51 protein-coding genes, 3 tRNA genes and 1 riboswitch (1 of these 55 cut by a window edge) are annotated in these 56,692 nt (G+C 70.1%); of the genes, 32 read left to right on the forward strand and 22 right to left on the reverse strand.

What is annotated here, in order from left to right; all coding sequences use genetic code 11:
- The 5 genes from ABD264_RS08165 to ABD264_RS08185 all read left to right on the forward strand — a co-directional run.
- Positions 1–22 carry the 3' portion of a universal stress protein gene (locus ABD264_RS08165; RefSeq protein ID WP_344205397.1) on the forward strand. The gene continues 926 nt to the left of window position 1, outside the view, so 22 of the gene's 948 nt are visible here — the last part of the coding sequence; the start codon falls outside the window, past its left edge; it ends in the stop codon at positions 20–22.
- A gap of 165 nt (positions 23–187) precedes the next feature.
- Positions 188–260 (forward strand) — tRNA-Glu (locus ABD264_RS08170).
- A gap of 87 nt (positions 261–347) precedes the next feature.
- A tRNA-Asp gene (locus tag ABD264_RS08175) sits at positions 348–421 on the forward strand.
- Positions 422–496: 75 nt separating this feature from the next.
- Positions 497–569, forward strand: a tRNA-Phe gene (locus ABD264_RS08180).
- A 191-nt stretch (positions 570–760) separates the two neighbouring features.
- Positions 761–1,231 carry a hypothetical protein gene (locus ABD264_RS08185; protein WP_290499890.1) on the forward strand — a complete coding sequence of 157 codons (471 nt, stop codon included), beginning with the start codon at positions 761–763 and terminating at the stop codon, positions 1,229–1,231.
- A 129-nt stretch (positions 1,232–1,360) separates the two neighbouring features.
- On the opposite strand, the gene ABD264_RS08190 is transcribed toward ABD264_RS08185, so the two are convergent.
- The 3 genes from ABD264_RS08190 to ABD264_RS08200 form a co-directional block, all read right to left on the reverse strand.
- Positions 1,361–3,229, reverse strand: a complete 1,869-nt coding sequence (locus ABD264_RS08190; RefSeq protein ID WP_344205400.1) for a glycoside hydrolase family 13 protein — start codon at positions 3,227–3,229, stop codon at positions 1,361–1,363.
- 909 nt (positions 3,230–4,138) lie between these two features.
- Positions 4,139–5,146, reverse strand: coding sequence for a DUF8083 family protein (locus ABD264_RS12505; RefSeq protein ID WP_344205402.1), 1,008 nt, complete (start codon positions 5,144–5,146; stop codon positions 4,139–4,141).
- 2 nt (positions 5,147–5,148) lie between these two features.
- Positions 5,149–5,955, reverse strand: a complete 807-nt coding sequence (locus ABD264_RS08200) for an exodeoxyribonuclease III (RefSeq protein WP_055086002.1) — start codon at positions 5,953–5,955, stop codon at positions 5,149–5,151.
- 152 nt (positions 5,956–6,107) lie between these two features.
- Between ABD264_RS08200 and ABD264_RS08205 the strand changes: the two genes are divergently transcribed.
- Entirely contained in the window at positions 6,108–7,367 is a 1,260-nt protein-coding gene (locus ABD264_RS08205; protein ID WP_344205405.1) for a phospholipase D-like domain-containing protein, read from the forward strand.
- Positions 7,368–7,547: 180 nt separating this feature from the next.
- Here ABD264_RS08205 and ABD264_RS08210 read toward each other — a convergent pair whose 3' ends face one another.
- Both ABD264_RS08210 and ABD264_RS08215 read right to left on the reverse strand, forming a co-directional pair.
- Positions 7,548–8,987 carry an LLM class flavin-dependent oxidoreductase gene (locus ABD264_RS08210; RefSeq protein ID WP_344205407.1) on the reverse strand — a complete coding sequence of 480 codons (1,440 nt, stop codon included), beginning with the start codon at positions 8,985–8,987 and terminating at the stop codon, positions 7,548–7,550.
- A gap of 1 nt (position 8,988) precedes the next feature.
- Positions 8,989–9,753 carry a 3-oxoacyl-ACP reductase gene (locus ABD264_RS08215; RefSeq protein ID WP_144941324.1) on the reverse strand — a complete coding sequence of 255 codons (765 nt, stop codon included), beginning with the start codon at positions 9,751–9,753 and terminating at the stop codon, positions 8,989–8,991.
- A 45-nt stretch (positions 9,754–9,798) separates the two neighbouring features.
- A riboswitch (TPP riboswitch) is annotated at positions 9,799–9,927 on the reverse strand.
- Between the two features lie 145 nt (positions 9,928–10,072).
- Between ABD264_RS08215 and nhaA the strand changes: the two genes are divergently transcribed.
- Positions 10,073–11,464 (forward strand): Na+/H+ antiporter NhaA, encoded by a 1,392-nt coding sequence (gene nhaA / locus ABD264_RS08220; RefSeq protein ID WP_344205409.1) that lies wholly within the window; start codon positions 10,073–10,075, stop codon positions 11,462–11,464.
- A gap of 162 nt (positions 11,465–11,626) precedes the next feature.
- On the opposite strand, the gene nadE is transcribed toward nhaA, so the two are convergent.
- Entirely contained in the window at positions 11,627–12,454 is an 828-nt protein-coding gene (gene nadE / locus ABD264_RS08225) for an ammonia-dependent NAD(+) synthetase (protein ID WP_344205410.1), read from the reverse strand.
- A 155-nt stretch (positions 12,455–12,609) separates the two neighbouring features.
- Between nadE and ABD264_RS08230 the strand changes: the two genes are divergently transcribed.
- The 4 genes from ABD264_RS08230 (at position 12,610) to ABD264_RS08245 (ending at position 16,638) form a co-directional block, all read left to right on the forward strand.
- Positions 12,610–13,392, forward strand: coding sequence for an enoyl-CoA hydratase (locus ABD264_RS08230; RefSeq protein ID WP_144941316.1), 783 nt, complete (start codon positions 12,610–12,612; stop codon positions 13,390–13,392).
- Between the two features lie 374 nt (positions 13,393–13,766).
- On the forward strand, positions 13,767–14,168 hold the full coding sequence (locus ABD264_RS08235) for a TOBE domain-containing protein (RefSeq protein ID WP_144941314.1): 402 nt from the start codon (positions 13,767–13,769) through the stop codon (positions 14,166–14,168).
- Positions 14,168–15,001: a molybdate ABC transporter substrate-binding protein gene (modA, locus tag ABD264_RS08240; RefSeq protein ID WP_295108986.1), complete on the forward strand. Its 834-nt coding sequence runs from the start codon at positions 14,168–14,170 to the stop codon at positions 14,999–15,001. Before ABD264_RS08235 ends, modA begins: the two co-directional genes overlap by 1 nt.
- Positions 14,998–16,638, forward strand: a complete 1,641-nt coding sequence (locus tag ABD264_RS08245) for an ABC transporter permease (RefSeq protein ID WP_303104845.1) — start codon at positions 14,998–15,000, stop codon at positions 16,636–16,638. Before modA ends, ABD264_RS08245 begins: the two co-directional genes overlap by 4 nt.
- 152 nt (positions 16,639–16,790) lie before the next feature.
- Here ABD264_RS08245 and ABD264_RS08250 read toward each other — a convergent pair whose 3' ends face one another.
- The 3 genes from ABD264_RS08250 to ABD264_RS08260 form a co-directional block, all read right to left on the reverse strand.
- Positions 16,791–17,585: a hypothetical protein gene (locus ABD264_RS08250; RefSeq protein ID WP_303104843.1), complete on the reverse strand. Its 795-nt coding sequence runs from the start codon at positions 17,583–17,585 to the stop codon at positions 16,791–16,793.
- Positions 17,582–18,583: an ABC transporter ATP-binding protein gene (locus tag ABD264_RS08255; protein ID WP_344205415.1), complete on the reverse strand. Its 1,002-nt coding sequence runs from the start codon at positions 18,581–18,583 to the stop codon at positions 17,582–17,584. The genes ABD264_RS08250 and ABD264_RS08255 overlap by 4 nt, the downstream gene beginning before the upstream one ends.
- Positions 18,584–18,734: 151 nt before the next feature.
- On the reverse strand, positions 18,735–19,049 hold the full coding sequence (locus tag ABD264_RS08260; protein WP_344205417.1) for a hypothetical protein: 315 nt from the start codon (positions 19,047–19,049) through the stop codon (positions 18,735–18,737).
- 193 nt (positions 19,050–19,242) lie between these two features.
- On the opposite strand from ABD264_RS08260, the gene ABD264_RS08265 reads away from it, so the two are divergent.
- The gene (locus tag ABD264_RS08265) at positions 19,243–19,536 is read left to right on the forward strand and encodes a putative quinol monooxygenase (RefSeq protein ID WP_012397251.1); all 294 of its coding nucleotides are present in this window, start codon (positions 19,243–19,245) and stop codon (positions 19,534–19,536) included.
- Between the two features lie 9 nt (positions 19,537–19,545).
- Positions 19,546–20,178 (forward strand): hypothetical protein, encoded by a 633-nt coding sequence (locus ABD264_RS08270; RefSeq protein WP_303104836.1) that lies wholly within the window; start codon positions 19,546–19,548, stop codon positions 20,176–20,178.
- A gap of 104 nt (positions 20,179–20,282) precedes the next feature.
- On the opposite strand, the gene ABD264_RS08275 is transcribed toward ABD264_RS08270, so the two are convergent.
- Complete coding sequence (locus tag ABD264_RS08275) at positions 20,283–20,648, reverse strand: SdpI family protein (protein ID WP_303104834.1); 366 nt, start codon at positions 20,646–20,648, stop codon at positions 20,283–20,285.
- A gap of 102 nt (positions 20,649–20,750) precedes the next feature.
- Between ABD264_RS08275 and ABD264_RS08280 the strand changes: the two genes are divergently transcribed.
- Complete coding sequence (locus ABD264_RS08280) at positions 20,751–21,302, forward strand: GNAT family N-acetyltransferase (protein WP_303104893.1); 552 nt, start codon at positions 20,751–20,753, stop codon at positions 21,300–21,302.
- Here the strand turns inward: ABD264_RS08280 and ABD264_RS08285 are convergent.
- From ABD264_RS08285 to ABD264_RS08295, 3 genes are all read right to left on the reverse strand, one after another.
- Complete coding sequence (locus tag ABD264_RS08285) at positions 21,268–22,338, reverse strand: permease (RefSeq protein ID WP_303104832.1); 1,071 nt, start codon at positions 22,336–22,338, stop codon at positions 21,268–21,270. The genes ABD264_RS08280 and ABD264_RS08285 overlap by 35 nt on opposite strands.
- 64 nt (positions 22,339–22,402) lie before the next feature.
- Complete coding sequence (locus ABD264_RS08290) at positions 22,403–22,906, reverse strand: hypothetical protein (RefSeq protein ID WP_303104831.1); 504 nt, start codon at positions 22,904–22,906, stop codon at positions 22,403–22,405.
- Between the two features lie 105 nt (positions 22,907–23,011).
- Positions 23,012–24,982, reverse strand: coding sequence for an AMP-binding protein (locus ABD264_RS08295; protein WP_344205422.1), 1,971 nt, complete (start codon positions 24,980–24,982; stop codon positions 23,012–23,014).
- 295 nt (positions 24,983–25,277) lie between these two features.
- Here ABD264_RS08295 and ABD264_RS08300 point away from each other — a divergent pair, with 295 nt between their 5' ends.
- Entirely contained in the window at positions 25,278–26,036 is a 759-nt protein-coding gene (locus tag ABD264_RS08300; protein WP_303104827.1) for an SDR family NAD(P)-dependent oxidoreductase, read from the forward strand.
- A 208-nt stretch (positions 26,037–26,244) separates the two neighbouring features.
- Here ABD264_RS08300 and ABD264_RS08305 read toward each other — a convergent pair whose 3' ends face one another.
- On the reverse strand, positions 26,245–27,165 hold the full coding sequence (locus tag ABD264_RS08305) for an NADP-dependent oxidoreductase (RefSeq protein ID WP_303104891.1): 921 nt from the start codon (positions 27,163–27,165) through the stop codon (positions 26,245–26,247).
- A 140-nt stretch (positions 27,166–27,305) separates the two neighbouring features.
- Between ABD264_RS08305 and ABD264_RS08310 the strand changes: the two genes are divergently transcribed.
- The 11 genes from ABD264_RS08310 to ald all read left to right on the forward strand — a co-directional run bounded on the left by ABD264_RS08310 (position 27,306) and on the right by ald (position 37,921).
- Positions 27,306–27,548, forward strand: a complete 243-nt coding sequence (locus tag ABD264_RS08310; protein WP_303104825.1) for a hypothetical protein — start codon at positions 27,306–27,308, stop codon at positions 27,546–27,548.
- Entirely contained in the window at positions 27,439–28,314 is an 876-nt protein-coding gene (locus ABD264_RS08315; RefSeq protein ID WP_303104823.1) for an agmatine deiminase family protein, read from the forward strand. The genes ABD264_RS08310 and ABD264_RS08315 overlap by 110 nt, the downstream gene beginning before the upstream one ends.
- A gap of 6 nt (positions 28,315–28,320) precedes the next feature.
- The gene (locus ABD264_RS08320) at positions 28,321–28,944 is read left to right on the forward strand and encodes a thymidine kinase (RefSeq protein WP_035960877.1); all 624 of its coding nucleotides are present in this window, start codon (positions 28,321–28,323) and stop codon (positions 28,942–28,944) included.
- A 29-nt stretch (positions 28,945–28,973) separates the two neighbouring features.
- Positions 28,974–29,555: an orotate phosphoribosyltransferase gene (gene pyrE / locus ABD264_RS08325; RefSeq protein ID WP_144941270.1), complete on the forward strand. Its 582-nt coding sequence runs from the start codon at positions 28,974–28,976 to the stop codon at positions 29,553–29,555.
- A complete protein-coding gene (locus ABD264_RS08330; RefSeq protein ID WP_303104819.1) occupies positions 29,548–30,219 on the forward strand; it encodes a TrmH family RNA methyltransferase in 672 nt (223 codons plus the stop codon). Before pyrE ends, ABD264_RS08330 begins: the two co-directional genes overlap by 8 nt.
- 85 nt (positions 30,220–30,304) lie before the next feature.
- Positions 30,305–31,678, forward strand: a complete 1,374-nt coding sequence (locus ABD264_RS08335) for a lipase family protein (protein ID WP_303104817.1) — start codon at positions 30,305–30,307, stop codon at positions 31,676–31,678.
- A gap of 220 nt (positions 31,679–31,898) precedes the next feature.
- Positions 31,899–32,921 carry a class II fructose-bisphosphate aldolase gene (gene fbaA / locus ABD264_RS08340; RefSeq protein ID WP_055084213.1) on the forward strand — a complete coding sequence of 341 codons (1,023 nt, stop codon included), beginning with the start codon at positions 31,899–31,901 and terminating at the stop codon, positions 32,919–32,921.
- A gap of 82 nt (positions 32,922–33,003) precedes the next feature.
- Positions 33,004–34,398, forward strand: a complete 1,395-nt coding sequence (locus tag ABD264_RS08345; RefSeq protein WP_303104813.1) for a M20 family metallopeptidase — start codon at positions 33,004–33,006, stop codon at positions 34,396–34,398.
- Positions 34,399–34,495: 97 nt separating this feature from the next.
- Entirely contained in the window at positions 34,496–36,130 is a 1,635-nt protein-coding gene (locus tag ABD264_RS08350) for an AbgT family transporter (RefSeq protein WP_303104811.1), read from the forward strand.
- Positions 36,131–36,220: 90 nt separating this feature from the next.
- Entirely contained in the window at positions 36,221–36,643 is a 423-nt protein-coding gene (locus tag ABD264_RS08355; RefSeq protein ID WP_303104809.1) for a DUF3151 domain-containing protein, read from the forward strand.
- A 189-nt stretch (positions 36,644–36,832) separates the two neighbouring features.
- Entirely contained in the window at positions 36,833–37,921 is a 1,089-nt protein-coding gene (ald, locus tag ABD264_RS08360; RefSeq protein WP_144941258.1) for an alanine dehydrogenase, read from the forward strand.
- Positions 37,922–38,078: 157 nt separating this feature from the next.
- Here ald and ABD264_RS08365 read toward each other — a convergent pair whose 3' ends face one another.
- A complete protein-coding gene (locus ABD264_RS08365; RefSeq protein ID WP_303104806.1) occupies positions 38,079–39,584 on the reverse strand; it encodes an amino acid permease in 1,506 nt (501 codons plus the stop codon).
- A 39-nt stretch (positions 39,585–39,623) separates the two neighbouring features.
- Between ABD264_RS08365 and ABD264_RS08370 the strand changes: the two genes are divergently transcribed.
- On the forward strand, positions 39,624–40,802 hold the full coding sequence (locus ABD264_RS08370) for a polysaccharide pyruvyl transferase family protein (protein ID WP_303104804.1): 1,179 nt from the start codon (positions 39,624–39,626) through the stop codon (positions 40,800–40,802).
- Between the two features lie 204 nt (positions 40,803–41,006).
- Here the strand turns inward: ABD264_RS08370 and ABD264_RS08375 are convergent, their stop codons facing one another.
- Positions 41,007–44,867: a S8 family serine peptidase gene (locus ABD264_RS08375; RefSeq protein WP_344205433.1), complete on the reverse strand. Its 3,861-nt coding sequence runs from the start codon at positions 44,865–44,867 to the stop codon at positions 41,007–41,009.
- A 254-nt stretch (positions 44,868–45,121) separates the two neighbouring features.
- Here ABD264_RS08375 and ABD264_RS08380 point away from each other — a divergent pair, with 254 nt between their 5' ends.
- Positions 45,122–46,411: an adenylosuccinate synthase gene (locus ABD264_RS08380; protein ID WP_145011942.1), complete on the forward strand. Its 1,290-nt coding sequence runs from the start codon at positions 45,122–45,124 to the stop codon at positions 46,409–46,411.
- A gap of 223 nt (positions 46,412–46,634) precedes the next feature.
- Here ABD264_RS08380 and ABD264_RS08385 read toward each other — a convergent pair whose 3' ends face one another.
- The 3 genes from ABD264_RS08385 to ABD264_RS08395 all read right to left on the reverse strand — a co-directional run bounded on the left by ABD264_RS08385 (position 46,635) and on the right by ABD264_RS08395 (position 49,043).
- Complete coding sequence (locus ABD264_RS08385; protein ID WP_126874216.1) at positions 46,635–48,182, reverse strand: amino acid permease; 1,548 nt, start codon at positions 48,180–48,182, stop codon at positions 46,635–46,637.
- 127 nt (positions 48,183–48,309) lie between these two features.
- Entirely contained in the window at positions 48,310–48,651 is a 342-nt protein-coding gene (locus tag ABD264_RS08390; RefSeq protein WP_344205436.1) for a DUF202 domain-containing protein, read from the reverse strand.
- Positions 48,648–49,043, reverse strand: a complete 396-nt coding sequence (locus ABD264_RS08395) for a YidH family protein (protein ID WP_238693896.1) — start codon at positions 49,041–49,043, stop codon at positions 48,648–48,650. The genes ABD264_RS08390 and ABD264_RS08395 overlap by 4 nt, the downstream gene beginning before the upstream one ends.
- 152 nt (positions 49,044–49,195) lie before the next feature.
- Here ABD264_RS08395 and ABD264_RS08400 point away from each other — a divergent pair, with 152 nt between their 5' ends.
- Positions 49,196–49,726, forward strand: a complete 531-nt coding sequence (locus tag ABD264_RS08400; RefSeq protein ID WP_344205439.1) for a DUF4190 domain-containing protein — start codon at positions 49,196–49,198, stop codon at positions 49,724–49,726.
- An 87-nt stretch (positions 49,727–49,813) separates the two neighbouring features.
- On the opposite strand, the gene ABD264_RS08405 is transcribed toward ABD264_RS08400, so the two are convergent.
- Positions 49,814–51,805, reverse strand: coding sequence for a M13 family metallopeptidase (locus ABD264_RS08405; protein ID WP_344205440.1), 1,992 nt, complete (start codon positions 51,803–51,805; stop codon positions 49,814–49,816).
- A gap of 478 nt (positions 51,806–52,283) precedes the next feature.
- Between ABD264_RS08405 and ABD264_RS08410 the strand changes: the two genes are divergently transcribed.
- On the forward strand, positions 52,284–52,451 hold the full coding sequence (locus ABD264_RS08410) for a hypothetical protein (protein ID WP_153245893.1): 168 nt from the start codon (positions 52,284–52,286) through the stop codon (positions 52,449–52,451).
- Between the two features lie 11 nt (positions 52,452–52,462).
- The gene (locus tag ABD264_RS08415) at positions 52,463–52,825 is read left to right on the forward strand and encodes a hypothetical protein (RefSeq protein ID WP_094393155.1); all 363 of its coding nucleotides are present in this window, start codon (positions 52,463–52,465) and stop codon (positions 52,823–52,825) included.
- Here the strand turns inward: ABD264_RS08415 and ABD264_RS08420 are convergent.
- Both ABD264_RS08420 and ABD264_RS08425 read right to left on the reverse strand, forming a co-directional pair.
- Positions 52,822–53,739, reverse strand: a complete 918-nt coding sequence (locus tag ABD264_RS08420; RefSeq protein WP_144066398.1) for a serine hydrolase — start codon at positions 53,737–53,739, stop codon at positions 52,822–52,824. The genes ABD264_RS08415 and ABD264_RS08420 overlap by 4 nt on opposite strands.
- Positions 53,729–54,619: a LysR family transcriptional regulator gene (locus ABD264_RS08425; protein ID WP_344205445.1), complete on the reverse strand. Its 891-nt coding sequence runs from the start codon at positions 54,617–54,619 to the stop codon at positions 53,729–53,731. Before ABD264_RS08425 ends, ABD264_RS08420 begins: the two co-directional genes overlap by 11 nt.
- A 106-nt stretch (positions 54,620–54,725) precedes the next feature.
- Here ABD264_RS08425 and ABD264_RS08430 point away from each other — a divergent pair, with 106 nt between their 5' ends.
- Positions 54,726–56,684: a penicillin-binding transpeptidase domain-containing protein gene (locus tag ABD264_RS08430; RefSeq protein WP_303104785.1), complete on the forward strand. Its 1,959-nt coding sequence runs from the start codon at positions 54,726–54,728 to the stop codon at positions 56,682–56,684.
- Positions 56,685–56,692 lie beyond the last annotated feature (8 nt).

A 56,692-nucleotide genomic window follows, 5' to 3' on the forward strand; every position in this document is an offset into this window, starting at 1 on the left:
CCGCCCGGACCTGGGCATCTGAGAGTCGCCGCCGGCCGGGCAGAGAGCCGGCGTGCGCGGCCGTCTCAGGGCCCCGCTGCGGTTTCCGCAGGCTCACGGCCCGTTTGTGAAAGAGGGCACCTTCCCTCTAAGCTACTGACGGTCCATCGTCCGAGGGGTGTCGTGTCACCGCTCGGAGGAGGTTCTGGCCCCCATCGTCTAGCGGCCTAGGACACCGCCCTTTCACGGCGGCGGCACGGGTTCGAATCCCGTTGGGGGTACGTTTTCCCACGGGGCTCCTGCGGGGAGCTGATTTGCACAGTGAGTCGGTTGTCCTGGTAAGATCTTCTCTCGTTGGAAACAATCAAGGCCCTGTAGCGCAGTTGGTTAGCGCGCCGCCCTGTCACGGCGGAGGTCGCGGGTTCAAGTCCCGTCAGGGTCGCTCAGGCGGCGATGAAAAGGCAACTTTTCGCGCCGTCGCGGCATATCACCGAGGGTTTCACCCCGGCGTGTGCCTGGCTCTGTAGCTCAGTTGGTAGAGCGTACGACTGAAAATCGTAAGGTCACCGGATCGACGCCGGTCGGAGCCACTGAACCCTCGCGTGGCTTCTACACGCGGGGGTTCTTCTCATTCCCGGCCACATCTGCCAGCCACCCCACCCTCAGCCTGCGCGGAGGTTCGCGCCCTAGCGTGTGGTTCACCGGACCCGCCCCGTCGCCGAACCTGGCGGACGCGCATGGGCGGGCTTCTGGGCAGCGGGAACGTGGGAAAGGACCGGGCATGGACCAGCGAGCGCGAGCGCTGTGCGCGGGTGCGGCGGCACTCGTCGTCGCCGCCCTGGTGAGCGGGTGCAGCGTCCACAGGGACCAGGCCACGACCATCGATCTGGTCCCTGCATCCTCCTCGCCCTCTCCCTCCGCCGCGGCGGCGACCCCCCAGGGGCACGCGGACACCACCGCCTGCTTCGACGTGGCCGAGGCCTACAGCGGGCTGGAGCTGCTACCACTCACGGACCAGGACGGCGACGGGGACGACAGGGACGACGACGCCCTCGTCCAGGCTAGAGATTCCCTCACCTCGGCGCGGGCGCACCTCCCGGGGGCCGTGCGCCCGGCGTTCGACGACGTCCAATCCATCCTCGGCGACGCTGGCAACACCCTCCAGCCCCGCGAGGCCGTGCGGCTGCACCGGGCCCTGGAACCCGCGGAGTCATGGCTGCAGGCCAACTGCGCGAGCACGCCGTCCGGCTGAGCCGCGCCCCTGCCCTCCGCTCGCCGCCTTCGAGACGCCGCACCCGGCTTGGGCGCAGGTCTGCCGCGCATGCGAACGGCCGGGCGGAGGGGACACCTCCTGCCCGGCCGTGCGCGCCGCGTCAGCCGCTCAGAGCTTGAGCCACACTGCGCTGTCCACGCTCAGGCGGTCACCCACCACGGCGTCCTGACCGCTCGCGAGCAGCAGCTCGCCGCGGGAGAGCTCCTCGAAGCCCACGGCGGACTCGCCCAGGTTGGCGGCCACCAGGACGTCCCCATCAGCGCGAGGGAGCACGTACGCGAGAACGCCCTGCTCGTCCTCGCTCAGCGGATGCCATGCGAAGCCGGTGGCGCCCAGACCCAGCTCGTGACGCAGCCGCAGGGCCCTCCGGTAGAGGTTCAGGGTGGATTGCGGATCACCGAGCTGGTGGTCCACCGTGATCTCGGCGAAGGACTCCGGCTGGGGCAGCCACGGAGCGGGGCCGAAACCCAGCCCCTCGCCCACGGGAGACCAGGGGAGAGGCACGCGAGCGCCGTCGCGACCCAGCTCCGCGCCCAGGCTGCGGTGGAACGTGGGGTCCTGGCGGGCGTCGTCGGGCAGCTCGGTGTGCTCCGGCAGGCCCAGCTCGTCCCCCTGGTACACGTACGCCGACCCCGGCAGGGACAGCTCCACGAGTGCGGCGGCCCGGGCCCTGCGCAGGCCCTGGTCGTGGTGGGGCTGCTCGTCCTGCGCGCCGATGCCGTTCGGGTACGCGGTGCGCGAGCTCAGGCCGTAGCGGGAGGGGTGACGGACCGTGTCGTGGTTGGACAGCACCCACGTGCACGGCGCACCCACCTCGGCGTTCGCGCGCAGGGAGGTCTCGATGGTGTCCCGCATGCGGTCCCGGTGCCACCCGGCCACCAGGAAGTCGAAGTTGAACGCCTGCTGCGCCTCGTCCTCCCGCACGTAGCGGGCCAGCCGCGACGCCGGGCCCACCCACGCCTCCACCACCAGCATCCGCTCACCCGGGTACTCCTGCAGCACACGGTTCCAGTCCCGGTAGATCTCGTGCACACCGTCCTGGTCGAAGTACGGGCCGGTGTCCATGGTCTTGGTGGGGGCGGCCTCCTCGGCGTCGGCTGCGGGGGCGGCGGCGCCCTCGGCGCTGCCGGCCGCGAGGTCACCCTGCTCGACCCCGACCGTCTCAGGGCCGAGCGCCGCGGCATCGTCGTTCCCGGAATCCACGGTCGACGCCGAGGCGACGTCTGTGGGGCGGGTGGCCGCGGCGTCGTCGTCCTCGGCGGCGTCCGTGCCCTCGACCATGTGGACCTGCTCGTCCCAGTCCGGCAGGCCATCCGCCTTGATCATTCCGTGGGCCACATCCACCCGGAAGCCGTCCGCACCGCGGTCCAGCCAGAAGCGCAGGATCGCGCGGAACTCCTCCCAGACCTCCGGGTTCTCCCAGTTCAGGTCCGGCTGCGAAGAGTCGAAGAGGTGCAGGTACCACTGCCCGTCCGGCACGCGGGACCACGCGGCGCCGCCGAAGAGGGACTTCCAGTTGTTGGGCGGCAGCTCGCCGTTCTCGCCGGTGCCCTCGCGGAACATGTAGCGCTCGCGCTCGGGTGAGCCCGGGCCGGCGGCGAGAGCGGCCTGGAACCACTCGTGGTCCTCGGAGGTGTGGTTGGGGACCAGGTCCACGATGATCTTCAGGCCCAGCCGGTGGGCCTCCTCGCGCATGCGGTCGAAGTCCTCGAGGGAGCCGAAGCGCGGATCGACGGTGCGGTAGTCCGCGACGTCGTACCCGGCGTCGTGCTGCGGCGAGAGGTAGAAGGGGGAGAGCCAGACGGCGTCCACGCCCAGGTCCTTGAGGTACGGCAGCTTCTCGGTGACACCGCCGAGGTCACCCATGCCGTCCCCGTTGGAGTCCTTGAAGGAGCGGGGATACACCTGGTAGATGACGGCGTCGCGCCACCACTCGGAACCGGCCGGGGCTGAGAAAACTGTTTGCGAAGAAGACACGTCCCCCAGGCTACGCCGCGGCCCCGCCCACCCTCACGTGCATGTGCTCCGCTGATGCAGATCGAGGGGTCTCAAAGCGCATTTGCTCCGTCAAAGCAGCGGGTGGGGTGCGCGTGGCGGGCGACGGCGGCTGTGGACCACGTCTCCTGTCTCCCCTTGCGAGCATCTACAGTCCGAGCACGGGGCCGTGCCAGCAGCATCTCGTGGGGGTTCCCCGTCGAGCGTCATGTGGTCACCACCGCGGAGACGGGCAGCCGGGCCTCGCAATTCGTGAAGAATCCTCAGATCCAGCGCCTCGCGCGGGGGCTCTGGATGCTTCGAAGGGAACCGTTGACGCTTTCTGAGGGGGCGCTGCTGCGGCAGAAGCACCTCGCGGGGCCGGATTCGGGGCCTCTGGTGAGCGGTGTGAGCGCACTCGATCTGATGCGCATGCCGGTGGGCGGAACGGATCCGTGGGTGGAGGTGGCACTCGGACGTGGCCGTTCTGCGAGTGTTCTGACCCGGAGGAGCGCGAACAGCGAGGGGCTCGCGGCGACCGGGCAGCGGGTGGAGCTGCTCTGGACCACACACCGGATCCAGTCCCAGCGGGACAGCGTGCGGATCGCGGAGTCCCGTTGGTTCGCCGCTCTTCCCGGACCGTGGGAAACGCAGATCGTGCATCCGCTGGAGGTCCTGGCGCGCCTGGCAGGACGCGCGTGTGGCGGTGGAGTTCAACGGCGCCGTCCACGCCAGGGAGGTCGCGCAGTACCGTGACGAGATGCACCGGATCTCGCTGCTGCGGGATGCAGGGTGGGACGTCTCGCTGCTCACCGGGGACGACCTGCGCTCACCAGCCCGCCGGGACACATGGGTGAATCGTGTGCGACGGGGCCTGTCCTGGAGCAGAAGCACCCCAGCCCGTGCGACGCGTCACCCCTCCTCCCCATGTGCCCGCCGCCGGCCTCCTGCAAAAACTGAGCTAATGCCAATTTCCGGGCCGGATTTTGCACTAGGGGGCAAACGCGGGGGGGNGTCGGACACGTCCCGGGGGCTCTCGTCGGGCTGGATCCGGTCCGCCACCGAACCGTAGTCCAGGCAGAGCAGGGAGTCGGGGCTGAACGCATCCAGCCAGCGTCCGAGGCGGGTGAGGTCCTGCGCGAACGCGGCGGCCTGCTGCGCCTCTTCGGGGACGTCTCCGACCTCGTCGGACGGGCCCGCCCCGGAAGGATTCTCACCGGACGGATCCTCCCTGGACAGGTCCTCGCCGGCCGGGCCCCGGGCGGCCCCGGAGGAGCGTGGCATCCGCGTGACGGATCGGGCGGCGTCCTCCACGGCCCGGGCGGCCCCAGCCACCCGGGCCGCGGCGGTGTCCGCGGGGACTATCAACCGGTGCACCTCGTGGCCCGAGTGGTGGGAGGACACGTGGTCCTCGGGCTCGAACGCGGCGAACCACGCGAGGGGCACCACGTAGGCGGACTCCCGCGTGTAGACGGGCAGGAACGCCTCACGAGAAGTGGCCTTGGCGGCCGCCTCAACCTGTTTCTCGGGAACGAGCAGGGGGAGCAGCTGGGCGCTGTTCTCGTCCTCGGCGGCGGTGAACAGGCGCAGGGAGCGTCGAAGCCGCTGGGCGGGGTGGAAGACCGGGAAGTCCCCCCCACGGCCCGAGGCCACACGCCGCGCCCCGGCCGGTGCGGTGGAGAACGGCATGGTCCACAGCGGTTCGTGTGCGGGCGGAAGCAGGGGCTGGGTGGTGTCGGCGAGCCGGGCGAGCTGCTCGGAGAACTCGTGCACCCCGGCCGTGAACGGGTCCATGGCGCGGGGGATGCCAGGGGCGTAGGCCGCGTCGAGCTCCTGCTGGGGCACGTAGATCCGCAGGACGAAGCGGATGGGTGAACCGGTGACGCTGCGGTACGCGCTGCCCACGTTGAGGAGGGGCACGGTCAGTCGATCTCGATCACGACGGGTGCGTGGTCGGACGCGCCCTTGCCCTTGCGCTCGTCACGGTCGATCCACGCGTCCGTCACCCGAGCGGCCAGGGCGGGGGAGCACAGCTGGAAGTCGATGCGCATGCCCTCTTTCTTGGGGAAGCGCAGCTGTGTGTAGTCCCAGTAGGTGTAGACACCGGGGCCGGGATGGCGGGGCCGGACTACGTCCTGGTAGCCGGCGTCCTCGACAAACGCGTTGAACGCCGCGCGTTCCGGCTCGCTGACGTGCGTGTATCCGCCGTCCTTGAAGAGCTGGATGTCCCACACGTCCTCGTCCCGCGGGGCCACGTTCCAGTCGCCCACCAGGGCGATCTGCGCGTCCGGATCGTCCTGCACCCACTGCCTGGCGTGGCCCTCGAGCACCCGCAGCCACTCGAGCTTGTACGGCATGTGGGGATCCTCCAGCCCGCGCCCGTTGGGCACGTAGAGGGACCAGATCCGCACGCCGTCGCACGTGGCGGCGATCGCCCGGGCCTCCTGGGCGGGCTCCTGGCCGGGCTTGCCGAACGTGGGCTGGTCAGGGAAGGTTCGCTCCACGTCCTTGAGCCCCACGCGGGAGGCGATGGCGACGCCGTTCCACTGGTTCACGCCGAAGTGCGCCACCTCGTAGCCCGCGAACTCGAAGAGCTCCCACGGGAAGTTCTCGTCCTTGGCCTTGGTCTCCTGGATGGCCAGGACGTCCACGTCCGAACGGTCGAGCCACGCCTCGATGCGGTCGGCGCGGGCACGGATGGAGTTCACGTTCCACGTGGCGATTCTCATGCTCCCCACGGTAGCCACCCGCGCGGGCCCTGAGAAACCAGCCGTGCGACGTCGTCGTCGGGAGGGCCGCGCACCCTCGGATCCAGGACGACTCCCAGGCGGCGCCCCCGAAACCGTGGTGGCTGCGGGGTGAGCGGCACTACTGTGGCGTCATGAACGCAATGCGGGCGCTAGCCGAGATCAGGGAACGTCGGATCATCCTCAAGGCCGCGGGAGTGGGGGCGGCCTCGCTGCTCGGGGCGCAGGCCGTGGTGGTTGCGTCCCTCGTGGGCGTCGACTGGTTCAAGCAGCGCGGGCGCAAGCAGCGCGATGCGCCGCGCCCCGGCACGTTCCAGGCCCACGTGGAGGACTCGGACATCACCATCTACACCTCGGGTGAGACGGTCTACGACCACATGCTGGAGTCCATCGAGGACGCCAAGGAGTCGGTCTACCTGGAGACCTTCATCTGGAGGGGCGACCAGATGGGCCAGCGCTTCCTGGACGCCGTCAACCGGGCGGCCGAGCGGGGCGTGAAGGTCTTCGTGATCTACGACGGGTTCGCGAACACCGTGGTGCCGCACTCGTTCTACCGGTTCTCCGAGAAGGTGGACGTCTTCCGCGTCCCCGCGGTGCGGCGTCCGTTCTGGAAGGGCCCCCTGCGCTTCTCGGGGCTGTGCCACTCGAAGATCCTGGTGGTGGACGACAACATCGGCTTCGTGGGCGGCTTCAACATCGGCTCGATGTACTCCCGGCACTGGCGCGACACCCACATCCGGGAGATCGGCCCGGCGGTGTGGGGACTGCGCAACGCCATCGCTGCCGTGTGGAACGAGCACCGCGCCCCGGAGCACGCGATCGAGTGGATCCCGCCCAAGAACTGGGATCCGGAGGTGCGCGTCTCGCCGAACCTCCCCATCCAGCTGGTGTATCCCATCCGCGGCATGTACTTGAGCGCGATCGAGCGGGCCAGGGACCACATCTGGATCAACACCCCGTACTTCGTGCCGGACCAGCAGATCCTGGACACGCTCCTGGCCGCCGCCCGCCGCGGTGTGGACGTGCGGATCATGGTGCCCAAGGACTCGAACCACATCGTGGCGGACTGGGTCTCCCGGGGCTTCTACGGCCAGCTGCTGGAGGCCGGGGTGACCATCCTGCTGTATGCGGCGTGCATGATCCACTCCAAGACCGCCACGATCGACGGCGAGTGGTCCACCGTGGGCACCGCCAACCTGGACCGGCTCTCCCTGTCCTTCAACTACGAGACCAACGTGGAGATCGTGGACAAGGACTTCGCCGCGGAGATGGAGAAGGTCTTCCTCTCGGACAGCACACACTGCGACGAGCTGACCTCGCCGGCGTGGCGTGACCGCCACCCCATGGCGCGGGTGGCCGAGGTGGTGCTCGCGCCGCTGCGGCCCCTGATGTGATCCGGGAGACCTGAGGGGACGACGCCGCCGCGTTCCGGCACCCACGCCGGTCGCCTCGTCGCCGGGGCCCGATCTGCGCCTCCACCCGGGCCTCCACCCGGAGCCAGGATCCGCCTGCTCGTCTCCGCACGACGCCGCCGCGCCCCACGAACGGGGCGCGGCGGCGTCGTCCTGCCCGGCTCAGACCTGCGAGAGGTGACCGCGCAGCGTGGTGGCGGTGTACTCGGTGCGGAACAGGCCGCGGCGCTGCAGCTCCGGGACCACGAGGTCCACGAAATCGGCGAGGGAGTCCGGCTGCACGGGCGGCATGAGGTTGAAGCCGTCCGCACCACCCTTCTCCAGCCACTCCTGCATCTGGTCGGCGATGCTCTGCGGCGTGCCCACCATGGTGCAGTGCCCGCCGCCGGCGGCCAGGCGCCCGAGCAGCTGCCGGACGGTGGGGTTCTCGGCCTCGACGATGCGCAGGATGGTGCCGTAGCGCCCCTGCGGACCGGTGAACTTCTCCAGGGGCGGCAGCGGGGGAACGGGCGCGTCCAGCTCCCACTGGGAGCAGTCCTGCTCCACGAACGTGGAGAGCTGCGCGAGGGACTGCTCCACGGGCAGCAGCCGGTCCACGCGGTCCTGCTTGGCGAGGGCCTCCTCGTGGGTGCGGCCCACGTAGGTGACCAGCCCGGGCATCACGGCCACGGACTCCGGATCGCGGCCGGCCCGCGCGACCTCCGCCTTGACCGAGGAGTAGTACTCCTGGGCGGCCGGGAGGTCGTAGGCCACGGCGTAGATCCCCTCCGCGTAGTCCCCGGCCAGGGCCTTGCCGGGCCCGGACGCACCGGCCTGGAACAGCACCGGCTCGCCCTGCGGGGAGCGCGGGACCGTGAGGGGTCCGTCCACCAGGAAGTGGCGGCCCTCGTGGTCCAGGCGGTGCAGCTTGGAGGGGTCCGCCCACTGGCCCTCGGGGTCCGCGGTGACGGCGTCTTCGTCCCAGCTGGCCCACAGGGCGCGGGCCACCTGCACGAACTCGCGGGCGCGCTCGTAGCGCTCGTCCTTGGGCGGCATGGCCCGGTAGCCGTGGTTGCGGGCTTCCGCATCCCACATGGAGGTCACCACGTTCCAGCCCGCCCGGCCGCCCGAGATGTGGTCCAGGGATGCGAGCATCCGGGCCGCGTGGAACGGGGCGAAGAACGTGGAAGAGACCGTGCACACCAGGCCGATGCGCTCGGTGGCGCGCGCCATCGCGGACAGCGCGGACAGCGCGGTCAGCGGTTCGAGCGACCAGTGGGGTCCGCCGGACACGTCGCCCACGCTGTGGCCGTCCGCGAAGAACACGGCGTCGAACAGGCCGCGCTCGGCGGTCTGCGCGAGCTCCTCGTAGTAGGTGATGTCCGTGAGGCGGTGCACCGAGGAGTTCGGGGCGCGCCACGCGGCCTGGTGGTGGCCGGCGCCGTCGAGGAACGCGTTGAGGTGGAGGCGGCGGGCCGGTGCGGTCGTGGGCGACGACGCCGCAGCGGCCGTCCCGAGCGTCGGCCCGGCTTCGGGGGTGGTTGCCGACGCCGCGCCCCCGGCAGGTGCCGTGTGCGCGGGACCGGGCTGGGCGGCGTCGTCGTGCGGAGAGGGGGCGGCCATGTCAGTCCATCACCAGCCCGCCGTCGACCACCAGGTTCTGGCCGGTGACCCCGCGGGACCAGTCCGAGGCGAAGAACAGGGCAGTGTCCGCGAACTCCTCGGGGGTGGTCACGCGGCCCAGGGGAGTGCCGGCGGCAATGAAGTCGAAGACCTCGTCCGGGGTGGCGGCGCTCGCGTCCGTGATGCGCAGCAGGCCGCCGGAAATCATGTTCACCGTGATGCCCTGCGGGCCCAGATCCTTGGCGGCGGTGCGGGTGAGGGAGAGCAGGGCGGCCTTCGCGGCGGTGTAGTCGTGGTAGGGGACCACCGGGTTCTGGAAGAGGTTGGTGCCGATGTTGATAATGCGCCCCTCACCGGCCTCCGCCATGCCCGGGGTGACCGCCTGCATCACGTTGAGGGCACCCACCACGGCGCCCTCGAACTGCTGGGTCAGGTTCTCCGCAGTGAGGGTGTCCAGGGTGGGGCGGGCATCGCCGTTGAAGCTGAAGTCCACCAGGGCGTTGTTCACGGCCACCGTGATCGGTGCGCCGAAGTGCTCCCGGGCGCGGGCGACCATGTCCCGCACCTGCTGGGCGTCGGTCACATCCGCCTGGACCGCGAGTGCCCTGCCCTCGCCCAATTCACTGACCAGTGCCCGGGCGCGGTCCTCGCTCGAGTGGTAGTTCACGACGACGCGCGCACCCTCCCGCGCGTACGCCCGGCTGAGGTGCTCCCCGAGCCCGCGGGCTCCCCCGGTGACCAGGACAATGGTGTTCTCGATCCGCATGCTCACTCCTGTGGCTCACGGCGAAGAAAGCGGTGCGCCACCTGCGCGGTGCCACCGTGACATCCCTTCGCCAGTACTAACTGGACAGGTTCGACGGGTGTCATCTCAGCCGCTGCGGTCCTCTGTCTGCCCGCCCGGTGGGCGGGGAGGGTGGCGGCACCCCGTGTCACTGGTGGCCAGTGTAGACGGAGCCGCTCAGCCTCATGGCAGCCGCCCCGCGTGCGCCGCCCAAAAGCGCACTGCTACCCTTGCTGGCTGGTGTGCCGGGAAGTCTGGTCGGCGGTAATGAGCGTGATGCCCGTCGACACTGGAGTGATCCATGCCCCCGCACCACCGCACCACCCCTGCCCACGTTGAGCCCGGAACCCCGGGAACCGTGGTGCAGGCAGAACCCTCCGGCTTCGTCTCGGAGCCCGGTTTCTTCAACCATCCTGAGCCCCCGTGCGAGCCCGACCACCCCTCGGGCGGCCTCTTCTCCCGCCTCCAGGACGTCCTGCGCCGCGAGACCGTGGCCGGCATCCTCCTGGTGGTCGCCGCCGTCCTCGCCATCGTCTGGGCCAACTCGCCCTTCGTGGAGAGCTACTTCGCCCTCCGGGACCTGAAGGTCGGCTACGAGCCGTGGCACCTGGACCTCAGCCTGGGGACGTGGGCCGCGGACGGGCTGCTCGCCGTGTTCTTCTTCCTCGTGGGCCTGGAGCTCAAGCGCGAGTTCGTCGCGGGTGATCTGCGGGACCTCGGGAAGGCGGCGGTGCCGATCGCGGCGGCCGTGGGCGGCGTCGTCGTCCCGGCTCTGATCTACGCGGGCGTTAACCTCGGCAGCCCCGAGACCCTGGGCGGCTGGGCGATCCCCACCGCCACGGACATCGCGTTCGCGGTGGCCGTCCTCGCGATCGTGGGCTCGCACCTGCCCAGCGCGCTCCGCCTGTTCCTGCTGACGCTCGCGGTGGTGGACGACCTGCTCGCCATCACCATCATCGCGGTCTTCTACACCGACGAGGTGCACGTGCTCCCGCTGCTCCTCGCGCTCGTCCCGCTGGCCGTGTTCGGGCTGCTGGCGCACCGCTTCCCCCGCTTCTTCGCGCACCGCACGTGGGCCGCGTGGGCGATCCTGGTGCCGCCAGCCGTGATTACGTGGGCCCTGGTCCACGAGGCCGGGATCCACGCCACGGTCGCCGGCGTGCTGCTCGGCTTCGCCGTTCCCGTCATGGGGGCCAGGGCCTCCGGGGAGCCCGTGGAGCTCGCCGAGCACCTGGAGCACCGCGTCCGGCCCCTGTCCGCCGGGTTCGCGGTGCCGGTCTTCGCGTTCTTCTCCACGGGCGTCGCGGTGGGCGGCTGGGACGGATTGACGACGGCGCTCGCCGCCCCCGTCACGCTCGGCATCATCGCGGGCCTCGTCCTGGGCAAGCCGCTGGGCATCATCGCCGCCACGTGGCTCACCACCGTGCTCACCGGACGGAAGCTGGACCCGTCCTACCGGTGGATCGACCTGGTGGGGATTGCGCTGCTGGCCGGGATCGGGTTCACGGTGTCCCTGCTGATCGCGGAGCTCAGCTTCGACCCGTCCGCAGCCGCCGGGGACCAGGCCAAGGTGGCCGTGCTGACCGCCTCGGTCCTGGCGGCCGTGCTGGCCGGCGGTGTGCTGGCGGTCCGCAACCGCCGCTACCGCAGCGCGTCACCCCGGGTGTTCGGGAACGACGCCGCAGAGGCGTAGGTATCGGGGCCGGGGAGGCATCCGCACAGGGAAACCTTCACGGCGGGCGACCGGCGGGAACGTTCGTGGCACGTGCTGAGGGCCCGCATGACTGGGGCCCCCAGTGAGTGACGCCGCCGGGCACAACCCGCTCGGCGTCGTCGGGGCTGAACGGGAGCGGGCTCAGCCCTCCCGCCACCACGCATCCGCCGGGGTCACCGGGACCGTGCGCTTGTGGCGGGTGCGCAGGAACGTGCTTTCGATCTTGCGGGCCACCTCCTCGGGGACGTCCTTGCCCTCGAGGAAGTCGTCGATGTCCTCGTACGTGAGGCCCAGCTCGTCCTCGTCCGTGCGGCCGGGGTTGTCGTTGAGCAGGTCCGCGGTGGGGACCTTCCCGACCAGCTGCTCCGAGGCTCCCAGGTACTCCAGCAGCTGCCGGTTCTGCCGCTTGTTCAGCCCGGCCAGCGGCAGGAGGTCCGCGCCGCCGTCCCCGAACTTGGTGAAGAACCCGGTGATGGACTCCGCCGCGTGGTCCGTGCCGATCACCAGCAGGTTGTGGTCCCCGCCCACCGCGTACTGCGCGGTCATGCGCACGCGGGCCTTGGTGTTGCCGCGTGTGAAGTCGCTGAGCTGCTCACCGGTGGCGGCGGCGTAGGCGGCCTCGAACCCGTCGACGGCCGGCGCGACGTCATACGTGACCACCCGGTCCGGCTCGATGAAGGCGAGGGCGGCCTGGGCGTCGTCCTCGTCCTGCTGGGTGCGGTACGGCAGGCGCATGGCCACGAACTCCGCAGGGATCTCGTCCTCGCGCAGCTTCTCCACGGCCAGCTGCGCGAGCCGACCCGCGAGCGTGGAGTCCACGCCGCCGCTGATGCCCAGCACGAAGCCCCTGGTGTGCGTCGCCTGGAGGTAGTCGCACAGGAAGTCGACGCGCCGCGCTGCCTCCGTCTCCGGGTCGATCCGCGGGGCCACCCCGAGTTCGGCGATGATCTGTGCCTGAAATTCACGCATGCCGCCATGCTAGCGACCGCGTGTTTCCGGCACGTCACGTCCCACTCCCCCCCCCCCGCAGATGACGACGACGCCGCACGTGCGCCTGCTCCGACGCGCGCCAGGCACGGGGCGGTGTGAGGCGGGGCACGGCGGGGTCGTGAGATGCTGGTCACATGACTGAGAACACCTACGACACCATCCTGGTCCGCCGCGAGGGACGCGTGGGCGTGATTGCGCTGAACCGCCCCAAGGCGCTGAACGCGCTGAACGAGCAGACCATGACCGAGCTCGTGGCGGCCGCCACCGACCTGGACCGCGATCCGGAGATCGGCGCGATCGTCCTCACCGGCTCTGAGAAGGCGTTCGCCGCGGGTGCTGACATCAAGGAGATGGGCTCCAAGACCGGTTCGGACATGTACCGCGAGGACTTCTTCTCCGCGTGGGACACCTTCGCCCGGCTGCGCACGCCGAAGATCGCGGCGGTCGCGGGCTACGCCCTGGGCGGTGGCTGCGAGGCGGCCATGATGTGCGACATGATCATCGCCGCGGACACCGCCAAGTTCGGGCAGCCGGAGATCACCCTGGGCGTCATCCCCGGTATGGGCGGCACGCAGCGGCTCACCCGTGCGGTGGGCAAGGCCAAGGCGATGGACCTCATTCTCACCGGCCGCCAGATGGACGCCGAGGAGGCGGAACGCTCCGGACTCGTCTCCCGAGTGGTCCCCGCCGACTCCCTCATGGACACCGCGCTCGAGGTCGCCACGACGATCGCCGGCATGTCCAAGCCGGTGGCACAGCACGCCGTGGAGACGGTGAACACCGCGTACGAGACCACCCTGGCCGCCGGCCTGCAGTACGAGCGCCGCGTGTTCCACGGGCTGTTCTCCACTGCGGACCAGAAGGAGGGCATGGCGGCCTTCACGGAGAAGCGGAAGCCGAACTTCTCCCACGAGTGAGCACCAGAGGTGCACCGCGCGGGGTGGTGCACCACCCGGTGACACTCATCGACGGCGCCGTTCCGGGGGAGGCCCGGGAGCGGCGCTGTCGTGCTGCCCGGCGGCGGTCGCAACAACGGAGCAGATGCAGAAATTGAGCGGTTCTGGTGCGTTTGCTCCGTTCTTGCGCGGGGGTGGAGGCGAGATGTGGGCGGTTTTCCGGGGGCGTGCACCAACGGAGCAAACGTCGACATCCGGGCCGTTGCGTGCACTTGCTCCGCCAGTCAGCATCGGAAGGGCGCCAGGCCGACTCCGTGAGCCCGTGACCACGGACTGTCCCCGCATCTGCGGTCCTCTTCGTACCTATGACCCGCAGCTGCGGATAGGGTGTGTCCATGACCTTCCTCCGCGTGGCCCGGGCGGCCACCTTCCTGGGCGTCAGCGACGACACCGTGCGGCGGTGGATCGAGCAGGGCGCGCTCACCGGGCACAAGAACTCTGCGGGGCACACCGTGGTGGACGGGGCGCAGCTCGCGCAGCTTGCCCGCCGCAATGCCGTGAGCCCCGAGGACCCCGCGAAGGTGGGCAGCTCGGCCCGGAACAGGCTGGTGGGACTGGTGACCGCGGTGAAGTCCGACCCCGTGATGTCCCAGGTGGAGCTGCAGTGCGGTCCGCACCGGATCGTGTCCCTCATGAGCACGGAGGCGGTGGAGGACCTCGGGCTCGAACCGGGATCCGTGGCCACTGCCGTGGTGAAGTCCACCGCGGTGATCGTGGAGACGGAGGGGCGCAAGTGATGGCGCGCGCAGAGCGGAAGACACCGGGCACCGCGGGTAAACGCCGACTCACGGCCCTCGTGGCCGCTGCGGGTCTGGGTGCCCTGGTGCTCACCGGCTGCGGTGGGCAGAGCGGGGCAGGTGACGCATCGGCGTCGTCCTCGGAGGCCGGGGGCGGGGACAAGACCCTGCGGGTGTCCGCGGCGGCGTCCCTGACCCAGTCCTTCGACCAGTTGTCCGACGAGTTCGAGAAGGACCACCCCGGCGTGCACGTGGACGTGAACTACGGCGGATCCTCGGGGCTCGTGCAGCAGCTCACCGAGGGCGCACCCGCGGACGTGTTCGCCTCCGCGGACCAGAAGAACATGAAGAAGCTCACGGACGCGGACCTCGCCCAGGGGGAGCCGAAGATCTTCGCGACCAACGTGCTGACCCTCGTGGTGCCCAAGGACAACCCGGCGGGGATCACGAGCGTCCAGGACGTGCTGGATAAGAAGGTCAAGCTCGTCACGTGCGCGCCCGAGGTGCCGTGCGGCGCCGCCACGCAGAAGGTGGAGAAGGCCAACGGTGTGGAGCTCAAGCCCGTGAGCCAGGAGAACGCCGTGACGGACGTGCTCGGCAAGGTCACCAGCGGCCAGGCGGACGCCGGGATCGTGTACGTCACGGATGCCAAGGCTGCCGGGGACAAGGTCACCACTATCGAGATCCCCAAGACGGACGAGGCGATCAACAAGTACCCGATCGTGGCACTGAACAAGTCCGAGCAGCCGGAGCTCGCCGCGCAGTTCGTGGACCTGGTCACGGGTGAGCGCGGGCAGAAGGTGCTGAAGGACGCGGGCTTCGGCACCCCGTGACGCGCGGCTTCTCCGCCACCCCGCGGTGGGTGCTGCTCCCGGCGGGCGTGGGTGCCCTGCTGATCCTGTTTCCCCTGGTGGGGATGCTGCTGCGCATCGACTGGGCGCACCTGGGGGAGCTGCTCACGAGTGAGTCCTCGCTCGCCGCGCTGTGGCTGAGCCTGCGCACGGCGGTGGTCTCCACCGTGCTGTCCGTGGTCCTGGGTTGCCCGCTGGCCCTGGTGCTGGCGCGGTCCACGGCCCGGGGCCTCACCGTGTTCCGGTCGCTGGTGCTGCTTCCGCTCGTGCTGCCCCCGGTGGTGGGCGGCATCGCGCTGCTCTACACGTTCGGGCGCATGGGATTCCTGGGGCGTCCCCTGGGCGCACTGGGGGTGGACATCGCGTTCTCCACCACGGCGGTGGTGCTCGCGCAGACCTTCGTGGCACTTCCGTTCCTTGTGGTCTCACTGGAGGGCGCACTGCGCACCACGGGCACCCGCTACGAGCAGATCGCCGCTGGCCTGGGCGCCTCGCCCACGCGCACGCTCTTCCGCGTGACGCTGCCCGTCACCCTGCCCGCCGTGCTCTCCGGCGCCGCGCTGTCCTTCGCGCGCTGCCTGGGCGAGTTCGGCGCCACCCTCACGTTCGCGGGCAGTCTGGAAGGTGTCACCCGCACGCTCCCGCTGGAGATCTACCTGCAGCGCGAGACCGACCCCGACGCGGCCGTGGCCCTCTCACTGCTGCTCGTCCTGGTCGCGCTGCTGGTCGTGAGCCTCAGCGCCCCCGCACGACGACGCCGCGGCGCCGGCTTCCGCGCGAACCTCACCCGGTGGTTCGGGCGGGATGGCGCCGGTGCGCCGAACGGTAAGACCGATCCTGAGCCGCGCGCAGACGCCGCTGCAGCGGCCTCCGCCGAGGGGGTCCCTGCCGCGCCGGCCACGGTCGCAGCTGGCAGTCCGGCGCAGGGGTCCCACAACACCATCGGGCTGCGCGTGGACGTGCTTCACGAGCAGCGGCATGCGGCGGCCGAGTTCACCGTGGAGCCGGGCGACACCGTGGCGCTGCTCGGGCCCAACGGGGTGGGGAAGTCCACGGTGTTCGGCGTGATCGCCGGACTGGTGGCACCGGATCGCGGTGCGGTCCAGGTGGGGGAGCGGTGCGTGGTCCGAGCGGGCACCGGAGCTCGTCCCGTGTGGGTCCCCGCGCACCGTAGGGGGGTGGCCCTCATGGCGCAGGAGCCTCTGTTGTTCCCTCACCTGAGCGTGCTGGACAACGTGGCGTTCGGGCCGCGGGCGAGCGGGGCAGGGAGGGCGGAAGGGCGGCGTCGTGCCCGGGCATGGCTGCGGGAGGTGGGCGCGGAGGAGTTCGTGCAGCGGCGCCCGGACGAGCTCTCGGGAGGGCAGGCGCAGCGGGTCGCGATCGCGCGCGTGCTGGCCGCGGACCCGCGCGTGATCCTGCTGGACGAGCCCATGAGCGCACTGGACGTGGCGGCGCGCCCGCGGATGCGCAAGGTGCTCAAGCGCGTGCTGGCCGGGCGCACCGCGGTGGTCATCACTCACGACGACGCGGACGTCGCCGAGCTCGCGGACGGGGTGGTGCGGATGGATCGGGTCATCCGTGGTGGGAATGGCCGGTCGCACCAGGCTGAGACGACGTAATTCCACCATGACCGGCCCGCCTGTTCCACAGGTCAGGGCCGGTCCTCGTACGTACGGAGGACATCGATGTCCGCTGTGCCGGACAAGCCCTGGCCGTCAGCCCTGCGAGGGCTGATCTCCCCTTGCGATCACCCGCGGGGGTGCCGGGGCCCCTACTTCACTTCGCGGGTGAGCACCCGCCAGATGCCGATCAGCAGCGGCACCCCGATCCACAGCAGCGAGGACGTTCCCAGCTGACCCCACTGCGTGGCGGTGAGGTCCACTCCCTCCATGAGCGGGGCGGAGGCCGCGGTGATGCTCACCCACGCGCCGAGATCCTGCAGCGCGGGCACCATCAGGGCAGCTGCCGAGTACAGGATGGGCAGGACGAAGTACGCGACGATCGCCAGGGGCACGGACAGCAGCGCCAGCCCGAACGCCACACCCTGCAGGAGGGCGAGCATCTGGCTGAGCCACTGGCCCGCCAGCTGACCGGGAGCGAGGTCGATGTTCACCGGGCTGCCGGAGAGACCGGCGGAGATCAGGTGAGCGATCAGCGCCAGGACCCACGCGGCCGCGAGGGCGATCGTCCCCAGGACGAGTGCCGCGAGGAGCTTGGCGAGCACCACACGGAGCCGGCGGGGTTCCTGCGTGAACGTGATCAGGGCGGTGCGCTGACTCCACTCGTTGCACGCCGTGATGATCCCCAGCACGGGCAGCAGCAGCCCCTGCGGCGTCAACGTCACGACGAACAGCCCGGGGAGGTCGGCGCCCTGCTCGCGGGTCAGCCAGGTGGCGAGCCCCAGCGCGAGGGCGGTGAGCACGCCGATGGCGATCAGCAGACCGCGCCCGGCGCGCGTGTCCACCTGTTTGCGCAGCTCGACGCGCAGCAGGGTGAGGAACGAGAGCCCGCGGCCCGTCGGTTCGGCGTGGCCCCACGGGGCCGTGGTGGTGGTTGCGGTGCTCATGCGGTGGGCTCCTCTCGGGCGGACAATCCCTGGGCGGGTGACGGCTGCGCAGGCGGTGTGGTGGCGGACGACGCCGCCGCGCCGGGTGCGGGCGTTCCGCGCCCCCGCTCGTCGCGGGCGGTGTCCGCGGTGAGCTGCAGGAACATGTCCTCCAGCCGGGTGCCGTCCGCGGGGCGCAGCAGGGTCAGGGGCACACCGGCGTCGAGCGCCACGCGACCCACGCGGGCGGCGTCGGCCTCGATCTCGGCGGCACCGTCCGCGCGTCCCGAGAAGGCGATGCCTGCGGCGCTGAGCGCGGTGGCGAAGGCCGCCTGGTCCTCGGCGTCGGCCACGCAGCCGGGGCGGGTGGCGAGCAGGTCTGTCATGCGGCCCTGCGCGACGATCCGGCCGTGGCCGATCATCACGAGGTCGTCCGCGACCTGCTCCACCTCGTGCAGCAGGTGTGAACTCAGCAGCACGGTGCCGCCCTGGTTCGCGAAGTCCCGGAGCAGGCCACGCATCCAGCGGATGCCGGCGGGGTCCAGGCCGTTGGCGGGTTCGTCGAGCACGAGCACCTGGGGTTTCCCCATCAGTGCGCCCGCGAGCCCGAGGCGCTGGCGCATGCCCAGGGAGTAGTTCTTCACGCGGCGGCGTGCCTCGGAGGGCTCCAGCCCCACGAGGTCCAGCATCTCGTCCACCCGTGCCTTACCCGCACCCGTGATGGTGGCGGCGAGCTGCAGCACCTCGCGGCCGGTGCGCCCGGGGTGCTGCGCGGCGGCGTCGAGCATCACGCCCACGTGCCGGCTGGGGTTCGGCAGCTCGGCGTAGCGGCGGCCGAGCACGAGCGCCTCGCCCGAGCTGGCCGGCGTGAGACCGGTGAGCATCCGCAGTGCCGTGGACTTCCCGGCGCCGTTGGGCCCCAGGAAACCGGTGACCCGGCCGGGCTGTGCCACGAACGAGATGTCGTCCACCGCGGTGAATCCGCCGTAGCGCTTGGTGAGGTGCTCGATGCGAATCATGCTCTCCATCCTGACGGCCGAACGGGGCAGGACGGCGGAGGTGGGGGATGCGGGCGAGTCCCGTAGAACGGTGCGTCAGGAGAGAAGCGCCGACGAATTCACGCAGACAGGGTTCTCAGGCACGCTCGGAGCGTGAGCGGACGACCCGCCTTCACCGAGGCAGACGTGGTTCGTCGACATGCACCTCCCACAGGTGCAGGTCGATGGTGACCTCTGGGCCCACCGCGTCTCGCACCCTCTCCGCGAGTCGTTCGCCCTCGCAGCGGCTGGCCTCCCGCTGCTCCGGCGTGGGCCAGCCCCTCTCGTGGTCGAAGTGCTGCTTGAAGTTCCGGGTCCACGCCAGGACGTCTCGGGTCAGTTCCGGCGGGAGGGGGAAGTCCTCCTGGTCCAGGAGACCTTCCTCTCCCCAGAACGGCCAGCCGCAGCCGTATTCGTTGAACATGCGAACGGTCGTCGGCGTGGACACGAGGTCGTTCCTCTCGGGGGACGGCTGGTCCCACGATCTTCGCCCGCCTCGAGGTGTTCGACAAGGGGTGGAGACTGCGCCGGTCGGCGGCGTGATTGCAGAACGAGCCCCCGCCGTCCGGCGCCCGCCTCCGGGTCGGTAGCATGAGTCGGGCCGGTGACCGTCCGGCGTCAACATCGAGAGAGGACACCCCATGGCCTTCGTCTGCAGCGCCACCTGGACTGCGAAGCCCGGAGAGGAGGACACCGTGCGTGACGCGCTCTCCCACCTCTCCCCGGCCGCTCGCCAGGAGCCCGGGAACCTCTACTACCAGGCGTACCAGAGCCCGGAGGAGCCTGCCGTGTTCCGCATCTTCGAGGTGTACACGGACAAGGATGCGTTCACGGCCCATGTGAGCTCCGAGCACTTCGACCAGTGGGGAACAAGCCAGGCGATCCCCGTCCTGGCGGAGCGTGCGCACAAGACCTACGAGACGCTCGACTTCTGACCGCCACACGTGACCAACCACGAGGGGACAACGCCGCCGCGCCCGGATCCTGTCCCGGCTGAACGAGGACCCGCGTGGGCCCTTGTCCTCAGCGAGGTCTTCCAGGCGCCGCTCGTGCTGGCCGCGCTGCTGGTGGTCCTGCCGTGGACCGTGCACAGGAGCCTCGGGGCCCTGCTGTGGGGCGTGGCGGCGGCGCTGGCGGTCTGCGGGGTCTCACTCGCCACGGTCACGGTGCTGGCGCGCCGGGGTGTGCTCACCGACCACCACGTGAGCGTCAAGGAGCACCGCCGACCCGTGATGCTGGGGACCTTCGCGCTGGTGGCCGTGTTCCTGGCGGTCAACCTCGCGTTCCACGGGCCCGTGGAGATCACGGGCCTGCTCACCGCCACGCTCGCCGCGAGCGCGGTGGTGGCCCTGGTGAGCCCGTGGTGGAAGATCTCGGTGCACGGCATGATGATGGGCGGCACCGCGGTGATCCTGCCCGTCGCATGGGGGCCGTGGGGCCTGCTCTTCATCCCGGTGGCGTTCGCGGTGTGCGTGAGCCGTCATGTGCTGGGGGCCCACACATGGCCGCAGCTGGTGGCGGGTTCGGCGTACGGGGTGGTGTTCCTGGGCGGGATCTACGCGCTCGTCGCGGGGTGATCCTACGGCGCCGTTCCGGAGTACGACGCCGCCGCACTCCACCTGGACGGACCGCTCCAGATCACGGCGCTGCCGCGCTCGCGCGAGGAGCTCAACGCTGGAACTCAGGCGGCGCCGTCGGCACCCTTCTTGGCCGCGAGAACAATGGGAACAGCCGCGGCCAGAATTGCTACCGACGGTATGACCCCGAGCCACGGAACCAGACTCGCGGGGCCCAGGAAGATCAAGGCCAGACACACCAGGTCGAGAACCAGGATCACAAGGCACGCGATTCTGACCACGGGGAGGGCTGCGGCATGACCGGCGCGCCATGCGGCGTCACTGCGCTTCGTGGCCCTGGTGCGGATGCCCACGGCGCCGTTGCGCCCCATCTCCCCGCTGGCTCCCATGCGGGTGACCATGAAGAGGATCCCGAGCACCACCACGGACATGACGATGCCAATGAGGGCTCCCCCGCTGGATTCGTCCATGGGAGGGACGATATCCCAGCGAACTCGTGGCGGTCACCCACGACTGGGGATGCCGGTGATGTAAACCCTCCAGGGGCCACCTGGAGATTGCCGGGGCGATAAATTCGACCTAGGACGACCTCATTTGCCCTCCGGCCTCTGAGCGTGACCGATGCCTCTGAGATGGCGTTGGTCCTGGCCGATCCCGCGCTGTACCGGTACACGGGCGGCGAACCTCCGAGCGTTGAGGGCCTGGAGGGGCAGTACGCGGTGCAGACCCGTGGCCGATCTTCAGACGGGACCGAGCTGTGGCTCAACCGCATCGTGGTGGTGGGACCGGGGGAACAGGCGGTGGGCTACGTGCAGGCCACCGTTCCGCTGGACGGCTCACCTGCGGAGATCGCCTGGGTCATCGGGGTCCCGTGGCAGGGGCGCGGATACGCGCGCCGAGCGGCGGCACTCCTGGTGGGGGAGCTGCGCGATCACGGCGTCGAGGGGATCGTGGCGCACATCCACCCGGACCATGCGGCCTCTCAACGGGTGGCGCGTGGTCTGGGAATGGCGCCCACTGGTCTTGCGGTGGAGGGCGAGGTCAGGTGGGTGGGGGCCACTGCCGAGGTAGCCGGAGCGAGCGGCGTCGTCAGCCCAGTGCCACCAGGAGCCCGGCCGCGATGAGGCCGCCCACCACAACCCACCCGGTGACGAGCAGGGTGGTGCGGATCCCGAAGTGGCGGGCGACCATCACGATGGACGGAATGCTCAGCCCGGGCAGCGTGATGAGCAGGACCCCGGCCACGCCGTAGCCGGCGCCTGCGGCGGTGAGACCCACGACCACGGGGATCTCGCCGCCCGTGGGGATCACCAGTGCCGCACCGATCACGCCCACCAGGAGCAGTGCGAGTGGCCCGGTGTGCTGGCTCAGGGCCGCGAAGTCCGAGAGCCACCCGGAGAAGAACCCGACGAGCACCACCAGGAGCACGTACTCCGGGACCAGGACCATCAGGTAGCGGCCAAGTGCCCTGCCGAAGCGGGAGAGCATCTCACCCCACGTCTGCGGATCGGCGGGCAGGGCCTCGGGGGTCTCGACCTCCACCGTGGAGAAATGACGGCTCACGAGCACAGCCGCAACCAGGACCACCACGATGCCCACGACCACGCGCGTGGTTACGAACGGCCAGGACATGGTGAGTCCCAGAAATACCAGCACTGCAGGATTGAGCAGCGGATTGGCCAGCCAGTACGCCACGGTGGCCCCCGCCGGCGCCCCGGAACGCCGCAGGCCGATGGCCACGGGGGCGGTGCAGCACGTGCACATCATGCTGGGCAGAGCGAGCAGCGCTCCCGAGATGCCCTGTCCCCAGGACGTTCGGCGGCTCAGCGCCCGCAGCAGCCAGCGGCGCGGCACCAGGGACTCCAGCGCGGCGGCCACCAGAAGGGCGACGAGCGCGGCCTTCCACACGGCCTTGAGATAGACCACCGTGAAGTCGAACGCGCCCTGCCAAGAGGGCGTGGCACCGGCCGCGCCGAAGATGGCCTTGCCGTCCCACACACCGGTTTCGGCCAGCTTGTGGGCCTTGAGGTCGTACGGGAGCCACTTGGCCCACAGCAGCCCGGCCACCAGGATCACCAGGGTAAGGGCCACCCCCGCCCAGGCCATGCGCTTGGCGGGGGTGGCGGTCTCGGGGACTTCAACTGGTGCGGTGGTCCTCACGGGGGCCTTTCGGGGCGAGGGAATGATCGCGTCGTCATCCGGGGGGCGACGACGCCGGGACAGCCTACGCCCGATGCCCCCCTTCGGCGGTCGGGCGGCGCGGTGCTCGCACCGAGTTCAGGTACGGCCCCAGGGGCTCCCCATCGGGGAAGTTGCCTCTCAGCTCCTCCATGAAGCCGCTCGGGGACGAACCGTCCCAGACGCGGCTCATGTTCTGTGGCTCGACGGTCGGGTCGAAGGGTACGACCTCGAGGGCCGCGGGTCCGCGATCCACGGGCACGATCTTGCGCCGGTACTCACGCCGCGAGGTGCCGTCCGATACGACGACGTGCCCGTGCCCCTCCTGCAGGCGGGCCGAGACGACCCGGAGGGCCGGGTAGAGGTCGTCGAGCAGCGCGGGAGTCAGCGACAGATCGTAGAGAAATCCTGCCCAGTTGGATCGCAGGTTCTCCGGGAACTCGTCGAAATCTAGTGCCACCCGTCCATTCTCCGCGACGGTGATGCCCACGATGTTCTCCCCGGCGGCGACGTTGCATGCGCGGTGGTAGAAGCTATGCCCATAGCCCATGGGTTCTCCCTGGCTTCTGCTCCACGGTGGAGACCCCCGGCTACTGGTTGAGTTCTGTGCTCGGATTATCCGGGCTCTGCGCCGCAGGAACGAGCGCCTCGTCCCTCACTCTCCCCGCAGCGACGGGAAGTCCGTGTCCGCATACTCCACAGAGTCGCCGGAACCGGGCGCGCCCGACGACTCGCTCGCTCCACCCGACGCCGCGCCGCCGTCTCCCAGCGTGTCCGGGTGCAGCAGCGCCTCCCGGCGGCGCAGCTCCACGCGGCGGATCTTGCCGGAGATGGTCTTGGGCAGCTCGGCGAACTCCAGCCGGCGGACGCGCTTGTAGGCGGCCAGGTTCACGCGGCAGTGGTGCAGGATGCTCTCGGCGATCTCCGCGGTGGGCGCGTGCCCGTCCGCAAGCACCACGTACGCCTTGGGCACCGCCAGGCGGAGGGGGTCCGGGGAGGGAACCACCGCAACCTCCACCACGGCGGGGTGCTCGATCACCACGGACTCCAGCTCGAACGGGGAGAGCCGGTAGTCGGACGCCTTGAACACGTCGTCCGCGCGGCCCACGTACGTGAACACTCCGCTGGTGTCCCGCGAGACCACGTCGCCCGTGTGGTAGACGCCGTCCCGGAACGCGTCCGCGGTCTTTGCCGGGTCCCCGTGGTAGCCGGGAGTGAGGCCCACGGGTCGGGGGTCCAGCCGCAGGCACAGCTCCCCCTCGGTCTCGCTCTCCTGGCCCGTGTTCGGGTCGATCAGCACCACGTCGTAACCCGGCAGCGCACGCCCCATGGACCCGGGCTTCACGGGCATGCCCGGGGTGTTGGCGATCTGCAGGGATGACTCCGTCTGCCCGAACCCGTCACGGATGTCCGTGCCCCACGCGGCCTTCACGCGCGCGATGATCCCCGGGTTCAGCGGCTCGCCCGCGGCCACGGTCTTGCGCGGCGGGTTCTTCAGGTGGGACAGGTCCGACTGGATCAGCATGCGCCACACGGTGGGCGGCGCGCAGAACGAGGTCACGTGCTCGCGCTCCATCTGGTCCATCAGCGCCACGGCGTTGAAGCGCGTGTAGTTGTAGAGGAAGACGGTGGCGCCCGCGATGAACGGCGCGAAGAAGTTGGACCACGCGTGCTTGGCCCACCCCGGCGACGCCACGTTCAGGTGCACGTCCCCGGGCTCCAGCCCGATCCAGTACATCGTGGACAGGTGCCCTACCGGGTAGGAGGTGTTCGTGTGCTCCACGAGTTTCGGCAGGGACGTGGTGCCGGACGTGAAGTACAGCAGCAGCGTGGCGTCCGCAGGCGAGGGCTCGAGCACCTCGAACGTCTCCGGCCCGTCGAAGGACCGCACGTAGTCCAGCACACGGTGCTCCCCGACCGGCGCCAGATCCGCGCTCCCGGACGACGACGCCGCTGCGTCGCCTTCCGCACCATCCGCGGCAGTCCCGGAGGTTCCGGAACCCGCGGAACCGGTCGGGACGGGGTCGTCGTCCGCGGAGGGAGAGGTGAAAGCCCCGGACGTGGGACGCACGCGGTGGTCGGGCTGGTCTGGGACCTCGATGATTGTGAACTCGCCGGGGACGTCCGCGAACTTCAACGCGTTGCTGTGGGAGGTGACCACCCACGAGGAGTTGCCGCGCTCCACACGGTCCCGGAGGTCGTTTTCCCCGAGCATCACGGTGGTGGGAATCATGGGTGCGCCCAGTTTGGTGCACGCGAGCATGGTCTCCCACAGCTCCACCTGGTTGCCGAGCATGAGGATCACCCGGTCACCGCGCCGCACCCCCTGGCCGCGCAGCCACGTGGCCAGCTGGGAGGAACGCCGGGAGAGCTCGGCGTAGGAGCGGCGGGTCTGGGAGCCGTCCTCCTCCACGATCACCAGCGCCTCGCGGTTGGCCTCCTCATCGGAGCCGAGAGCGTCGAACCAGTCCAGGGCGAAGTTGAAGGTCTCGAAGCGCGGCCACTCGAACTCGGCGTGGGCGGCGTCCAGGTCCGTGCGCAGGCGCAGCAGCTGGTCCCGTGCGGCGCGGAAGCGCTCGGTGACGGACTGCTCGGCGGCGGTCCCGGGTGCGGTGGTCTCGCTCATGGGGATCCTCGTTCCAGTGCGGGGACCCCCTGCCGTGCCCGTGAACCACGGTGTTCACCGGGCCGTGCGGCCGCCAGGGGTCCGGGTGAGAACTTTCCCTCAAACGTACTGCAGAGAGGCGGTGCAGTGTGGTCCGTGTCACGGGAAATATCGAAGGGCAAAGGGAAATTCGCTGGCGCGGCCCACTCTGTGCAGGGCGGGTGTGACGTGAACTACCCTGCCCGGACCCGTACGATCGGCCGGGACAGCAACCGGGCGGCGTCGTGCGCCGCGCACCACGACGGCAGGAGCGGACATGGACATCACGGGTACTTCGGCGATCGTCACGGGGGCGGCCTCGGGGCTGGGAGCGGCCACCGCCGCGCAGCTCATCGAGCGCGGGGCCGAGGTCGTCGGCATCGACCTGCCGGGCGGGATCGAGAAGGCGCCCCAGATCGAGGGGCTCACGTACGCGGCCGCAGACGTGACCAACGAGGTGCAGGTCCGGGACGCCGTCGCCACGGCCGCCGGGATCGCACCGCTGCGCACCGTGGTCAACTGCGCGGGCATCGGGACCTCCGCGCGCGTGGTGGGCAAGAACGGCGTACACGACCTCGCGTTGTTCGAGCGCGTGGTGCGGATCAACCTGGTGGGCACGTTCACGGTCCTCGCGCTCGCCGCGGAGGTCATGACCGCGCAGGAGCCCGTGGATGAGGCCGGTCAACGCGGCGTCATCATCAACACCGCCTCCGTGGCTGCCTTCGAGGGACAGATCGGCCAGGCCGCGTACGCCGCGTCCAAGGGTGGTGTGCATTCGATGACGATCGCCGCGGCGCGTGACCTCTCCTCCCGCGGGGTGCGCGTGATGACGATCGCCCCCGGGATCGTGGACACCCCCATGCTCGGTCGGGTGAGCGAGGATTTCCGCAGCGCCCTGGCGGAGTCCGTCCCCTTCCCGCACCGCCTGGCCCGCCCGGACGAGTACGCCCAGCTCGCGGGGATGATCGTGGAGCACGACTACCTCAACGGGGAGACCATCCGCATGGACGGCGCCCTGCGCATGGCGCCGCGTTGATCCTCGCTGCCGCGCGCCTGTCCCGCCCAGGGCAGGCAGCCACGGGCGACGACACCGCACGGCCCCCGCACATGACGATGCCTCGTCACGGTCCACCCGTGACGAGGCATCGTCGTGATGTGGTCAGAGCTCCATGGCTCCGGCCTGCGCGAAAGGCCCCGGGAATCGCCTCGCTGAGGTCGAGACGTCCCCCGGGGCGTTCCGCGGATCAGTCGACCGTGAGCACGACCTTGCCCACGGTGTGACCCTCCTGGCTCGCGGTGAATGCGTCCGGCAACTGCGCGAGCGGGAAGGTGCGGTCCACGCGGACGGTGAGCTTGCCGTCGTCGGCCAGGCGAGCAAGCTCGGTGAGCTGCTCTGCGTCCGGAGAGACCCACATGTAGTGCCCGCCGTGCTCCTCCACCCCGGGGTCCGCGATGGAGGCGTGCTGGCCGCCGTCCGCGAGCACGGCGACGGAGTCCTCCACCACGCCGCCCACGAAGTCCACGACGATGTCCACACCGTTCGGGGCGAGCTCCTTGACGCGCTCCACGAGGCCGTCCCCGTACTCCACGGGCTCCGCGCCGAGCTCACGCACGTAGTCGTGGTTCTTGGTCGATGCGGTGCCGATCACCCGCGCGCCGAACGCCTTGGCGATCTGCACGCCCATGCTCCCCACACCACCGGAGGCCGCATGGATCAGCACGGTCTTGCCCTCCGCGACACCAAGTCGGGTGAGCACCTGGTACGCGGTGAGTCCGGCGAGCGGCAGCCCTCCGGCCTGTTCCCAGGAAAGACTCTTCGGTTTGGGGGCAAGTGCGCGCACCGGGACCGAGACGTACTGGGCAAACGTACCGCCGTGGATCCAGTCCTTGCGGGCGTAGGCGATCACCTCATCGCCCTCGGAGACGCTGGGGGTGTCGAAGCCCTTGCCCACGACGACGCCCGCGACGTCCCAGCCGGGGGCCGCCGGGAACTGGACGGTCATCATGGAATCCAGCCCGCCGGACATGACCTTCCAGTCCACCGGGTTGATGCCCGCGGCCTTGACCTTCACCAGGACCTCGCCGGGGCCCACCTTGGGCATGGGCTGGTCGGTGAGCTCCAGCACGGAGGTGTCGCCGTACTGCTGATATGTCTGCGCCTTCATTGTGGTCATGCCTGTCTCAACAGCCCAGGGCGGGGACCTTATTCCATGCCGCAGCACGTGCGCCATGGCGTCCAGTCCTCCACCGAGGAGATCACGGACCGCGGCTACCCGGTGCAGGCCGTCTCGCCCCGCCGGGGGTCATGGGGGTCGAGACGATCGTCGTCGTCGCGCTGCACGGCGCCCACGGCGGTCTCACGTGGGTGGCCTGGGCGAACTCGCGCGGCGTGGCCGTCTTCCTGGTCCTGTGGCCGTGGGTCTCCGGGAACCTGTGGGGTGCCTGCGCGTTCCACACGTTCTGGAACTGGCACCAGGGCAACCTCTGGGGCGATCCCGTGTTCCACACGTCCATGGACACCTCGGCGGGTCACTGCATCCCATGGTGAGGGCAGTCCCGCGCTGCTCACGGGCGGCAACGTGCTCTTGGACGGCCGCGACCTGCTCATCAGCACCGAGGTGCTCGTGGCGGAGAACAGGTTCGACGGCGCCACGTGGGACGAGGCGCGCCAGGACGCCTCCGCAGCCACGGGCATGAGTGAGCACGTGGTGCTGCCCGACTACGAGAACTGGGGCATCCAGCACGCGGACTGCCTGCTCAAGGTCCTGGACGAGGAGCGGCTGCTGGTGCTGCGCCCGCCCGCGGACCACCCGCTGCGGGAACGCTACGACGCGATCGTGACCGAGCACCTGGAGCCGCTGCTCACCCGCTGGGGGCGGCCCTTCGAGATCCTGCGCATGGACACCGGAATCAGCCCCCACGGCGGGCTGGCGCCGTACGTGAACTCGGTGGTGCTCAACAAGGTGGTCTACGTGCCGCGCTACGGCATCCCGGAGGACGAGACGGCCCTGGAGCAGTGGCGCGCGGCCATGCCGGGCTACGAGGTCCGCGGGTACACGTTCTCCTTCGACAAGGAGCCCCACGCGGTGCGCAACCCCCGCAACACGGGCCCCACCGGCTGGCGGGACGGGGACGTGCTGCACTGCCGCACGCCCATGCGGGAGACCGCGCTGAACGGCGAGTATACGGCCCACCTGCCGCAGGGCCCGGCCTCGGGTGAGATCGAGTACGCGCTCGAGGCCACCTCCGAGGACGGCCGCGTGCAGCGCTGGCCGCGCCCGTCGAAGGCGTGGCTGCGGGCGGCGATAGACTGACCGACCGTGGCCAAGCTCTACTTCCGCTACGGCGCGATGAACTCCGGGAAATCCACGGCGCTGCTCCAGGCCGCCTACAACTACGAGGAACGCGGGCAGCGCGTGCTGCTCGCCAAACCCCACGTGGACACCAAGGGCGAGGACCAGATCCTCTCCCGGCTGGGTGTCACCCGCACGGTGGACTTCCTGATCCAGCCCGGCGAGAGCGCCATGGGCCTGTTCAAGCGCCACTCCACCGGCGATGACCCGGAGGCCCTGCTCGAGCACGTGGACGCCCAGCCCGTGGCGTGCCTGCTGGTGGACGAGGCGCAGTTCCTGGAGACCGGGCAGGTGGACGACTTGCTACGGATCGCCGTGCTGCTGGACGTGCCCGTGATGGCCTACGGCATCCGCACCGACTTCCGCACCCGTTCCTTCCCCGGCTCCGAGCGGCTCATGGAGCTCGCCCACACCCTGGAGGAGCTCAAGACCATCTGCCGCTGCGGACGCAAGGCCCTGTTCAACACGCGGAAGGTGGGCGACGACTTCGTGTTCGAGGGGGACCAGGTGGCCATCGACGGCGTGGCCGTCACCTACGAGTCCCTGTGCGCGGCGTGCTACCTGCGGGAATCCGGCGGCAGGCTGGGCTGAGAGGACAGCCCGGCACGTAAACTGCCCGTATGAGCACCGACTTCTCTCCCGTGGACCTGGCCACCGCCCGTGAGCGCCTGCGCGAACTGATCAAGGACCTCGCCGTGGTGCGGGGCAAGGTCACGCTGGCCAGCGGCATCGAAGCGGACTACTACGTGGACCTGCGCCGCGTGACCCTGCACCACGAGGCCTCCCGGTACGTGGGTCAGGTCATGCTCGGTCTGCTGGACGAGGCCGGGATCGTGTTCGACGCCGCCGGTGGGCTCACCATGGGCGCGGACCCGGTGGGCAACGCGATCATGCGCACGGCCGGGGACCAGGGCCGCGCCGTCGACACCTTTGTGGTGCGCAAGGCTCAGAAGTCCTACGGCATGGGGCGTCAGGTGGAGGGCCCCAGCGTGGTGGGCCGCAACGTGGTGGTCGTCGAGGACACCTCCACCACCGGCGGTTCCGCCCTGACCGCCGTGGAGGCGCTGCAGAAGGCGGGCGCGAACGTCGTGGCCGTTGCCGTGATCGTGGACCGCCGCACCGGCGCCAAGGAGCGCATCGAGGAGACCGCGGGCGTCCCGTGCCTGTACGCCTACTCCAAGGACGAGCTGGGGCTTGACTGACTCTGAACTGCCCGCTGATCGAGAGGTCGGCGTGGGCCCCTGGCAGGGCGAGTGGCCCGACGGGGAGCACTGGGACCCGGAGCTGCTGCGCGCGGGCGACCGCCGCAACGTGGCGGACCAGTACCGCTACTGGCGCATGGACGCGATCATCGAGGACCTGGACGCCCGCCGCCACGCCTTCCATGTGGCCGTGGAGAACTGGGAGCACGACTTCAACATCGGTTCCGTAGTGCGCACCGCCAACGCGTTCCTCGCGCGTGAGGTCCACATCATCGGGCGACGCCGCTGGAACCGCCGCGGGGCCATGGTCACCGACCGATACCAGCACGTGCGCCACCACGCGAGCGTCGCGGAGTTCATGAACTGGGCGCGCCAGGAGGGGCTTGCGGTGCTGGCGATCGACAACGTTCCCGGCTCGCAGCTGATCGAGATGTTCGACCTGCCAGAGCGTTGCGTCCTGGTCTTCGGCCAGGAGGGCCCGGGCGTCTCCGAGGAGCTCGTCAACCAGGCGGACGCGGTGCTGGCCATCGAGCAGTTCGGCTCCACCCGCTCCATCAACGCCGGAGCGGCCGCCGCCGTGACCATGCATGCATGGATCCGCCGCCACGTGTTCGAGCAGCGTCCTGCGCCCTCGTCCGACGTCAGGAAGGGGGCGGGAGCGTGAAAAAGGCCGGCCGACCTTAGCCAGGAGGCAGAAGTTACCGTATGGTCATGTGAGTTAAATCACATGATGAAAGGTTCGCATGCTCATGGCTGCCTCGACCACACGGCCATCGTCCTTGCGGCGTTCTGCGGGTGCCCTCGCCCTGGGCGTTGGGCTGCTGCTTGCTGGACTGCGGCCCGCGCATGCGCAGAGCGCAGCAGGCTCCGCACCAGATGACGGTTTTTCCGAGCTGCCGCGCAGCGAGCAGGACCAGAAGCTCCAGGAGCAGGGTCTGACCCGCGATGATCTTGCCCGCGAGGATGCGCTGAAGAAGCTCCGCAGCTCCACGGACACGGACTTCTACAGCACCCCGGCGCAGCTGCCTGCCGCCAACGGGGGCGTGGTGCGTTCGGAGCCGTCCACGTTCTACCTGGACCCCGTCAAGCTCATCAAGCCCAATGCGTCCGCCACGCGCATCATGTACAGGAGCACCAACAGCAAGAACCAGGCCGTGGCCACCACGGGCACCGTGCTGCAGTCCAAGGCTGCGTGGCGCAAGCCCGGTCCACGGCCGCTCGTGGTGCTGTCCTCGGGCACCCAGGGTATGGGCGACTCGTGCGCGCCGTCCCGTCAGATGGCCATGGGCACAAACTACGAAGGCCTCAGCCTGGCCGGCCTGATCAATGCCGGCTACAACGTGGTGGCCCCGGACTACATCGGTCTGGGCACTGACGGCGCCCACACCTACATGAACCGCGTGGACCAGGCTCATGCCGTGCTCGATGCCGTGCGCGGTGCGCAGCAGCTCGGCATGGAGGGAGTGGACGCTAAGACCCCCGTGGCCGCCGTGGGATACTCGCAGGGCGGCGGTGCCACGGCTGCAGCCGCGGAGAGCGCCCCTGAGTACGCCCCGGAGGTGCAGCTCAAGAGCGCCTGGGTGGGTGCGCCGCCCGCGGACCTCACACTCACGGGTCAGCACATCGACTCCTCTCTCTTCTCCGGCCTGTCCTTCTACGTGATGGGGGCGGCCGAGGACTCCGGGGTGGCGGTTCGGGACAGACTCAATGCGGAGGGGCAGAGGCGCTATGACAAGGCCCAGGACAGCTGCCTGGTGGGCACCGTCCTCTCCGACGCCCTGGTGCCGTCCGAGAAGCTCACGGCTGACGGGCGCTCCTTCTTCCAGCTGCTCGGAGACCCCGCTCTGAAGGCGTACCTGGAGGAGCAGACCATCGGTGCCGCGGGCCGCCACCCTCGTGTCCCGGTGCGCATCGCCCACACCGTGGCGGACGACGTCGTGCCCTACCAGACGGGCCGACGGCTCGCCCAGAAATGGTGCGCCTCCGGCGTGAACGTCTCCATGCAGACGCTCGCCACGCCCACCCATGTGGGGGCCTCCCTGGAAGGCATTCCCCCGATGCTCGTCTACCTGGACGCACGGTTCAAGGGCATCCCGCAGACCAGCTCGTGCTGGCGGTTGTGATGTCACGAGATGAGCCACCGCACCCCGGCACCGCATCCTGCGGTGCCGGGGTGCGGTGGTGACCCCTCGGCGTCGTCCGCGCCGCCCCGCAAGGTGGGGCTTGTGGTGGGTGGGAACCATAGCGCGGATCACAGGTGCCCGCCCCCGGTCGCCTAGACTGGGAAGAGGCCTCAGGCCACGGTCCAACCGTGCATCGGGAACCCAGAAGAAGGAGCACACCATGCCCATCGCAACCCCTGACGTTTACTCCGAGATGATCGACCGTGCCAAGGAGAAGGGCTTTGCCTACCCGGCCATCAACGTGACCTCCTCGCAGACCCTGAACGCCGCGATCCGCGGCTTCGCCGAGGCGGGCTCGGACGGCATCATCCAGGCCTCCACCGGCGGCGCCGCGTACTGGTCCGGTGCGTCCGTGAAGAACATGGTCACCGGTTCGCTGGCCATGGCCGCGTTCGCGCGCGAAGTGGCGAAGAACTACGACGTCAACATCGCCCTGCACACGGACCACTGCCCGAAGGACAAGCTCGAGGGCTTCGTGCTGCCGTTGCTCGCCGAGTCCGAGAAGGCCGTGGCCCGCGGCGAGGACCCCATCTTCCAGTCGCACATGTGGGACGGATCCGCGATCCCCCTGGACGAGAACCTCAAGATCGCCCAGGAGCTGCTGGAGCGCACCAACAAGGCGCACATCATCCTGGAGGTGGAGATCGGCGCCGTCGGCGGTGAGGAGGACGGCGTGGTCGGCGAGATCAACGACTCCCTCTACACCACCGTGGCGGACGGCATGAAGACCATCGAGGCGCTCGGCACCGGTGAGAAGGGCCGCTACATCACCGCCCTGACCTTCGGCAACGTCCACGGCGTCTACAAGCCCGGCAACGTGCGCCTGCGCCCGGAGCTCCTCAAGGAGATCCAGGACGAGGTGGGCAAGAACATCGGCAAGGACCGCCCGTTCGACCTCGTGTTCCACGGCGGCTCCGGCTCCACCGCCCAGGAGATCGCGGACGCGGTGTCCTACGGCGTGATCAAGATGAACGTGGACACGGACACCCAGTACGCGTTCACCCGCCCCGTGGCCGGCTTCATGCTGCGCAACTACGACGGCGTCCTGAAGGTTGACGGCGAGGTCGGCGACAAGAAGAAGTACGACCCCCGCGTGTGGGGCGCCGAGGCGGAGGCTGGCATGGCCGCCCGCGTAGTGGAGGCCTGCCAGAACCTCGGTTCCGCGGGCACGTCCATCAAGTAGCACCACCCGCACTGCTCCGGCGCCCCGCACGCGAACGTGCGGGGCGCCGCTGTGTCCCACGACACTTGTTACCCTCCAGGACATGGGAGCCAGCACCGAACAGTCCGAGAGTCCCGACCGAACCGCCGAGCGCGTCGCCGCGGTCCCGGAGCCGTCCACCGCGTACCTGCACCAGCTGCGGCGGGACACCGAGCGGCGCAAGGGCGAGCTCAGTCACCACCTGCGGGAGCACGACGGTGCGACGGAGGATCTGCAGTCCCGGCTCGAGTCCCTCGTGGACGCCCAGGCCGAGGGGCTGACCCGGATCCTGCACCTGCTCCACGAGAACCCGGAGACGGCGTTCCAGGAGCACCGCGCCGCCGAGTGGATCGTGGAGTACCTGGCGGCGCACGACATCGCCGCGCAGTGCCCTGCCCACGGGCTGGACACCGCCGTCCGCGCGGAGCTGGAGTCCGAGGGCTTCGACCCTGCCCGCCACCGCACGATTGCGCTGATGTCCGAGTACGACGCGCTGCCGGGGATCGGGCACGGCTGCGGCCACAACGTGATCGCGGTGACCGGGCTGGGCGCGTTCGTGGCGCTCGTGGAACTGCTGCGAGAGGACCCGGGGGCCTTCTCCGGCCGGGTGGTCTACCTGGGCACTCCCGCCGAGGAGGGCGAGGGCGGCAAGGAGATCATGGCGCGGGCGGGTGCCCTGGACGGGGTCGACGCCGCCGCAATGGTCCACCCGTACCCCGCCGACCTCGTGGACCAGGTCTGGCTCGGACGCCGCCAGTGCTGGGTGACGTTCCACGGCCGCGCCTCCCACGCCTCCGCTCACCCCTTCATGGGCCGCAACGCGCTCGACGGTGCTGTGCTCGCCTACCAGGGGCTCGGTCTGCTGCGCCAGCAGACCCCTCCCACTGACCGCATCCACGCGGTGCTGCCGCAGGGCGGGGAACGGCCGAACATCATCACGGAGACCGCCGCCCTGCAGCTCTACGTCCGCTCCCAGCACCCGGAGACGCTCGCGGCACTCTCTCAGCGGGTGACCGAGGTGATGGAGGGCGCCGCGCTGATGGCCGGGGTGGGCGTGAGCATCGAGTGGGACTCCTCGCCGGCCACGCTGCCGGTGCTGGGCAACGGACCGCTGTCCGACCGCTGGGTACTGGCCCAGCGACGTCGTGACCGGGAGCCGTACCCCGCCGGGACCGTGTCCGAGGTGCTGGCCGCCTCCACAGACTTCGGCAACGTCAGCTACCGCGTGCCCGGGATCCACCCGCTCATCGGCATCGCCACGGAGGACACGGGGCTGCACTCCCGCGAGTTCGCGGAGGCGGCGGGCTCCCCGCGCGCGGAGCGCGCCGGTCTCGACGGCGCGTACGGACTGGCTGCTGTGGCCCTCGACTACCTGACGGACGACGAGCTGGCCGCCGACGTCGCGGAGGACTTCCGGGCGAGCGGTGGCGGGATCTCCGTACCCGACTACTTCGACTGAGCGCCCGGGACGGGGCGTTCCACCGTTTCTCCGGCACCGGCTCGACGACGCCGCCCCGGACCACACCTTCCACACCACCGACCACCACGGAGCACCCATGAACGCCACCGCCACCACCAGGCCCAGCCGGGGGGATCGTCTTCTCTCCGGAATCGAACGGGTGGGCAACAGGCTGCCCGAGCCCTTTGCGCTGTTCACCATCCTGTTCCTGATCACCGCGGCGGTCTCCACGGCCATGGCGTGGGCCGGAGTGGTGGTGCAGGTTCCGGGCAAGGACGAACCCGTGGCCATCCAGGGCCTGTTCACGGGGGACGGGATCGCATGGTTCACCACCACCCTGGGTGAGAACTACATCGGCTTCCCGCCGCTCGTCACGGTGGCCACGATCCTGCTGGCCATCGGCATCGCGGAGAAGTCCGGGTTCCTGGCCGCGGCCATCCGATTCACGATCGGCAGCGCCCCGCGGTGGCTGCTGCCCTACACCGTGGGGTTCGTGGGCGTGGTGGGCTCGATCATGGCGGACTCGGCGTTCGTGGTGATCCCGCCGCTCGCGGCGCTCGCCTTCAAGGCGGCGGGCCGCCACCCCGTGGCGGGGCTGCTGGGCGGCTTCGCGGCCGCGGGCGCCGGGTACTCCACGAACATCTTCCCGACCTCGCTCGACGCCCTGTTCGCGGGCATCACCAACGCGGTGATCCCCACCGTGCCGGCGCTCGCGGAGAGCGCCACTGAGGTGAACCCGCTGTCCAACTACTGGTTCAACATCGTGGCCGCGCTTGTGCTGTCCCTGGTGGCTGGGTGGGTCATCGACAGAATCGTGGAGCCGCGCGTGGAGCGGGCGGGTGTCTCCCGGGACGAGGTCAACCCGGAGACCGCCCAGCTCATGACGGACACCCGTGCCATCCGGATCGTGGGGGACGAGCAGACCGTGGCCGAGTCCCGAGAGCCGGACGTGGAGGCGGCGCTGTCCCCGAGGGAGAAGAAGGCCCTGGCATGGGCGTGCAGTGTGCTCGTGCTGATCGGCGTGGCCATGGTGGTCTTCGCCCTGCTGCCGGACTCGCCGTGGCGCAACGAGGCTGGGCACTTCCTTCCCAAGTCACCGCTGCTGGCGTCCATCGTGTTCATCATCTTCGCGTTCTTCTCCGTGAGCGGCTACGTCTACGGCCGCGTGGCGGGAACCGTGCGCGGGTTCCGGGACGTGCCCGTGATGATGGGTGCCGCCCTGCGGGACATGATCTCGTTCCTGGTGCTCGCCTTCGTGCTGGGGCAGTTCATCGCCCTGTTCAACTGGTCCGGGATCGGCTCGTGGATCGCCGTGACGGGCGCCGAGGGCCTGCAGAACGCCGGGGTGAGCGGCTTCCCGGTGATCATCGGGTTCATTGTCCTGTGCTCGCTGCTGAACCTGTTCATCATCTCCGGCTCCTCCATGTGGACGCTCATGGCCGCCGTGTTCGTGCCCATGTTCGGGATCCTCGGCTTCGAGCCCGCGTTCATCCAGGCCGCGTTCCGGGTGGGGGACTCCGCCACCCAGGTCATGACGCCGCTGAACCCCTACATGGTGGTGCTGCTGACCATGCTCAGGAAGTACGAGCCCTCGGCCGGGCTCGGCACGGTGATGGCCCGCATGATCCCCTTCGTGGTGCCCTTCTGGGTGGTGTGGGTGCTCATCCTCACGCTGTTCTACGTGCTGGACCTGCCACTGGGCCCGGGCGTGGGAATCATGATCGGGGACTGAGGCAACCCTGGTGGCGAACGGCCTGGAGCGGCGTCGTTGTGCGTGCGTACAGTGACAGCGGACCCCGCACGACCGTGGAAAGGAACCACCGTGGCACTGCTCGGCAAGAACCTGCTGGATGAACCGGCTCCCACCTACCTGGAGGAGAACTCGGAGCTCGTGGCCCGCTTCGACGCGGGCGACGAGGCCGAGGACCTCGCCGCCGCGTTCCCCAAGGAGCAGCTGCCGTGGGCCATCCTCGCGGAGGACGCGCTCGCGGACGGCCGCACCCTGGAGGGCTACGCGTACGCGCGCGTGGGCTACCACCGCGGCCTGGACGCACTGCGCGGCCACGGCTGGAAGGGTCACGGCCCCGTGCCGTACTCCCACGAGGCGAACCGCGGGTTCCTGCGCGCCCTGGCCGCGCTCGGCCGTGCCGCCGCGCAGATCGGCGAGATGGACGAGGCCGCGCGGATCGAGAAGTTCCTGGACGACTCCGATCCGCAGGCCGCCACGCAGGTCGAGGCTCACTGAGGTCAGCGCCCGCGGGAACGCGCGGCTCCGAGGACCCGTCCCTCCAGGGGGCGGGTCCCCGGTCACATTGCCCGTTCCCCTGTCCCGGGGGCGGCGAGGACGGGCACAATGAGGGCACAGCCGGGGCTCACCGCCGAGCCTGAGCGCATCCCCTCCGGACGGCGCGTCCCACGAGAGGAGCATGCCGCCATGAGAATCTCCGTACCCCGCGAGATCAAGCCCGAGGAGGCCCGCGTGGGCCTCACGCCCACCATGGTCACCGCGCTGGTCGCCCGGCACCACGAGGTCTTCGTGGAGGAGGCCGCGGGCCTGGGAGCGGGATTTGCCGACGACGACTACCGCGCCGCCGGTGCGCACGTCACCTCCCAGGAGGAGACCTGGGCGCAGGCCGAGCTGATCGTGAAGGTCAAGGAGCCCGTGGGCACCGAGTACCGCTTCCTCCGCCCGGGCCTCACGCTCTTCACGTATCTGCACCTGGCTGCGAGCCGGGGGCTGACGGAGGCCATGCTGGAAAGCGGCGTCACCGGCATCGCGTACGAGACCGTGCGCGTGGGCCGGGTGCTTCCCCTGCTGCGTCCGATGTCCGAGATCGCGGGGCGCCTGGCGATCGCGAACGCCGCCCACCACCTTCAGTTCCACGCAGGTGGCCCCGGGATCCTGCTGGGCCGTGTCCCCGGCGTGGTGCCGTCCACCGTGCTGGTGGTCGGCGGCGGAACCGTGGGTGAGCACGCCGCACGGGCCGCGGTCGGTGCCGGGGCGGACGTCACGATCCTGGAGGCGAACGGGGACAGGCTCCGGCAGCTGGACACGCTCTTCCCGACCGCACGCGTGCTGATGAGTGACACCCACCGGATCGAAGAGGAACTTCCCCGCGCGGACGTGGTGGTCGGCTCCGTCCTCATCCCCGGGGCCGCGGCTCCCAAGCTCGTGCGGCGCGAGCACCTGGCACTGCTCAAGCCCCACGCGCTGCTGGTGGACGTGGCCGTGGACCAGGGCGGTTGCTTCGAGACCACGCGCCCCACCACCTACCACGACCCCGTGTATTCGGTGGACGGCATCCGCCACTACTGCGTGGCCAACCTCCCGGGTGCGGTGCCGGTGACCGCAACGCAGGCGCTGACCCACGCGACCACGCCGTACGTGATGGGGCTCGCCGGTGGAGTCGACGCCGCCCTTGCCACCGACGCCGCCCTGGCCGCCGGGCTCTCGACCCGTGCGGGGCAGCTGTGCTCACCGGGTGTCGCGGCGGCCTTCCCAGACCTGCCCGCGGCGCTGTGACGGCACGAGCACGAGGTGGGCGGTGCACGGCATAACGGAATGACCGCACGACCGCAGTGACGACGCGAGGAAGTCCCCGGTCCGCGGACCGGGGGCTTCCTCGCGTCCCGCCCGTGCGGAGCGGTTCAGGCGCGTGGCGGACAAGCCGCGCCGGGGCTCAGACCAGGGGAGCGGCGTCGTCGTGCGCGGCACCGTCACGCGAGGCACCGGAACGACGGCGCTCGCCGTCGTCGCCCCGGATGAGGAGCTTGCAGGCCAGCGCGATCAGGCAGACCAGCACGAACGTGGCGATGAACTGCAGGCGCACCGAGGGGTCCAGCAGACCGAGCACCACGATGGCCGCGAGCAGCGCCAGCGCGAAGTAGGACAACCACGGGAACGCCCACATCTTCAGCGGGGAGGACACCCCGGCGCGGTCCGCGCGGCGGCGCAGGATGATCTGCGAGACCAGGGCCACGCCCCACACCACCAGGCACGTGGAGCCGATGACGTTGAGCATCACGTTCAGCACCGTCTCCGGCCACACGTAGTTCAGGACCACGGCGATGAACCCGAAGACCACGGAGGCCACCACGGCGGCCCGCGGCACGCCGCGCTCGCTGGTGCGGCCCAGGGCGCGGGGTGCGGAGCCGCGGCGGGCCAGGGAGAAGAGCATGCGCGAGCTGCCGTAGATGTTGGCGTTCAGGGCGGAGAGCAGCGCCAGGATGATCACCACGGTCATCAGGACGTCCGCGCCGGGAATGCCCGCCTCGGTGAGGACCGCGACGAACGGGCTGGAGGACAGGCCCTCGTTGTTCCACGGCAGCACCAGGACCATGACCGTCACGGAGCCCACGTAGAAGATGAGGATGCGCACCAGGATGGTGCGGATGGCGCGGGCCACGTTGGTCTGCGGGTCCTCGGTCTCGGCGGCGGCAATGGTCACGAGCTCCGTGCCGCCGAAGGCGAAGACCACCACGAGCAGCGCGGCGGCCACGCCCGTGAGCCCGTTGGGCATGAACCCGCCGTGCTCCGTGAGGTTCGACAGTCCCGGGCTCGGGGCGGGAAGCACGTTCAGCAGCATGAGCACGCCCACCACCAGGAAACCCACCACGGCGGCCACCTTGAGCAGGGCGAACCAGAACTCCGTCTCGCCCAGCGTACCCACGCGCACCAGGTTGATGACGGTGAACGCCACCATGAAGACCAGCGCCCACACCCACTGGGGCAGCCCCGGCCACATCTCCGTGACCAGCTGGGCCGCGGCGGTGGCCTCAGCGGCCACCACCACCACGATCTGCGCCCACCACAGCCACCCGAGGGCACGGCCCATGGTCGGTCCCATGGCCTTTCCGGCATACGTGGAGAACGCCCCGGAGGACGGGTCCGCCGCGGCCATCTCGCCCAGCGCCCGCATCACGAGCACCAGCAGCGTGCAGGCCACCAGGTAGGAGATCAGCACCGCGGGCCCGGCCGTCTTGACGGCCGCACCCGTGCCCACGAACAGCCCCGTGCCGATCGCCGAACCCAGCGCCATCATCACCAGGTGGCGGGGCTTGAGGTAGCTGCTCTGCGCCGGCTGCGACGGCGCCTGCGGGGAGTGCTCGCGGTTCCCGCCGTGGATCACGCTCGACGAGCTGCGCGGCGCGGGCGAGGGATCCTGGGGTGAGCACGGGGAGGTCATGGGAGAAGAGGTTACCGGGCCCGCGGGTAGCCTGCGTTCATGCGCACCCTCCTGAAGGACCACCGCCGTGTTGTGGCCTCCCGCAAGCCGCCGATCTACCTGATCTCCTGGGCGGGCTACCCGAACTTCGGGGACGAGCTGATCGCGGCGGCGTGGGTCAATCACCTTGCGAAGGTCGCGCCCACCACGGATGTGTGGCTGGACGTGCGCGAGCCGGGAACCGCCACCGCCCTGCTGCGCGGGCTGCACCCCCGCCTGCACGTGGTGAACACTCTCTTCCGCGCAATGCACGAGATGGACCACGGCTCCGGGCGCTCCATGCAGAGTCTGATCGCGGACCTCGGCTCGCCCAAGTACGACGCCGGGCTGCTCGCCCTGCGCGAAGCAGCCACCGTGCACCTGCTGGGCGGCGGGGTGCTGCACCAGGACTGGATCGAGAACTTCCGGATCGTGGAGGCCATGCGTGCGGTGCGCAAGCTCACCGGTGCGCGGCTGTTCGCCACGGGGCAGGGGCTCATGCCCTTCGCCGGGGACACCCTCGCGGACCTGGACCACCTCAGTGTGCGGGACCGCCCGAGTGCCGAGGCCGCCGGTGTGCCTCTGGGGTTCGACGACGCGTTCCTCCTGGCCGAGGACCCGCGCCACGCCCGAGCGCTCGGGCTCCGGGCCGGGCAGAAGGGCGAGGGAGCGGCAACCGCGGTCACCCCGAGCGAAGTGGTGGTGTGCGTGCAGTCGGACACCCTCGCGGAGGGGGCGTTCGAGCGGATGCTGGACTACACCCGGGCCCAGCTGCGGCGTTGGGACCTGCCGCGCGAGTCAGTGCGCTACCTGGAGGCGATCCCCGGGGAGGACCACCTGGGCTGGGAGCGGCTGCGCGACGTCGTCGCCCCCGAGGGGTTCATCCCGTTCCAGGCTGCGTGGGACGGCGAGTTCAGCTTCGGCCCGCACCAGGTGTGGCTCACCACCCGCTTCCACCACCACCTCACGGCCGCACTGCACGGAGCCAGGGGCGTGGCGCTCAGTGGCAAACCCGGGTACTACGACATCAAGCACCAGTCCGTGGTGGACGTGGGCTCCCGCTGGAACCTGGTCCACGCGGGCGGGGACGCAGGTAGGTGCGCGGAGACCGTAGGCCTCGAGCAGCTGGCGGCGCCGGGGAGTTTCGGTGAGGCCGTGGCCGTCAAGCGGGACGAGGCGGCCCTCCTGTACGGGCGGTAGACCGGGCCCGTTCCCAGCGCAGTGGCCCGGGCTGTGGGGTCGACCAGGACGTGGGCCCGCAGATCCACCGCAGGACCCGGCCGCAAGCCGCCACATGCCGTCGGGCATGGGAAGGGCCCGTGGCTCCCACACGGTGTGGGTGCCACGGGCCCTCGTCCTGGGGCGGTCTGCCGACGCGTCGGAGACCTGCCCGGGACCAGATCCCTACTTCAGCTGGTCGTAGCGGAAGAGGAAGGCGGCCATCTGGTCACGCTGCACGGCCTGGCCCGGGCGGAAGGTGCCGTCTGCCCAGCCCTTGGCGATGCCCTGCCCGTTCATCCAGGAGATCTCCTTGTAGAAGACGTCCGTGGTGCGCACGTCCTTGAAGGGGGAGACCTTCGGGGCCGTGTAGGAGGGTGAGCCCGCCATCCGGTAGAAGAAGGCCGCCATCTGCTCACGGCTGATCTTCTGGGTGGGGCGGAACGTCCCATCGGACCAACCCTTGGTGATGCCCTGCTCGCTCAGCCAGGAGATCTCCTTGTAGAAGACGTGGTTGGTGGGCACGTCCTTGAAGGGAGACTTCGTGGGAGGCGTGTACTGCGGGGAACCGGCCATCCGGTAGAGGAACGCGGCCATCTGGTCACGCTGCACGGGCTGGGTGGGGCGGAAGGTGCCGTCCGGCCAGCCCTTGGTGATGCCCTTGCTGGCCAGCCAGGAGATCTCCGAGTGGAACACGTAGTTCTTCGGCACGTCCTTGAACATCGGATCCTGCGTCCCGGGGACCGACGCCGCGGGCTGGACCCGCTTGACGTCGGCCTTCGCGCCGTCCTCACCCTTGTGGATGCCGGAGAGGTCCCCGGTGCCGTTGTGCAGGTGCAGGAACAGTGCCTCGCCCTCGGCCTTGTCCGAACCGCGGTGCGCGGTCAGCTTCTTGCCGGGCAGGTCCGTGAACAGCGAGTTGTTGAACTTCTCCCCGCGGAACGAGACGGTCGGGGCCACCGGGTTGAACGAGATCGTCTCGGTCTGGTCCACCGCGCCGTCGATGTTCGCGGAGTAGGTGGAGACCTGGTAGTTCAGCCTGGTGCCGCTCTTGGTGGGGTCGATGCCCAGCTTCGCGGTGCTCACGGGCAGGACCACGGCGTTGGTGTCGAAGGTGTTCGTGTCCGTGTCACCCCAGGAGCCATTCACCGGCTGGCGGTCGATCACCTTCAGCTCGCCGTTGACGTAGCCGTAGAGGTTCGCCACCGGGTAGTCCAGGCCGTCCGCTCGGCCCAGGGCCACGTAGTGGTCGGCCCGGCCGTTGCCGGTGCTGTCGATGGCGATCTGGATCTCGGCGTCCGGCTTCATGGTGCTGGCGTTGCCCCAGCTGGAGACACCGAAGTTCACCAGGCCGTCCCTGGCGGCGTCCCCCTTGTCAGCCTTCAGCTGCGGGAGATTTGAGGACGCGCCCACGTACTGCAGGTCTGCGAACTGGGAGTTGCCGCCGGCCAGCTTGGTGGACGCCAGACGGTCGGACTTCGCACCCAGCTCGAAGGCGCCGACGGCGGACTTCCAGCCGCCCTGGTCCACTCCGGTTCCGGTCAGGGGGACGGTGGCGTCACCCTGCTTGTCCCACTGGTTCAGTGCGGCGCCGTCCACGCGCATGTCTGCCACGGGCTTCGGGGCGATCGAGACCGGGACGCGCATGTCCTGGCCCTTCTCGCTCAGCACCAGGCGGCCGGACTCGGTGGCCAGGAACTGACGGGCGAGACCCAGCTGGGTCACGGCCTCCGAGGGGTCGTGGGTCTTCTCCAGCTTCGCCCGGTCCACGGTGGCGGTCACCTTGACGGTGGTCTTGCCGCCCTTGGGCACGGTGACCGAGGCCGGTGCGGTGATGCTCACGCCCGGGACCTCGGTGGAGGGGTCGAAGCGCACCTGGTAGGTGTGCGCGGCCCCGCCGGTGTTGTCCACCACGAGCTCACGGGAGAAGGTGTCCCTCGCGTTCCTGATCTCGGTGACCCCGAAGGTCGAGGAGACCACGGACGTGTCCGCCTTGTCGTAGACCATGACGTCCTGGTTCACGGCGCGCAGCGCATCCACGCGGCCCGAGCCCACGCGGTCCACCGCGGAGGTCTTGCCGTTCGCCGCGTGGACGTCGTGAACCGCCGAGTTCATGATGGCGGACTTGATGTTCTGCGGGCTGTAGTTCTGGTGCTTCTGCTGCACCAGGGCGGCGATGCCGGCCACGTGCGGGGTGGCCATGGACGTGCCCGTCTTGACCGAGACACCGTTGCCCATGGACACGCCGGCCGAGCCGATGTTGGTGCCGGGAGCCGCGACGTCCGGCTTGAGCACGCCGTTGCTGCCGTGCTGGCCGCGGGACGTGGAGTCGTTGACCTGGTCCTTGGAACCGGTGTCCGTCCTGGCTGCGCCGATCCACTCCGGGGCCAGCTTGATCTTCGCCCCGCCGGTCTGCACTGCGGGCTTGATCTTGTCCACGGACTTCTTGCCCATCAGCAGACCCGGGATCTTGGCGTTGCCGGCGATCGCAGAGGGGTCCACCGCGTAGTCGGACTCGAGCACCACGCCCTTGCCCCCGGCGGCCGCCACGTTGTCGAAGCGCACCTTCGAGCCGCAGGGGAACGGGCCGTTGTCCTCCCAGTCGAGCATGACCCACTTGCCCGCGAAGTTCTGCGAGAACGGGGTGCAGCCGAACTTGTTGTCCGCGGGGGCCGCCACGATGTCACCCTGCAGGTCCTCGGGCTTCGCGCCGGAGTAGTCGTAGCTGCCGCTGTAGGAACCGGTCAGCTCACCCTTGGCGCTGTCCGGGGAGAGCGCCTGCGCCTTGTCCTGGGCCGCCGTGCTGCCCTGTGAGTTGGCCACGGTCAGGGCGGAGCGGGCGCTGCCCGGGGAGCCGGAGATCTCGTGGAAGTCCCCGGCGTTGCCCGCGGCGATCACGGAGAGGATGCCCTGCCGTGACAGGGCGTCGATCAGGTCGTTCTGGGGATCGTCCGCCGGGCCGAAGTCGGAGCCCAGGGACATGTTGACGATGTCCGCCTTGTCCGAGAAGTCCCCGTCCATGTTGGGGTCCAGGGTGCGGTCCAGCGCGTTGATCGTGAGGTTTGTGGAGCCCTCGCAGCCGAAGACGCGGAAGCTCATCAGCTGGGCCTCGGGCGCGGTGCCCGGGCCGATCTTCATCTTCTTGACCTGGTCCTCGGTCAGCTTGGTGAAGTCGCCCTTGAAGGTCTTGCCGTCCGCGCCGACGCCGTAGCCGGCCGTGGTGCCTGCCACGTGCGTTCCGTGTCCACCCGCCTCGCAGTCCAGCGGGTTGGAGTCCGGCTTCGGCACGCTGCCGGCCACGCGGGCGTCGTAGGAGTCGCCAGCGAGGTCGTAGCCGCCCACGAACTTCTTGGGGTCGTACAGGTCGGAGTCCTTGCCCGGCAGCTCGGTCGAGGCCTTGGCCTTCTTGTAGCCGTCCGTGGTGCCTGGGCCGCCGAAGTCCGCGTGGGTGTAGTCCAGGCCGGAGTCGATGACCGCGACCTTCACGTCCTTGCCCGTCTGGCCGGTCTGGGACCACGAGTTCAGGGCGTTGGTGTCCACCACGGAGCCGGCGTTGCTGCGGTACTGGGGGGTGATCTTTGAGATCTTGACGACCTCGGAGCGCTTGGCGAGATCCCGCAGCTGGGCGGCGTCGCCCTGCAGGGCCACGCCGCGCAGGGCGTTGGCGGTCGTGTAGAGCAGGTCGGAACTGGATTCGGAGGCCAGGGATGATGCGGCGCTCTGAACCGACTGGCGGATGGCCTGCACCTGCGCCGCGGCCTGCACCGGATCCTGGGTGCCGGTGCGCACGCCCTCCGGCTGGGTGGCCTCGAAGGCGCTCGGGCCCTGGAGCTGGACGAAGACGGCTACCTGGCCCTCGGCGTCCTTGAGGTCCGAGCTGATCAGGCGGTCCGGGCCCTGGGGGTTGAGGTCGTCCGCGGGGGCGCCCGGGGGGACCTCGACGGCGCTCGCCGGCAGCACTGTGCCCAGGGCCAGTGTCAGGCCGAGGGCCGTGGCCAGGCAGGTCTTGGCGGCTCTGCCACGACCTGCCCCTGTCTCATGATTCATGGTGTGTTCCTTTGCCCGTCGAGTAATGCAGTCAGACGCATCACAGTGTCCCCAAGAGTGCGCTCTGACATGCGCAAAAGCAACGATTTCGTCCAAATTCCCTGTGTCGACACTGATTGCGACCTGTGTGACGCCGTTCATCGCCCGGTCTCAACCGCTGTTCCGGCCCGACCGGCCTCCGGAGGGCTTGGCCGGGTAGACTGGGCTGCTGGTTCCTCCGGCCGTCGGGCCACACCCGGATAGAGAGTGTTTCCATGCCAGCAATCGTGATAGTCGGCGCCCAGTGGGGCGATGAAGGCAAGGGCAAGGCCACGGATCTCCTGGGCGGCCGCGTGGACTACGTGGTCAAGCCCAACGGTGGCAACAACGCCGGCCACACCGTGGTGGTGGGCGGTGAGAAGTTCGAGCTCAAGCTCCTTCCCGCGGGCATCCTGAGCCCCAACGCGACCTCCGTGATCGGCAACGGCGTGGTCATCAACCCGCAGGCCCTCTTCGAGGAGATCGACGGTCTGGAAGCACGCGGTGCGGACACCTCCCACCTGCGCATCTCGGCGAACGCCCACCTGGTGGCGCCATACCACCAGACGCTCGACCAGGTCACGGAGCGGTTCCTGGGCAAGCGCGCCATCGGGACCACCGGCCGTGGCATCGGCCCGTCCTACATCGACAAGGTGGGCCGGCTGGGCATCCGGGTGCAGGACCTCCTGGACGAGTCCATCCTGCGGCAGAAGATCGAAGGCGCCCTGCGGCAGAAGAACGAGCTGCTGGTCAAGCTCTACAACCGCCGCGCGTTCGAGGTGGACGAGATCGCGGACTACTTCATGGGTTTCGCGGAGCGTATCGAACCCATGATCGTGGACGCCACGCGCATGCTCAACGAGGCCCTGGACCGTGACGAGGTGGTGCTCATGGAGGGCGGCCAGGCCACGTTCCTGGACGTGGACCACGGCACCTACCCCTTCGTGACCTCATCCAATCCCACGGCCGGCGGCGCGTGCGTCGGGTCCGGCGTGGGCCCCACGCGGATCACCCGGGTGATCGGCATCCAGAAGGCGTACACCACACGCGTGGGCGCCGGTCCGTTCCCCACCGAGCTCTTCGACGAGATGGGCGAGCGGTTGCGGACCACGGGCGGCGAGTTCGGGGTCAACACGGGCCGCCCACGCCGCACGGGCTGGTACGACGCCGTGATGGCCCGCCAGGCCGCGCGCATCAACGGCTTCACGGACCTGTTCATCACCAAGCTGGACGTGCTGACCGGGATCCCGCAGATCCCCGTGTGCGTGGCCTACGAGGTGGACGGCCAGCGCTTCGACGAGATGCCCATGACCCAGTCGGACTTCCACCACGCCAAGCCGGTCTACGAAATGTTCCCCGGCTGGAAGGAAGACATCACCGGCGCGCGCACCCTCGAGGACCTGCCGCGCAACGCCCAGGACTACGTGGCCGCACTGGAAGACCTCTCCGGGTGCCGGATCTCCGCCATCGGCGTGGGACCGGATCGCGACGACACCATCGTCGTTCGGGACCTGATCTCGGACTGAACGGCCGAAGTCGCCTTGCCCGGTGCCAGGGTCCCGGGTGCACGGCGACCCCTGCCAGTGCAGGATTCTGACAGGTGGGGGTTCCCGGCGGATGCAGGATCCCGGTAGCCACTGATTTCCCATGCACACAGCTCCGCCCCGGTTCCCACGGAACCGGGGCGGAGATGTGTGCGAGGTGCGTGGGCGGCGGCGTCCATGACGGGGGACGACGCCGCCGGGCGGCTCAGTGGTGCGCCGGGGAGACGTCCGCGGTGCGCAGGTCCACGGGCTCGTCCTTGGTGACCAGCTTGTGGCCGAGCCACAGGGCCAGGAAGATCGGCAGACCCAGGTAGGAGGACAGCAGGCTCAGGGGGTTGACGTCCCCAGCAGTGAAGAGGCTGTAGCCCTGCCCCACGATCACGACGGCGCACATGACAAGTGCGATCACGGGCCCCAGGGGAAAGAAGCTCGCCCGGTAGAGCAGGTTCTTCGGGTCCCCGCCCTGCAGCACGTACGCCTTGCGGAAGCGGTAGTGGCTCCAGGCAATGCCCATCCACACGATGAATCCGGCCAGGCCGGAGGCGTTGATGAGCCACACGTACGCCTCGCCCTCACCGATCAGGGTGGTGAGGAAGCAGAACATGCCGATCAGGGTGGTGGCAAGCAGCGCGTACATGGGTACGCCGCGGCGGTTGACCTTTGCCAGGAACCGCGGGGCCTTGCCGCTCTTCGCAAGAGCGTAGAGCATGCGCGTGGAGGCATACAGGCCGGAGTTGCCCGCCGAGAGGATGGCCGTGAGGATCACCGCGTTCATGACGGAGGCCGCGGCCAGCACGCCCGCGTGCTCGAACACCAGGGTGAAGGGGGAGATGGAGACGTCCTGCACGTCGCTCGCGAGCAGGTGCGGATCGGTGTAGGGGATCAGGAAGCCGATCACCGTGATGGCACCGATGTAGAAGAGCAGGATGCGCAGGAACACGGTGCGGATGGCCTTGGGGACCGTCTTGCCGGGGTTCTCGGCCTCGCCGGCGGCCACGCCCACGAGCTCCGTGCCCTGAAAGGAGAAGCCCGCGACCATGAAGATGGCCATGATGCCCGTGAAGCCGTTGACGAACGGCGCCTCGCCCGCGGTCCAGTTGTGGAAGCCGGGGGAGGGCCCGCCCAGGATGCCCAGGATCATGAGCACGCCCAGCACCAGGAAGATCACCACCGTGATGACCTTGATGAGGGAGAACCAGAACTCGCCCTCGCCGTACGCGCGGGCGCTGAGGGCGTTGAGGGTGAAGAGGATGACCAGGAACAGTGCGGACCAGATCCACGCGGGGGTGTCCGGGAACCAGTAGCGCATCACGAGTGCTGCGGCCACGAGCTCCGCGGCCACGGTGATCGCCCAGTTGTACCAGTAGTTCCAGCCGATGGCGAAGCCGAACGAGCGGCTGATGTAGCGGGTGGAGTACTCCTCGAAGGAGCCGGCCACGGGCAGGTGCGTGGCCATCTCGCCGAGGGACTGCATGAGCAGCCACACCATGAAGCCGATGGCCGCGTAGGCCACGAGCGCGCCGCCCGGGCCTGCGGTGTTGATCGAGTTGCCGGAGGCCACGAACAGGCCGGTGCCGATGGCCCCGCCCATGGCGATCATGGTCAGGTGGCGGGGCTTCAGGGTGCGGTGCAGGGAGCCGTCGGCCGGCTCATCCTGCCCGGTGCGCGGAGTATCTGGGTGGTGGGAATCGTGCGGGGCGGTCGGTGCGGGGACCGCCTGGCTGTTTCCCCCACCGGTCGAGGATGAGGCCACTGGGTACTCCCAAAAGTGTTGGTCCGGTGCCGGCGCAGGAGGCGCGACGGCTGACCGCTATTATGCGGCGTCAGCCGATTCCGTGGCCCGTTCCCACGCCCGGGTGGGCGGAAGTGTCTACAACTCGTCAGAAAACAAGGATGGTGACGAGGCCCAGCGCCCCGAGCACCACGCACGCCCCGGCCGTCAGGCCCACGGCCACCGCGTCCGGGGTGAGCCGCTCCCCGGCGATCCCGGTGGTGGCGCGGCGGTAGCGACGTCGCTGTGTCGCGTAGATCCCGCCCGCCAGGCACAGGGCCACAGCGAGCAGGCAGAGCACGAAGACACCGTGGGTGGGCAGCCAGCGCAGGTAGATGGCGGCCGCGGTGCACAGGGTCATCATGGTGCGGCCCCACGCCAGCGCGGTCCGCTCGGGCTGCAGCCCCGGGTCCTCGTGGGGGCAGGGCACGGAAGCGGGTGCGGCTCTCACCGGGTCAGCACCACCGCCACGAGGACGCCGGACGCAATCGCCCCGCCCACGGCCACGAGAGGTGCGATCAGCGGCAGCGGAAGGGGCGCCCCGTGGCGCATCGAGCGTTCCACGTTGAGCCAGCGAACGGCCGAGCCCGCACTGAGAAGCATGCCGAGCAGTAGCAGGACCACGGCCAGAAGCTTCCGCACGACCAGGTCGAAGACGTCACCCGTGAATGCCTCCACGGCTATGCCTCCGGCCAGGAACGCGAGCGAAGTGCGGATCCAGGCGAGGAACGTGCGCTCGTTGGCCAGGGTGAACCGCGGGTCCGGTTCCGTGCCGCCGCGCAGGAGCCGTTCGCTGACGGTTCCACGACGACGTCGCGCGGCAGGGTCTTCGGGGCGGGTCACGGTTCTCCTCGGGCTGGATGGGTGCGGCCACTCCCACCGATGGTATGCCGCGCCGTGCACGTGCGGGGCGGCGGAGAGGGTTATTGCCGGGGGTGTGACCCGTGCGACAGGATGGTCGTGTTCGCACATTGTCAAGGCACGGAGGTCAGATCGTGACTACGAGCAACCAGCCCGCAGCAGGGGGTCAGCCCTCCGCGGATCGGCCCCAGGCGCGCGCCCAGGACGAGGCGAGCCGTGGCCAGAGGTACTCCGGCGGCACGGGGCGAGGCCACGACACCGACGGCCAGAACGCCCCCGCCCGCAACAACGACGCACACGGGCGAGGGGCCATGACCGCGCCGACCAACTCGTACCAGCCCTACGCCCAGCCCACGGGCCGGTGGGAGTACGTCCCCGGCAGTCCGGAGGACGCCCAGCGGCAGCAGCAGGTGCTCAAGAGCACGGACGCCTCACTGGTCCTGGGCATCCTCGGCGTCACGGTGCTGCCCATCCTGGCCCCGTTCGCGGTGTGGCAGGCGTCCAAGGCGGAGAAGCTCGGCGGCCGCGCGACGGCGGGCAAGATCCTCGGCTGGGTGGGGGTGGCCCTGCTGATCCTGGTGGTGCTGTGGGTGATCTTCCTCATGGCCATCTGGGGGTTCGCGATGTCCGAGATGCAGGACCAGTTCAACAGCTCGAACGTCTGACCGGCGGCTCACGCACCGCACGGCAGTGGCCGGCACCCTCCTGGACGGAGAGTGCCGGCCACTGCCGTGTGCGAGGTGGCGCGGGTGTCACCAGATGCGCACGCGCTCCTCCTCCGGAAGCCACATGGCGTCCGTGTCCGTGACGTCGAACGCGTCGTAAAACGCGTCCACGTTGCGGGGCGTCTGGCTCGCGCGGAACTCCGCGGGGGAGTGCGGGTCGGTGGCGATCCGCGTGCGCAACGCCTCGTCGCGGGACTTCTCCTGCCACACGTAGCCCCACGAGATGAACAGCCGCTGCGCCGGGGTGTACCCGTCGATGCTCTCGGTGTCCGGGGTCCCCTTCTTCTCCTGAGCCGTCTTCCATGCCTTGTGGGCAATGGACAGGCCGCCCAGGTCACCGATGTTCTCGCCCAGGGTGAGCTCGCCGTTGAGGTGCGGAGCGTCGTCGCCGTCGAACTGTGCCGGGGACAGCGCCGCGTACTGGCTCACCAGCCGGGCCGTGCGCTCTTCGAACGCGCTGCGGTCCGCGTCCGTCCACCAGTTGCGAAGCTTTCCCTCGCCGTCGCACGTGGAGCCCTTGTCGTCGAAGCCGTGGCCGATCTCGTGGCCGATCACCGATCCGATGCCACCGTAGTTGACGGCGTCGTCCGCGTCCTCGTTGAAGAAGGGGGGCTGCAGGATGGCGGCCGGGAACACGATCTCGTTGCGCAGCGGGTGGTAGTACGCGTTGACCGTCTGCGGAGTCATCAGCCACTCGTGCCTCTCCACCGGCTTGCCAGCCTTGCGCGCGAGCTCGGCCACCCCGAACTGGGCTGTGCGCACCACGTTGCCCACGAGGTCGTCCCCGCGGATCTCCAGCGCCGAGTAGTCCTTCCACTTCTCCGGGAAGCCGATCTTGGGGGTGAAGCCGGAGAGCTTGCGAAGGGCCTCCGCGCGGGTCTCCTCGGTCATCCAGTCGAGCGTCTCGATGGAGTCGCGGTAGGCCTCCAGCAGATTGGCCACCAGCTCGTCCATGCGGGCCTTGGCGGTGGGGGAGAAGTTCTCCGCCACGTACAGCTTGCCCACGGCCTCGCCCAGCGCGCCGTTGACCAGCGCGACGCCGCGCTTCCAGCGCTCGCGCAGCTGCGGGGTGCCGGACAGCGCCGTGCCGTAGAACGCGAAGTTCTCCGCCACGAACGCCTCGGGCAGGTAGGCCGCGCGCGCGGAGACCACGTTCCAGCGGGCCCAGGACTTCCACGCCTCGAGCTCGTCCTGCGTGAGCAGACCGTCCAGGCCGGTGAAGAAGCTCGGCTGCGCGTTGACCACCGTGCTCAGGTGCTCCGGGGACAGCCCCACACCCTCCAGCACGGCGTCCCAGTCCAGGTTCTGCACCTGCCCGGCGAGCTCATGGAAACTCATGGGGTTGTACATCTTCGTCAGGTCCCGGACGGTCACCTTGTCCCAGTGGTGGGAGGCGATGCGCGTCTCCAGGTCCATGACCGCGCGAGCCTGCTGCGCGGCGTCGTCGTACCCCGCGAGCTCCAGCATCTTCTGGACGTGCGCCACGTACTTCTCGCGCAGGGACGCGTACTGCTCCTCGCGGTAGTACTCCTCATCCGGCAGTCCCAGCCCAGCCTGCCCCACGAACACGAGGTTGCGCTGCGGGTCCCCCGGGTCCGAGTCCAGGTCGATGTCCAGCGCGGCACCCACGCCACGGCGCATGGCCGTGCCGAACCAGCGGGAGAGCGCCTGCGGCGAGTCGATCGCGGCCACGGCATCCAGGTCCTCGCGCAGCGGCTCCGTGCCGAGCGCCTCGATGCGCCCGGTGTCCATGAAGGACGCGAACAGCAGCGCGATCTTCGTCTCCGCGCTCTGTTCCGCGGACGACGCCGCCTGCTCGCCGTCCGCATTCGCACCCGTGATGATCTCGCGCACCGCCCGCTCTGCCTTGTCGCGCAGCTCGATGAACGCGCCCGTGCTGGGCTTGTCGTCCGGAATCTCCGCGGTGCGCAGCCAGGCACCGTTGACGTGGCGGAAGAGGTCGTCCTGCGGGCGGACCGAGCGGTCGAAGCCTTCGAGGTCAAATACGGAAGTGGTCATGGTGCACACGCTAACGACCCCAGCGCCGCGGCTCCACGGTCCGGCGGAGCCTTTTTCGGACAGCTAAACGAGGCGCGACCGGGGCCCCGGGGCACGATCCGCGCCCCGTTCTGCCCCCACCCCTCGAACAAAGTGCAGCTTGTGACGTTTCGCGGCCTGGTTTCGTCACAACCTGCACAAAATCCGGGGTGGTGGGCGGACAGGGCCGGGCACGGGGGAGGAGAAAGGCGGGATGCGCCGTTCACGACGCCGCCGCCCCGGGACCCTGCCCCTGCCACCCGTGTCACCCCTGCAAAAACTGAGCAAACGCACTCTGGGGCCCTCGATCGTGCGTTTGCTCCGTTAAAGATCGCACCGCGGGACCGGGTGCCGCGCCTCCCTGCGCGCCGCGGGGCGCAGGGCACCCCGGCTAGAGTTCCCACCACGGCACACAGTCGTGGGCTGTGGTGCCCCCCAGCGACCCGGTGAGGAGAGGCCGATGGCTGAGAACGAGGGCGACACCCGGATGGGCGTGTGGATCGTGGCGTGGTCAGTGTGCACCGCTCTGCTCCTGTGGCTAATCGCGAGCTTCACGGAGCTGCCATGGGGGATCACGGTGTTCATGGTGCTGCTGCCGCTGGTACTGGGGCCCTCGCGTCCCTGGTGAGACGACGGCGCGTGACGGCCGCCCACGGAGAGTACGAGATCGAGACGCAGGCGGCGCGCAGCGAGGCGAGCCTCCTCGTCCCGGCAAGCCCGGAGGCGGTGAGGGAGGCTGTTCGCCACGCTGCCACGGGGCAGTTCCAGCTGGTCGACGAGCAGGGGGAGAAGCTGACCCTGCTGCGCCGTATGAACCTGGCGACCTGGGGCATGACTCTTCGCGTGATGGTGACGTCCACAGCGGAGGGAACCCGGATCCACGCTTTCGAGGAGCCCAGACTGGGGACCACGATCTTCGACTGGGGCCAGGGCAGACGGGACATCGTGCACCTCTTTGAACGGATCGAGGAACACCTCACGGGCCCCGTCCTGGAGGACTAGAGGAACTGCCGGTAGCTGCGCACGCAGTGCCGCGCGATCTGGCCGACGATCCTGTTGGACACCGCGATCTGCCGTTCGCGGCGCACGGAACGGGTCAGGACCGCCACCGCGATGGACTTCTCCCCGGGGTGGGAGATCACGCCGGCCTCGTGGCACAGCGCCCCGAACGATCCCGTCTTCGCGGCGACACCGGCCCCGGGGTAGGAGAAGGCCTCCGCGAACCGGTGGCCCCAGGCCTGCTGCGACATCACCTCGCGCATGAACGCGCACTGCGCAGTCGACGCGGCCCGGTCCTGCCAGATGGCGCACAGCAGCGCCACCAGGTCCGAGGCGGTGGTTGCGGAGACGAGCAGCGGGTCGTACCCGACGGGGTCGGGCACCAGGTAGGGATCCTGCGCCTGCTCCGTGCCCACAGACACTGCCTGCTCAGGGACGGCGTCGGGTGCGGGTCCCGGGCGGACGACGGTGCTGGACAGGCCCATTTCCCGCAGCACGTCCCGGACGCGGGCGTGGCCGACCTCGCGCAGCACGGCCTGCCCGGCGGCGTTGTCGGAGACGGTCATCATCAGCCGCACCAGGTCCCGCCAGGAGATCCGTACCGGGTCCTGGCAGATCGCGAGTCCCGTGGGGCCGTCCGCCCTGTCCTCGGGTCGGAGGGTCACGAGCGCCGTCGGGTCCAGGTCGCCGCGGTCCACCGCGCGGCAGAAGGCCACCATGACCACGAGCTTGTACAGCGACGCCGCCGGGAACGCCTCGTCCGCCCGCCACCCGAACGCGGGCAGCTCGGGGGCGTCGATCACGCGCACGGCCACGGCGCCCGTCATGTCCGCGTCCCGCAGGATCCCGGTGACGTCCTGGGCAAGGCGGCCCAGCACGGCGTCGGCCGCGGGGCGCTCCCACATCTCAGCGCTCACCGTCGCCACACCTGCTCAGGCACGTCTGCAGCAGGCTCGCGGCCTCCCGGGCCGCCGGCTCCGCGTCCGGGTGGTGGAGCACCCGGAGCCTGAGCGGCAGGACCCCGTCCTCCAGCGGGATCCCGTCCACCCCGGGCGTCGAGTGCGGCACGAGGGCCGCGGCCCTCGCCACCCGGATCTCGGCGGCGAGCTGCAGCGGGTCCGCGACCTCCTTGAGCCGGGCGGCCACGCCCAGGGACTCGAGCTCCGCGGCCAGGACGTCGTGCGCGGCGGGGCCGTCCGTGCGCGGTGCGGTGAGGAGCACGGGGCCGACGGCGCGGCGCAGCGTGCGGCGCGAGACGGGCTTCTCCACGACGGCGGTCGTGACCAGATCCTGGGCGACGGCTACCACGGGCAGGGCCACGAGCTCGTCGGTCACGATCGGCGCGACCACCACGCCCACCGCCGTGGGGTCACCCCGCACCTCCCGCACGATCTCCGACGACGGTGCGCTCGCCCACCGCGCTCCGGTGAAGTCCGCCCCGGGCGAGAGCAGGCGGTTGCCCACCCATGCGGCGGGCACGGAGCGCGGCAGGAGCATCCGCACGGAGCGGTCCAGGAGGGCGACGTCCTCGCTCAGGGCGAGCACGCGCCGTCGTGCGGCCATCAGTTCCTGGGCCCGCGGGAGGAACGCCTGGCCGGCGGGGCTCAGGCTGACGCCCCGGGCGTGGCGCAGGAACAGGGTCTCGCCCACGGCGGACTCGAGCCTGCGGATGGTCTGCGACAGCGGTGGCTGCGACATGCCGAGCGTCTCGGCCGCCCGTCCGATGTGGCCCACTTCCGCAACCACCAGGAAGCACTCGACCCAGCGCAGCAGGTTGCCCGCCCGTCCCTGTTTCATATCTTCAAGCCTATGTCAGATGCCTTTTCAAAGTCTTGGACATATGGAACCTGCGTTCCCTACCGTGAACGAGTCATTGCACGAACCCCAGGACGGAAGTCTCACCATGCTCGATCCACTCGCTCGCCGCACGCGCCGTCGGACCCTGGTGCTCGGCGTCGTCGCCGCCCTCTCACTCAGCGGCTGCGCGGCGCTGCAGGACGACGGCGCCCGGTCCGCCGCGGACGACCTCGCCCGTGGCCTGCACTCGGAGGACGTCTCCGGCCTGGCGTTCTCGAACGGGCCGGGCGAGGAGGTGCAGACCGAGCTGGAGCGGATCCTGCGCACCACGGGAGGCATCGAACCGGACGTCACGGTCACGGGCACGGAGGTGGAGGGGGACACCGCACGGGCGGAGCTGTCATGGCGCTGGGACCTTCCCGCCACTGACGAGGACTGGACCTACAGCACGGACGTGGACCTCACCCGCTCCGACGGCGGGTGGCGGTCCACGTGGCAGCCGTCGGTCGTGGAGCCCGGGCTGAACGGGAACGAGGGGCTGCGCATCCGCACGGTCCAGCCGGAGCGCGGGGAGATCCTGGGCGCGAACGACGTGCCGCTGGCCATGTCGCAGCCCGTGCACCGCGTGGGCCTGGACCTCCGGAAAGTCCCGGCGGCCCAGCGTGCGGACGCGGCAACGGCCCTCGCGAAGGCGGTGGACATCGACGCCGAGACCTACCGGAAGGCGGTCGCGCAGGCGTCGGACGACGCGTGGGTCGAGGCCGTGACGCTGCGCGAGGAGGACTTCCGGGCCCTGGACGCGGCGCAGATGAAGAAGATCCCCGGCATGCAGGCCACGGAGGACACCCGGGTGCTCGGGCGGAGCAAGGGCTTTGCCGCCGAAACCCTCGGCTCGGTGGTCGAGGCCACGGCGGAGGACCTCGAGAACTCGGGCGGAGCACTCACCCGGGGCGCCTGGATCGGCCGCGGGGGTCTGCAGCAGGAGCACGAGGCGAGCCTGCGGGGCGCGCCGGGCGTCGTCGTCGACCGCGTGGGCGTGAACCCGGACGGCAGCCTGGAACCCGGGCGGGTCCACCAGCTCGTGGCGCACGCCCCGCGCGCGGGCGAGGACCTGCACACCACCCTGGACGCCACCCTGCAGGAGGCCGCGCAGCGCGCGCTGGAGGACGTGGACTCGCCGTCGTCCGTGGTGCTCGTGCGCCCCTCCGACGGCGCCGTCCTGGCAGTCGCCAACGGAGCCGGGTCGAAGGGGTACCCCACGGCGACGCTCGGGCAGTACGCCCCAGGCTCCACCTTCAAGATCGCCACATCCCTGGCCATGCTGCGCCAGGGGGACACCCCGGACACCACCGTGGACTGCCCTCACACCTACGCCGCGGAGGGCACGAGCGTGGCGAACTTCTCCGGCTATCCGCGGCAGTTCGAGGGGCGGGTCCCGCTGCGCCAGGCGATCGCCCACTCGTGCAACACGGCGTTCGCGGCCCAGCACGGGCGGATCTCGCAGCCAGAGCTCGCCGACGCCGCGGAGTCCCTGGGCGTGGGCGTGGACATGGCGCCCGGCATGCCGGTGTTCTCCGGCAGCATCCCGTCCGAGGAGCCGGCCGGTGAGCACGTGGCCGCCATGTTCGGGCAGGGGCGGACCCTCGTGTCCCCCTTCGGAATGGCGCGGTTCGTCGCCAGCGTGCAGGCCGGGAAGCTCGTGCAGCCCACGCTCCTTGCGGGCGACGACGCCGCGCACCACGCCGCGCACGACGACGACGCCGCCGCGGCACCGGCTCGGCGCGTGCCCCTGACCTCCGGGGAGTCCGCCGGGCTCCACACGCTGATGCGCGAGGTCGTGGCCAGCGGCCACCTGGAGGACCTCGGTTCCCTGTCCCCGGACACCGCCATCGGCAAGACCGGCACCGCCGAGTACGGCAACGAGGACCCGCCCCGCACCCACTCGTGGGTGATCGCCGGGCACGAGGACCTCGCCGCCGCGGTGTTCGTGGAGGACGGGAACCTCGGCTCGATCACCGGCACCCCGATCATGCTGGACGTGCTGCGGGCCGCGCAGGGGTCGTGAGGGGAAGC

The sequence above is a fragment of the Kocuria salsicia genome (genome assembly GCF_039532055.1).
In the GTDB taxonomy this organism is placed as follows: Bacteria; Actinomycetota; Actinomycetes; order Actinomycetales; family Micrococcaceae; genus Kocuria; species Kocuria salsicia.

Excerpts from the sequence above, each read along its gene's own strand:
- ABD264_RS08185 (WP_290499890.1), top strand. The coding sequence starts at position 761 with ATGGACCAGCGAGCGCGAGCGCTGTGCGCGGGTGCGGCGGCACTCGTC.
- ABD264_RS08200 (WP_055086002.1), bottom strand. The coding sequence starts at position 5,955 with ATGAGAATCGCCACGTGGAACGTGAACTCCATCCGTGCCCGCGCCGAC.
- ABD264_RS08205 (WP_344205405.1), top strand. The coding sequence starts at position 6,108 with ATGAACGCAATGCGGGCGCTAGCCGAGATCAGGGAACGTCGGATCATC.
- ABD264_RS08210 (WP_344205407.1), bottom strand. The coding sequence starts at position 8,987 with ATGGCCGCCCCCTCTCCGCACGACGACGCCGCCCAGCCCGGTCCCGCG.
- ABD264_RS08215 (WP_144941324.1), bottom strand. The coding sequence starts at position 9,753 with ATGCGGATCGAGAACACCATTGTCCTGGTCACCGGGGGAGCCCGCGGG.
- nhaA (WP_344205409.1), top strand. The coding sequence starts at position 10,073 with ATGCCCCCGCACCACCGCACCACCCCTGCCCACGTTGAGCCCGGAACC.
- nadE (WP_344205410.1), bottom strand. The coding sequence starts at position 12,454 with ATGCGTGAATTTCAGGCACAGATCATCGCCGAACTCGGGGTGGCCCCG.
- ABD264_RS08230 (WP_144941316.1), top strand. The coding sequence starts at position 12,610 with ATGACTGAGAACACCTACGACACCATCCTGGTCCGCCGCGAGGGACGC.
- ABD264_RS08235 (WP_144941314.1), top strand. The coding sequence starts at position 13,767 with ATGACCTTCCTCCGCGTGGCCCGGGCGGCCACCTTCCTGGGCGTCAGC.
- modA (WP_295108986.1), top strand. The coding sequence starts at position 14,168 with ATGGCGCGCGCAGAGCGGAAGACACCGGGCACCGCGGGTAAACGCCGA.
- ABD264_RS08250 (WP_303104843.1), bottom strand. The coding sequence starts at position 17,585 with ATGAGCACCGCAACCACCACCACGGCCCCGTGGGGCCACGCCGAACCG.
- ABD264_RS08255 (WP_344205415.1), bottom strand. The coding sequence starts at position 18,583 with ATGATTCGCATCGAGCACCTCACCAAGCGCTACGGCGGATTCACCGCG.
- ABD264_RS08265 (WP_012397251.1), top strand. The coding sequence starts at position 19,243 with ATGGCCTTCGTCTGCAGCGCCACCTGGACTGCGAAGCCCGGAGAGGAG.
- ABD264_RS08275 (WP_303104834.1), bottom strand. The coding sequence starts at position 20,648 with ATGGACGAATCCAGCGGGGGAGCCCTCATTGGCATCGTCATGTCCGTG.
- ABD264_RS08290 (WP_303104831.1), bottom strand. The coding sequence starts at position 22,906 with ATGGGCTATGGGCATAGCTTCTACCACCGCGCATGCAACGTCGCCGCC.
- ABD264_RS08295 (WP_344205422.1), bottom strand. The coding sequence starts at position 24,982 with ATGAGCGAGACCACCGCACCCGGGACCGCCGCCGAGCAGTCCGTCACC.
- ABD264_RS08300 (WP_303104827.1), top strand. The coding sequence starts at position 25,278 with ATGGACATCACGGGTACTTCGGCGATCGTCACGGGGGCGGCCTCGGGG.
- ABD264_RS08305 (WP_303104891.1), bottom strand. The coding sequence starts at position 27,165 with ATGAAGGCGCAGACATATCAGCAGTACGGCGACACCTCCGTGCTGGAG.
- ABD264_RS08310 (WP_303104825.1), top strand. The coding sequence starts at position 27,306 with ATGGGGGTCGAGACGATCGTCGTCGTCGCGCTGCACGGCGCCCACGGC.
- pyrE (WP_144941270.1), top strand. The coding sequence starts at position 28,974 with ATGAGCACCGACTTCTCTCCCGTGGACCTGGCCACCGCCCGTGAGCGC.
- ABD264_RS08335 (WP_303104817.1), top strand. The coding sequence starts at position 30,305 with ATGGCTGCCTCGACCACACGGCCATCGTCCTTGCGGCGTTCTGCGGGT.
- fbaA (WP_055084213.1), top strand. The coding sequence starts at position 31,899 with ATGCCCATCGCAACCCCTGACGTTTACTCCGAGATGATCGACCGTGCC.
- ABD264_RS08345 (WP_303104813.1), top strand. The coding sequence starts at position 33,004 with ATGGGAGCCAGCACCGAACAGTCCGAGAGTCCCGACCGAACCGCCGAG.
- ABD264_RS08350 (WP_303104811.1), top strand. The coding sequence starts at position 34,496 with ATGAACGCCACCGCCACCACCAGGCCCAGCCGGGGGGATCGTCTTCTC.
- ald (WP_144941258.1), top strand. The coding sequence starts at position 36,833 with ATGAGAATCTCCGTACCCCGCGAGATCAAGCCCGAGGAGGCCCGCGTG.
- ABD264_RS08365 (WP_303104806.1), bottom strand. The coding sequence starts at position 39,584 with ATGACCTCCCCGTGCTCACCCCAGGATCCCTCGCCCGCGCCGCGCAGC.
- ABD264_RS08370 (WP_303104804.1), top strand. The coding sequence starts at position 39,624 with ATGCGCACCCTCCTGAAGGACCACCGCCGTGTTGTGGCCTCCCGCAAG.
- ABD264_RS08375 (WP_344205433.1), bottom strand. The coding sequence starts at position 44,867 with ATGAATCATGAGACAGGGGCAGGTCGTGGCAGAGCCGCCAAGACCTGC.
- ABD264_RS08380 (WP_145011942.1), top strand. The coding sequence starts at position 45,122 with ATGCCAGCAATCGTGATAGTCGGCGCCCAGTGGGGCGATGAAGGCAAG.
- ABD264_RS08405 (WP_344205440.1), bottom strand. The coding sequence starts at position 51,805 with ATGACCACTTCCGTATTTGACCTCGAAGGCTTCGACCGCTCGGTCCGC.
- ABD264_RS08410 (WP_153245893.1), top strand. The coding sequence starts at position 52,284 with ATGGCTGAGAACGAGGGCGACACCCGGATGGGCGTGTGGATCGTGGCG.
- ABD264_RS08425 (WP_344205445.1), bottom strand. The coding sequence starts at position 54,619 with ATGAAACAGGGACGGGCGGGCAACCTGCTGCGCTGGGTCGAGTGCTTC.
- ABD264_RS08430 (WP_303104785.1), top strand. The coding sequence starts at position 54,726 with ATGCTCGATCCACTCGCTCGCCGCACGCGCCGTCGGACCCTGGTGCTC.